This is a genomic window from Paenibacillus sp. GM2FR (assembly GCF_002803325.1).
In the GTDB taxonomy this organism is placed as follows: domain Bacteria; phylum Bacillota; class Bacilli; order Paenibacillales; family Paenibacillaceae; genus Paenibacillus_AQ; species Paenibacillus_AQ lautus.
Map to the genome: position 1 here is coordinate 4,204,773 of NZ_MKZM01000008.1, position 57,671 is coordinate 4,262,443.

General features: G+C 49.9%; 51 protein-coding genes, 2 tRNA genes and 1 pseudogene (2 of these 54 cut by a window edge). 16 read left to right on the plus strand and 38 right to left on the minus strand.

The genetic code is table 11. The annotated features are described in order from the left end of the window. Both PAEVO_RS19045 and PAEVO_RS19050 read left to right on the plus strand, forming a co-directional pair. On the plus strand, positions 1 to 34 hold the end of the coding sequence (locus PAEVO_RS19045) for a phage holin family protein (protein ID WP_100538961.1). The gene continues 326 nt to the left of window position 1, outside the view; only the last 34 of its 360 coding nucleotides appear in the window; its start codon lies off the left edge, out of view; it ends in the stop codon at positions 32 to 34. 307 nt (positions 35 to 341) lie between these two features. Beyond that, positions 342 to 728 carry a cupredoxin domain-containing protein gene (locus tag PAEVO_RS19050; RefSeq protein ID WP_100538962.1) on the plus strand — a complete coding sequence of 129 codons (387 nt, stop codon included), beginning with the start codon at positions 342 to 344 and terminating at the stop codon, positions 726 to 728. 91 nt (positions 729 to 819) lie between these two features. On the opposite strand, the gene PAEVO_RS19055 is transcribed toward PAEVO_RS19050, so the two are convergent. The 13 genes from PAEVO_RS19055 to leuB all read right to left on the minus strand — a co-directional run bounded on the left by PAEVO_RS19055 (position 820) and on the right by leuB (position 16,487). Next, a complete protein-coding gene (locus tag PAEVO_RS19055) occupies positions 820 to 2,784 on the minus strand; it encodes a cell division protein ZapA (RefSeq protein WP_100538963.1) in 1,965 nt (654 codons plus the stop codon). 259 nt (positions 2,785 to 3,043) lie between these two features. Next, the gene (gene pheT, locus PAEVO_RS19060; protein WP_100538964.1) at positions 3,044 to 5,494 is read right to left on the minus strand and encodes a phenylalanine--tRNA ligase subunit beta; all 2,451 of its coding nucleotides are present in this window, start codon (positions 5,492 to 5,494) and stop codon (positions 3,044 to 3,046) included. Between the two features lie 29 nt (positions 5,495 to 5,523). Continuing rightward, positions 5,524 to 6,558, minus strand: a complete 1,035-nt coding sequence (gene pheS, locus PAEVO_RS19065) for a phenylalanine--tRNA ligase subunit alpha (protein ID WP_100538965.1) — start codon at positions 6,556 to 6,558, stop codon at positions 5,524 to 5,526. 451 nt (positions 6,559 to 7,009) lie between these two features. Continuing rightward, positions 7,010 to 8,878, minus strand: coding sequence for a ribosomal protection-like ABC-F family protein (gene abc-f, locus PAEVO_RS19070; RefSeq protein ID WP_100538966.1), 1,869 nt, complete (start codon positions 8,876 to 8,878; stop codon positions 7,010 to 7,012). Positions 8,879 to 8,969: 91 nt separating this feature from the next. Next, positions 8,970 to 9,110, minus strand: coding sequence for a hypothetical protein (locus PAEVO_RS33885; RefSeq protein ID WP_165789685.1), 141 nt, complete (start codon positions 9,108 to 9,110; stop codon positions 8,970 to 8,972). 333 nt (positions 9,111 to 9,443) lie between these two features. Then, a tRNA-Gly gene (locus PAEVO_RS19075) sits at positions 9,444 to 9,514 on the minus strand. 77 nt (positions 9,515 to 9,591) lie between these two features. Further along, positions 9,592 to 9,665: transfer RNA gene (locus PAEVO_RS19080), tRNA-Pro, on the minus strand. Between the two features lie 182 nt (positions 9,666 to 9,847). Next, positions 9,848 to 10,810, minus strand: a complete 963-nt coding sequence (locus PAEVO_RS19085; protein WP_100538967.1) for an aldolase catalytic domain-containing protein — start codon at positions 10,808 to 10,810, stop codon at positions 9,848 to 9,850. Between the two features lie 142 nt (positions 10,811 to 10,952). Beyond that, positions 10,953 to 12,470 carry a leucyl aminopeptidase gene (locus tag PAEVO_RS19090; RefSeq protein ID WP_100538968.1) on the minus strand — a complete coding sequence of 506 codons (1,518 nt, stop codon included), beginning with the start codon at positions 12,468 to 12,470 and terminating at the stop codon, positions 10,953 to 10,955. Between the two features lie 84 nt (positions 12,471 to 12,554). Further along, positions 12,555 to 13,679, minus strand: a complete 1,125-nt coding sequence (locus tag PAEVO_RS19095) for an ATP-binding protein (RefSeq protein WP_100538969.1) — start codon at positions 13,677 to 13,679, stop codon at positions 12,555 to 12,557. 325 nt (positions 13,680 to 14,004) lie between these two features. After that, on the minus strand, positions 14,005 to 14,412 hold the full coding sequence (locus tag PAEVO_RS19100; RefSeq protein ID WP_015737147.1) for a hypothetical protein: 408 nt from the start codon (positions 14,410 to 14,412) through the stop codon (positions 14,005 to 14,007). 284 nt (positions 14,413 to 14,696) lie between these two features. Continuing rightward, on the minus strand, positions 14,697 to 15,236 hold the full coding sequence (locus PAEVO_RS19105; RefSeq protein WP_009593058.1) for a peroxiredoxin: 540 nt from the start codon (positions 15,234 to 15,236) through the stop codon (positions 14,697 to 14,699). A gap of 174 nt (positions 15,237 to 15,410) precedes the next feature. Next, positions 15,411 to 16,487 (minus strand): 3-isopropylmalate dehydrogenase, encoded by a 1,077-nt coding sequence (leuB, locus tag PAEVO_RS19110; RefSeq protein ID WP_100538970.1) that lies wholly within the window; start codon positions 16,485 to 16,487, stop codon positions 15,411 to 15,413. 171 nt (positions 16,488 to 16,658) lie between these two features. Between leuB and PAEVO_RS33525 the strand changes: the two genes are divergently transcribed. Further along, entirely contained in the window at positions 16,659 to 16,958 is a 300-nt protein-coding gene (locus PAEVO_RS33525) for a hypothetical protein (RefSeq protein ID WP_133120334.1), read from the plus strand. 519 nt (positions 16,959 to 17,477) lie between these two features. Continuing rightward, positions 17,478 to 18,458: an aldo/keto reductase gene (locus tag PAEVO_RS19125; protein WP_100538972.1), complete on the plus strand. Its 981-nt coding sequence runs from the start codon at positions 17,478 to 17,480 to the stop codon at positions 18,456 to 18,458. A gap of 254 nt (positions 18,459 to 18,712) precedes the next feature. On the opposite strand, the gene PAEVO_RS19130 is transcribed toward PAEVO_RS19125, so the two are convergent. The 4 genes from PAEVO_RS19130 to ilvB all read right to left on the minus strand — a co-directional run bounded on the left by PAEVO_RS19130 (position 18,713) and on the right by ilvB (position 23,809). After that, positions 18,713 to 20,251, minus strand: coding sequence for a 2-isopropylmalate synthase (locus PAEVO_RS19130; RefSeq protein ID WP_100538973.1), 1,539 nt, complete (start codon positions 20,249 to 20,251; stop codon positions 18,713 to 18,715). A gap of 168 nt (positions 20,252 to 20,419) precedes the next feature. Then, positions 20,420 to 21,412 (minus strand): ketol-acid reductoisomerase, encoded by a 993-nt coding sequence (gene ilvC / locus PAEVO_RS19135; protein ID WP_036639716.1) that lies wholly within the window; start codon positions 21,410 to 21,412, stop codon positions 20,420 to 20,422. Positions 21,413 to 21,579: 167 nt separating this feature from the next. Next, a complete protein-coding gene (gene ilvN / locus PAEVO_RS19140) occupies positions 21,580 to 22,065 on the minus strand; it encodes an acetolactate synthase small subunit (protein WP_071222673.1) in 486 nt (161 codons plus the stop codon). 1 nt (position 22,066) lies between these two features. After that, positions 22,067 to 23,809, minus strand: a complete 1,743-nt coding sequence (ilvB, locus tag PAEVO_RS19145) for a biosynthetic-type acetolactate synthase large subunit (protein WP_100538974.1) — start codon at positions 23,807 to 23,809, stop codon at positions 22,067 to 22,069. A gap of 598 nt (positions 23,810 to 24,407) precedes the next feature. Between ilvB and PAEVO_RS19150 the strand changes: the two genes are divergently transcribed. After that, the gene (locus PAEVO_RS19150; RefSeq protein ID WP_100538975.1) at positions 24,408 to 24,857 is read left to right on the plus strand and encodes a GNAT family N-acetyltransferase; all 450 of its coding nucleotides are present in this window, start codon (positions 24,408 to 24,410) and stop codon (positions 24,855 to 24,857) included. Here PAEVO_RS19150 and PAEVO_RS19155 read toward each other — a convergent pair whose 3' ends face one another. From PAEVO_RS19155 to PAEVO_RS19175, 5 genes are all read right to left on the minus strand, one after another. Beyond that, a complete protein-coding gene (locus tag PAEVO_RS19155) occupies positions 24,858 to 25,199 on the minus strand; it encodes a hypothetical protein (protein WP_100538976.1) in 342 nt (113 codons plus the stop codon). Positions 25,200 to 25,403: 204 nt separating this feature from the next. Beyond that, positions 25,404 to 25,763: a 50S ribosomal protein L20 gene (gene rplT, locus PAEVO_RS19160; RefSeq protein WP_071222669.1), complete on the minus strand. Its 360-nt coding sequence runs from the start codon at positions 25,761 to 25,763 to the stop codon at positions 25,404 to 25,406. 30 nt (positions 25,764 to 25,793) lie between these two features. Beyond that, positions 25,794 to 25,994, minus strand: a complete 201-nt coding sequence (gene rpmI, locus PAEVO_RS19165; protein ID WP_007127239.1) for a 50S ribosomal protein L35 — start codon at positions 25,992 to 25,994, stop codon at positions 25,794 to 25,796. 26 nt (positions 25,995 to 26,020) lie between these two features. Beyond that, positions 26,021 to 26,515 carry a translation initiation factor IF-3 gene (gene infC / locus PAEVO_RS19170; protein ID WP_071222668.1) on the minus strand — a complete coding sequence of 165 codons (495 nt, stop codon included), beginning with the start codon at positions 26,513 to 26,515 and terminating at the stop codon, positions 26,021 to 26,023. Between the two features lie 280 nt (positions 26,516 to 26,795). Further along, positions 26,796 to 28,034: a glycosyltransferase family 2 protein gene (locus PAEVO_RS19175; protein ID WP_009589322.1), complete on the minus strand. Its 1,239-nt coding sequence runs from the start codon at positions 28,032 to 28,034 to the stop codon at positions 26,796 to 26,798. Positions 28,035 to 28,700: 666 nt separating this feature from the next. Between PAEVO_RS19175 and PAEVO_RS19180 the strand changes: the two genes are divergently transcribed. Further along, complete coding sequence (locus tag PAEVO_RS19180) at positions 28,701 to 29,828, plus strand: MGDG synthase family glycosyltransferase (protein WP_100538977.1); 1,128 nt, start codon at positions 28,701 to 28,703, stop codon at positions 29,826 to 29,828. Between the two features lie 117 nt (positions 29,829 to 29,945). Here PAEVO_RS19180 and trmB read toward each other — a convergent pair whose 3' ends face one another. Then, complete coding sequence (gene trmB / locus PAEVO_RS19185) at positions 29,946 to 30,659, minus strand: tRNA (guanosine(46)-N7)-methyltransferase TrmB (RefSeq protein WP_100538978.1); 714 nt, start codon at positions 30,657 to 30,659, stop codon at positions 29,946 to 29,948. A gap of 191 nt (positions 30,660 to 30,850) precedes the next feature. After that, positions 30,851 to 31,033: a hypothetical protein gene (locus PAEVO_RS19190; RefSeq protein WP_100538979.1), complete on the minus strand. Its 183-nt coding sequence runs from the start codon at positions 31,031 to 31,033 to the stop codon at positions 30,851 to 30,853. Positions 31,034 to 31,344: 311 nt separating this feature from the next. Here PAEVO_RS19190 and mnmL point away from each other — a divergent pair, with 311 nt between their 5' ends. The 4 genes from mnmL (at position 31,345) to PAEVO_RS19210 (ending at position 34,968) form a co-directional block, all read left to right on the plus strand. After that, entirely contained in the window at positions 31,345 to 32,298 is a 954-nt protein-coding gene (gene mnmL, locus PAEVO_RS19195; RefSeq protein ID WP_100538980.1) for a tRNA modification radical SAM protein MnmL/YtqA, read from the plus strand. Continuing rightward, on the plus strand, positions 32,298 to 32,888 hold the full coding sequence (gene mnmM, locus PAEVO_RS19200; RefSeq protein ID WP_100538981.1) for a tRNA 5-(aminomethyl)-2-thiouridylate-methyltransferase MnmM: 591 nt from the start codon (positions 32,298 to 32,300) through the stop codon (positions 32,886 to 32,888). Before mnmL ends, mnmM begins: the two co-directional genes overlap by 1 nt. Before the next feature lie 77 nt (positions 32,889 to 32,965). Further along, positions 32,966 to 33,934, plus strand: coding sequence for a type I phosphomannose isomerase catalytic subunit (locus PAEVO_RS19205; RefSeq protein ID WP_100539515.1), 969 nt, complete (start codon positions 32,966 to 32,968; stop codon positions 33,932 to 33,934). Between the two features lie 56 nt (positions 33,935 to 33,990). Next, entirely contained in the window at positions 33,991 to 34,968 is a 978-nt protein-coding gene (locus tag PAEVO_RS19210) for an alpha/beta hydrolase (protein WP_100538982.1), read from the plus strand. A 145-nt stretch (positions 34,969 to 35,113) separates the two neighbouring features. Here PAEVO_RS19210 and PAEVO_RS33530 read toward each other — a convergent pair whose 3' ends face one another. From PAEVO_RS33530 to recQ, 3 genes are all read right to left on the minus strand, one after another. Next, positions 35,114 to 35,296 (minus strand): hypothetical protein, encoded by a 183-nt coding sequence (locus PAEVO_RS33530; RefSeq protein WP_133120335.1) that lies wholly within the window; start codon positions 35,294 to 35,296, stop codon positions 35,114 to 35,116. A 219-nt stretch (positions 35,297 to 35,515) separates the two neighbouring features. After that, complete coding sequence (locus PAEVO_RS19215; protein ID WP_100538983.1) at positions 35,516 to 37,288, minus strand: B12-binding domain-containing radical SAM protein; 1,773 nt, start codon at positions 37,286 to 37,288, stop codon at positions 35,516 to 35,518. 51 nt (positions 37,289 to 37,339) lie between these two features. Beyond that, a complete protein-coding gene (gene recQ, locus PAEVO_RS19220; protein WP_100538984.1) occupies positions 37,340 to 39,220 on the minus strand; it encodes a DNA helicase RecQ in 1,881 nt (626 codons plus the stop codon). 187 nt (positions 39,221 to 39,407) lie between these two features. On the opposite strand from recQ, the gene PAEVO_RS19225 reads away from it, so the two are divergent. The 3 genes from PAEVO_RS19225 (at position 39,408) to speD (ending at position 41,933) form a co-directional block, all read left to right on the plus strand. Next, the gene (locus tag PAEVO_RS19225) at positions 39,408 to 40,190 is read left to right on the plus strand and encodes an AraC family transcriptional regulator (RefSeq protein WP_100539516.1); all 783 of its coding nucleotides are present in this window, start codon (positions 39,408 to 39,410) and stop codon (positions 40,188 to 40,190) included. Positions 40,191 to 40,279: 89 nt separating this feature from the next. Further along, entirely contained in the window at positions 40,280 to 40,741 is a 462-nt protein-coding gene (locus PAEVO_RS19230) for an SRPBCC family protein (protein ID WP_100538985.1), read from the plus strand. A 376-nt stretch (positions 40,742 to 41,117) separates the two neighbouring features. Next, positions 41,118 to 41,933, plus strand: a complete 816-nt coding sequence (speD, locus tag PAEVO_RS19240) for an adenosylmethionine decarboxylase (RefSeq protein WP_100538986.1) — start codon at positions 41,118 to 41,120, stop codon at positions 41,931 to 41,933. 76 nt (positions 41,934 to 42,009) lie between these two features. On the opposite strand, the gene PAEVO_RS19245 is transcribed toward speD, so the two are convergent. After that, the gene (locus PAEVO_RS19245) at positions 42,010 to 43,836 is read right to left on the minus strand and encodes a helix-turn-helix transcriptional regulator (RefSeq protein WP_100538987.1); all 1,827 of its coding nucleotides are present in this window, start codon (positions 43,834 to 43,836) and stop codon (positions 42,010 to 42,012) included. A gap of 65 nt (positions 43,837 to 43,901) precedes the next feature. Next, complete coding sequence (locus PAEVO_RS19250) at positions 43,902 to 44,483, minus strand: sensor domain-containing protein (RefSeq protein WP_100538988.1); 582 nt, start codon at positions 44,481 to 44,483, stop codon at positions 43,902 to 43,904. Positions 44,484 to 44,809: 326 nt separating this feature from the next. On the opposite strand from PAEVO_RS19250, the pseudogene PAEVO_RS34895 reads away from it, so the two are divergent. Continuing rightward, positions 44,810 to 44,887 (plus strand): annotated as a pseudogene (locus PAEVO_RS34895) (rhamnogalacturonan lyase family protein); the annotation flags it as partial. 150 nt (positions 44,888 to 45,037) lie between these two features. Here PAEVO_RS34895 and PAEVO_RS19255 read toward each other — a convergent pair. Together PAEVO_RS19255 and PAEVO_RS19260 are read right to left on the minus strand one after the other, a co-directional pair. After that, on the minus strand, positions 45,038 to 45,844 hold the full coding sequence (locus PAEVO_RS19255; protein ID WP_100538989.1) for an MBL fold metallo-hydrolase: 807 nt from the start codon (positions 45,842 to 45,844) through the stop codon (positions 45,038 to 45,040). Positions 45,845 to 45,867: 23 nt separating this feature from the next. Continuing rightward, positions 45,868 to 46,473: a winged helix-turn-helix domain-containing protein gene (locus PAEVO_RS19260; RefSeq protein WP_100538990.1), complete on the minus strand. Its 606-nt coding sequence runs from the start codon at positions 46,471 to 46,473 to the stop codon at positions 45,868 to 45,870. A 304-nt stretch (positions 46,474 to 46,777) separates the two neighbouring features. Here PAEVO_RS19260 and PAEVO_RS19265 point away from each other — a divergent pair, with 304 nt between their 5' ends. Then, positions 46,778 to 47,293: a hypothetical protein gene (locus PAEVO_RS19265; RefSeq protein WP_100538991.1), complete on the plus strand. Its 516-nt coding sequence runs from the start codon at positions 46,778 to 46,780 to the stop codon at positions 47,291 to 47,293. Between the two features lie 82 nt (positions 47,294 to 47,375). On the opposite strand, the gene PAEVO_RS19270 is transcribed toward PAEVO_RS19265, so the two are convergent. Both PAEVO_RS19270 and PAEVO_RS19275 read right to left on the minus strand, forming a co-directional pair. Beyond that, positions 47,376 to 48,230, minus strand: coding sequence for a VOC family protein (locus tag PAEVO_RS19270; protein WP_100538992.1), 855 nt, complete (start codon positions 48,228 to 48,230; stop codon positions 47,376 to 47,378). Positions 48,231 to 48,452: 222 nt separating this feature from the next. Next, the gene (locus PAEVO_RS19275; RefSeq protein WP_100538993.1) at positions 48,453 to 48,896 is read right to left on the minus strand and encodes an Rrf2 family transcriptional regulator; all 444 of its coding nucleotides are present in this window, start codon (positions 48,894 to 48,896) and stop codon (positions 48,453 to 48,455) included. Between the two features lie 428 nt (positions 48,897 to 49,324). Between PAEVO_RS19275 and PAEVO_RS19280 the strand changes: the two genes are divergently transcribed. Continuing rightward, positions 49,325 to 50,209, plus strand: coding sequence for an LCP family protein (locus PAEVO_RS19280; RefSeq protein ID WP_347708120.1), 885 nt, complete (start codon positions 49,325 to 49,327; stop codon positions 50,207 to 50,209). A gap of 135 nt (positions 50,210 to 50,344) precedes the next feature. Here PAEVO_RS19280 and PAEVO_RS33890 read toward each other — a convergent pair whose 3' ends face one another. The 5 genes from PAEVO_RS33890 to PAEVO_RS19300 all read right to left on the minus strand — a co-directional run. Then, entirely contained in the window at positions 50,345 to 50,509 is a 165-nt protein-coding gene (locus tag PAEVO_RS33890) for a hypothetical protein (protein ID WP_164817510.1), read from the minus strand. A 115-nt stretch (positions 50,510 to 50,624) separates the two neighbouring features. Next, positions 50,625 to 51,545 carry an AEC family transporter gene (locus PAEVO_RS19285; protein ID WP_100538995.1) on the minus strand — a complete coding sequence of 307 codons (921 nt, stop codon included), beginning with the start codon at positions 51,543 to 51,545 and terminating at the stop codon, positions 50,625 to 50,627. Positions 51,546 to 52,821: 1,276 nt separating this feature from the next. Further along, positions 52,822 to 55,950: a hybrid sensor histidine kinase/response regulator gene (locus tag PAEVO_RS19290; protein WP_243390823.1), complete on the minus strand. Its 3,129-nt coding sequence runs from the start codon at positions 55,948 to 55,950 to the stop codon at positions 52,822 to 52,824. A 153-nt stretch (positions 55,951 to 56,103) separates the two neighbouring features. Continuing rightward, a complete protein-coding gene (locus tag PAEVO_RS19295; RefSeq protein WP_100538997.1) occupies positions 56,104 to 56,595 on the minus strand; it encodes a hypothetical protein in 492 nt (163 codons plus the stop codon). Positions 56,596 to 56,767: 172 nt separating this feature from the next. Continuing rightward, a protein-coding gene (locus PAEVO_RS19300; protein WP_100538998.1) for a response regulator crosses the window boundary here: on the minus strand, positions 56,768 to 57,671 show its 3' portion. It continues 254 nt past the right edge of the window; only the last 904 of its 1,158 coding nucleotides appear in the window; its start codon lies beyond the right edge, outside the window; it ends in the stop codon at positions 56,768 to 56,770.

The window sequence follows — 57,671 nt, forward strand, 5'->3', positions numbered from 1 at the left end:
CCCTTTTGAAGCAGGCAAAAACCGCAAAGAATAAGATAGAAGAACGCCCGCTTCGTTAGAGGAATCCTCTGGACCATCTTCTTGAACGAACCGATCGGCAGCTGTATTCCCCACATTAACCCCTTGTTGCTACTCTGCGCAGGGGGTTTTCATTTTGGGTAAAACCTCAATTCCTTTATTTCCATCTTCCCCTATATTATAAAGTAAATCCATATCATCGTTAGAAACCGTTCACGTTCACCAATTTTTCATAACACGTATGTGCATCCAATCTTTTTCTGCGCTATCATAAAGATTGGAAATTATATTTCACAATTATTTCATAGTCAGGAGAGATTATAGTGAAAAAAGGCATAGCTTTACTTGTTTCATGTATGCTCCTATTTGTATTGGCTGCCTGCGGCGGAGACCAGAAAGAGTCCCAGGGAGATTCAGGGATCTCGGATACTGGCGTAGCACCGGAAGCTGAACTCGTGATTAAGGGTACCAATTTTCAATTCGACCAAGAGGAATATCGTCTCAAGAAAGGGGTGCCCGTCAAGATTACGTACGAGAACGAAGACGGCAACCACGGCGTTATGATTCCTGCGCTTGGCCTGCAGCTGGACCGTAAAAACAACTCCACGGTTGTTACGCCGGATGAAGCGGGAGAATTCGAAGTTTCGTGTTCCATTATGTGTGGAGCGGGTCACAGCAAAATGATATCCAAACTTATCGTCGAAGAATAAGTAGGTCTTCCTCACGAAAAAAACCTCCGGATCGCCAGAGTATCCTCTGTCTAATCCGGAGGTTTTTTCAGGTTCACATCTTCGCCATGGCCTAACGCTGATCCTGCTCAATCAACTCGATCCACTCATTATATTCAACTTGGAGCTTCGCATACTCTTCCTTCAGCTTACGGTGTTCTTCTTCAAGCTGCGCAGATTGCTCCGCCTTCAATTCCTGCTCCGCCTGGAGCAGACGATATTGGTGCATAACCAGCTCATACTGTTCACCTAAATCGGAATACTGCTGTGCTGCTTCACTTTTTTCGCCTTCCAGGCGCTCACAGGCTTGGCGTGCGGACGCAATTTCCTGCTGCCAGGACTGGAGCTCTTCTTCGAGAGCAAGCTTGGTTCGCTTCCACTCATCACGCTCTGCGGCCAGCTTCTCGCTGCCCTCGGCAAGCTGTTCCCGTTCCGCCATCCATTGCTGGTATTGCTCCTGCCACTGAACGGCACGTTCCTCTGAATCCCTCAGCTGCTCGGCGAGTTCACGTGCGCGCTCTTCACTGGCAGCCGCCTTCTTGCGAAGCTCATCCAGCTGATTCGACACCGTATCGTACTCTTCTTCCAGCATGGCGTACAGTTTGCTGGTCTCTTCCTCTCGGATTCCCGCTTCCTTCGTGAGTTTCTCCAGCTCTTCATGACGAAGCTGCAGTTCCTTCAATTCCTCTTGGGCACTTCTGCGCTCGGACATGCTCCGGTCAGCTTCGTCTTTCATGACCTGGATCTCATCCTGAAGTCCCTTCATTCCTTCTTCCAGGCTTTCGTTCGCTTCCATAAGCTCGACAATTCTCATCTCCAGCTCGCCGGTTTCCTCTTTGCGCTGATCCGCCAGCGTGCGCCAAGATTGGAGCTCGCTGCTTAAACGCTGCAGCTCTTCCTGCTGTTTGCGGGAGGTCTGATTCGCATCCACCACAAGTTTCTGCAGACGACGGCGCTCTTCCTCCGACTTGGCGGATTCCTGCTTCAGGCCTTCGAGCTCCTTCGTCAGCCCTTCCACCTTCGTACGGAAGGAGCCCAACTCCTGCGAAGAGGCTTCGGCTTGCTGTCTGGACGATTGGAGCGTTTCCTTCAGCTTGTCCGATTCCGCTTTTACAGCACCCAGTTCCTTCTCCGCAGTCGACAAGCGTGATTGGAGCTGCCCGCCGCGAGTTCGCTGCTCGTTAAGCTGCTTCTCCAGCTCCTGGACGGTCGTCGTATGCTTTTGTTCCATATCCTGCACGGTTTTCGTATTCTTCTGTTCCAGATCCTGCACCGTCTTCGTATACTTCTGCTCCAGATCCTGCACGGTCTTCGAGTGCTGCTGCTCCTTTAGGAGGGCCTCTTGTTTATAGGTGCTCTCCTGTTTCTTCAATTGCTCAGCCAGCTTCTCTTCGGCCTGCTTCGCAGCGTTCCGTAGACTCTGTTCCAGCTTCTCGATGGCCTGCTTATGAGTGAGCGTCATCTGCGAAATTTGTCCTTCATAGCGGCGTTTCATATCTTCAATCGACTGCTTATGGCCGCTCTCCAGCTTCTCGCGCTGCTCCTTAAGACGTGCTTCAAGCTGCTGCTTCTCCTTCAGCAGTTCCGCCACGCGGTCGGATTCCTTCTGGAGCAATTCCTTCGTACGCTCTGACTCCGCGGTTAGATTCTCCTTGGACTTCCTGTATTCCTCAGCCAGCGTTGTCTGCTCCGCCAGCTTGTGCTCCAGCTGCTCTAACTGCTGACGATGTCTCTCCTGCTGCTCGATTTGAAGTCCTTGCACCTTGGCAAGCTCCGTGCGCAGTTCATTCCGCTCGGCCGTCATCTGCTTGGCCTCATTCTGAAACTCCAGCTTCTGCAAAGCTTCTTCCGCCATATGTACTGCAGCTAGGACGGCAATGCGCGGGGTATCCAATCGAGAGTGCGCCTTGGATATGGTACGCATGCGGTCATCTACATAATTCGCTACCTGTCTGGTATAATCACTGCTATTGCCAACGAGTTTATAGGAAGTTCCGTAGATGTCTACGGTAACGCTTTTACGGTCCGATGTAGTCAAAATTGTGCCCTCCTTCTATTATGTGTAGATTCTATGATGTCTGAAATGGTCTATTCTCTACATTCATTATATATGAGATAACATCTGTAGACGAACCTCAAGAAAACAGACCGAAGTTTGGTATATGATAACACAGTTTTGTGCTTATAATTATGTACCCTGCGGGCGTCCTGATGCAAATCCCAGTTCAATTTAGAGCAAAAAAGCCCGCATCGAATCTCTGATGTAATGGATTCGATGCGGGCGTTCACAATTCCTGCTATTTTCTTAATTCTGCGCCAAAAGTTTGCTGAAGGGCAGCAACGGCTTTTTCCGTGACGCCGGCAACCTCTTCATCGGTCAACGTCCGTTCCTGATGACGGTACGTCATGGAGATGGCAATACTCTTCTTGCCCTCTCCAAGCTTGCTGCCCGTAAAGACGTCAAATACCTGAATCTGCTGCAGAAGCTCACCTGCATTGTCCTTGATCACTTGAATCAGGGAGCCGGCTTCAACCTCCTCATTCACCACGATGGCAAGATCGCGTTCCATGCCCGGGAATCTAGGCAAATCGCGGTAAACAACGCGGGCGTTGGTCAGATCATACAGCGGCTCAAGCAGAATCTCGGCAGCATAGGTATCTTCCAAATCCAGCTCCTGCTGCGTCTTCGGATGAATTTGTCCAAGTACACCTAACAGCCGCTTGTTCTCGCCTTGACCCGCATATACGGATGCGGAACGTCCCGGATGGAAGCCAACCGGTCCGTTGGCCTCGTAGGTGATGTCTTCTGCGCGAATTCCAAGGTAATCTAGCACTGTTTCGAGTGCCCCCTTCAAATCGAAGAAATCCACTTTGGCCGGCTGGACATTCCATTGCTTGCTGCCTTTGCGTCCCGACAACAGCAAACCGAGAACCGGACGCTCCAGCGGCTGCTTCGTCAACGTCTTCTCATGCGTATGGAACAGGTTCCCTATTTCAAACAGAGCCAGGTCCGGCTGCTTACGGTTATGGTTGTATACTGCGATATCCAGCAGCTGCGGAAGCAGGCTGGTGCGAAGGACGCTGCGGTCCTCGCTCATCGGCATGGCCAGCTTAACCGCCGTGCCATCTGACGACAGCGCAGTGAACATTTCCGCTTGCTGCGGATGGATGAAGGAATAACCCAGAACCTCCTGGAATCCGCTATGCGTCAGCAAACGACGAAGCGAGCGGCGGATGGCCTGAGCGATGGTCAATGAACCCGGTGTCGTCGGACCTTCAATCGCCGTTGTCGGAATATTGTCGTATCCATACAGACGGGCAACCTCTTCAATGAGGTCCACGTCAAGCACGATATCGCCGCGGCGGGTCGGCACTTGAACATCCACCATTCCTTGGCCCGCATCTCCGCAAGGGAAATGCAATCGGGCGAAGATCGTTTTTACTTCAAGCAGAGACAGCTCCGTACCCAGATAACGATTGAGCTTCTCCAGCGACAAAGTGATCACGGTAGGCTCGGTTTGGGCACTGCCTGCTTCGACGATTCCCTGATGGACAGCGCCGCCGGCATATTTCGCCATCAGTGCCGCTGCACGGTTCAATGCAGGAATAACTGCGGCGGGGTCCACTTCCTTCTCGAAGCGGGAGCTTGCCTCCGAACGAAGTCCCAGCTGACGGGATGTTTTGCGGACGGTACCGCCATCGAACTTCGCCGATTCCAGGAAAATATTCAGCGTGCTGTCCGTTACTTCGGAGTCCAGGCCGCCCATAACGCCAGCCAATGCCACCGGCTTGCCCCCTGCTGTAATCACCAGCATATGCGGCTCCAGGCGGCGCTCCGTGCCGTCCAGCGTCACCATCGTTTCGCCAGCTTCAGCCATACGCACGTGTACCGCGCCATCCTTCAGCTGATCGGCATCAAAAGCGTGCAGCGGCTGGCCATATTCCAGCATCACATAGTTCGTAATATCCACGATGTTACTGATCGGGCGAACGCCTGCTGCGATCAACCGGTTCTGCATCCACAGCGGAGAAGGACCGATCTTTACTCCCGTAATGTAACGTGCCGCGTAATGGCTGCACTGCTCATCAGCACCAATCGTAACCGAGATATGATCAGCTGCTGCATCTTGAACCTCCAGAATCTCCTTCTCCGGGTTCGGAAGACTCAGCTCACGTCCCAGAATGGCGCTCACTTCGTAAGCTGCTCCCAGCATGCTGAGGCAGTCGGAGCGGTTCGGCGTCAGATCCAGCTCCAAAATTTCATCGTTCAGACCCAGCACATCCAGAATGGGTTTGCCGATTTCCGTATCAGCCGGAAGGACGAGAATCCCTTCCTGCAGCTCTTTAGGCAGCAGTTTGTCATTCATGCCCAGTTCCTTCGCCGAGCAGATCATGCCTTGGGAAAGCACGCCGCGCAGCTTGGCCTTCTTGATATCCATACCGCCAGGCAGCTTCGCGCCAACAAGCGCCACCGGCACCTTCTGGCCAGCATCCACATTTTTTGCTCCGCACACGATCTGGAGATCTTCCTCCTGACCCGCATCCACGATACATACATTTAGCTTGTCTGCGTCAGGATGCTTCTCCTTACTTTTGACGAAGCCTACGACCACTTTGTTAATGCCTTGATTCCGTTTCTCGATCACATCGATTTCAATACCAGCCGAAGTAATACGGCTTGCCAAATCCTCTGAGGTTACACCTTCGAGCGAAATATAATCGGACAACCAATCGGTTGAAACTCTCATTGTCTATTCACTTCCCTTTATCGTTAAAATTAGATCCGCGTGAACTGATTCAAGAATGCTGTATCGTTGTTGAAGAAGTGACGGATGTCATCCACGCCGTATTTCAGCATGGCAATCCGCTCAACCCCCATACCGAAAGCAAAACCGCTGTACTTCTCAGGGGCATAACCACCCATTTCAAGCACCTTCGGATGAACCATGCCGCAGCCTAAAATCTCAAGCCAGCCTGTTTGCTTGCATACGCGGCAGCCACTGCCGCCGCATCTTACACAGGATACGTCCACTTCCGCGCTCGGCTCCGTGAACGGGAAGAAGCTTGGACGCAGACGGATCTGCGTGTTATCGCCGAACATCTCCTGCACGAATTGCAGCAGCGTCCCTTTCAGATCACTCATGCGAATGTTCTCGCCGATCACGAGGCCCTCGATTTGGTGGAACTGGAACGAATGCGTCGCATCATCGTCGTCCCGGCGGAATACGCGGCCCGGGCAGATGATTTTGACAGGCGCTTTTCCTTGCATCGACAGCATCGTCCGGGCTTGCACCGGGGATGTCTGAGTACGCATCAGCAGATCTTCCGTCAAATAGAAGGAATCCTGCATGTCACGTGCCGGGTGATTCTTCGGCAGATTCAGCGCTTCGAAGTTGAAGTAGTCCGTTTCCACCTCGGGTCCTTCCGCTACCTGGTAACCCATCCCGATGAAAATATCCTCGATATCCTGGATCACCTTGCTCAAAGGATGAACCCCGCCTTGGCTGAGCTTGCGGCCCGGAAGGGTTACGTCCACCTTCTCTGCACGCAGACGCTCTTGCGTTTCCTGCTGCAGGAATGCTTCCTGCTTGCCGGTGATGACTTCCTCGATCGCGCCCCGAACGTCATTGGCCACCTGGCCGATAACGGGACGCTCTTCTGCGCTCAGCGCTCCCATTCCGCGCAGGATTTCCGTCAAGGCACCTTTTTTGCCAAGGTATTTCACCCGCAAATCATTCAGCTGCTGCGGATCGGTAACATCCTGCAATTGCGCCAATGCTTCCTGCTTTAATGCTTCTAATTTTTCCTTCATGGCTATTCGCACACCCCTTTGTAAACTCCATCATTGTACTGAAAACAAAAAAGGCCTCTCCTCCCGAAAAGGGACGAAGAGACCGTGGTACCACCCTTGTTAACATGTTTCATACCCTAACCAAGGCGGTAAAAGCCTTAGGCCCTGAGTATGCCTCATCATGCTCACTTGACCGACGTAACGAATCGGACCCGTTATCCCCTACTGAGCGGCAGCATGCCGTGTTCAGGGAACTGCTCCGGAGCGAACTTCACTAGCCTGTTTCTATTAGGGACACTCTCAATCTACGGTATCCCTTCCCTGTAAAGAGGCACTAGCTACTTTTCTCCATCCACGCATTTGTTACATATGCAAATATATAGGGTTTATTATATGCAACCTTTCGAGATATGGCAAGTTTCATTTCCCCATTTTAACCCCATCTGGCTGATTTTAATCGCGATCCTTGATCTTATTCCGACTGAAGCCTGACCAGCTCAGCCCGAAGCTCCCTGATCTCGGCAAGCCAGCTCGCCTCGTCCCCGGCTTCAAGATCTTCGGCTGATAAGCCCAGTAATTCCTGAATCCGGTATTCGAGCTCCATCCGCCGATTGTCCTTCTCCGTATTCCCCCTGATCACACCGGTCCGCGAGGCCTGTTCTTCCTCCTCGTCCACACTTCCCTCAAACCAAATCGGAGCTTCTCCAGGCTTCAGCGTGAGCAGCCGGTTCGCGATTTTGCGCACCAGATACCGGTCGTGGGATACGAGCGCAATTGCACCCGGAAAGCTCACGAGTACTTGTTCAATCACCTCTCGGGTATCCACATCCAGGTAGTTCGAGGGTTCATCCAATACGAGCAGATGCGCCCCGCTGAAATACAGCTTGAGAAAAGCCGTTCTGCACTTCTCCCCCATGCTCAGCTGCCCCATCTTCTTAAACACATCGTCCCGCCTGAAGAGGAATGAGCCCAGCAAAGTACGGGCACGGCTCTCCGTCATTCCCGGAATGACGAGCAGACTGTCCAGCAGCGTGGTTTCATGTTCAAGCCCCTCAAGCTCCTGTGAGAAATAACCGATCTTGACGGAAGGATTTCGGGTAATCCGGCCCTCCTGCGGTTCGATTTCGCCCAGCAGCAGCTTGAGCAGTGTCGTTTTCCCGCTCCCGTTAGGGCCTCTTACGGCCAACCGGTCGCCACGGTTCAGATAGAAGGTGAGTTTATTAAAAAGCGGTTGATCTCCGAATCCAAAACAGATGTCCTTCACTTGGACAAGGGTCCGGCCGCCGAAAGCTTCCCCTTCCAGCTCCATGTTCAGCTTAGGACCGCTTCGCGGTTTATCCACCCGCTCTGCTTCCAGCCGTTCCAGCGCTTTTTCCTTGGCATGATATCTTGAGATGTTCTTCTTGGCCTTGGCCTTGTAAAAGCTGGCGGTGATCTTGACATCATTGACGTCCCCGGCCGCGTTATGCGCTTTATGGAACCACTCCTCGTATCTTCGGATCGATTCCTCCAGCGCTTTGCGGGCCAGCTCCTGCTTCCGGTAAAGCGTCTCCTGTTCACGCAGCTCCCGCTCCTGTTCGCGGCGGTAATCCGTATATCCTCCCCTGTAACGCCGTAGCTCCTCTGAGGTCAGCTCACATACGGAGGTTGCTACCCGGTCGATGAATTCCCTGTCATGGGATACAAACAACACAGTGCCTTTATAGGACGACACCAGCCACTGCTCCAGCCAGACCAAGCTGTCGCTGTCCAGATGGTTTGTAGGCTCGTCGAGCAGTAAAAATTTCGGTGCCGATACAAGGAGCCCTGACAGCATGACCTTCGTCTTCTGACCTCCGCTCAGCTCACGGTAGGACACAGGCCACACCTCCGGCCCGATGCCCAGCATCGTCATCGCCTTCTCCACCTCGGTCTCCCACTGGAAACCGTTCTGGGACTCGTAGCGCTCCAGCAGATTGCCATATTGCTCAAGCAATGGTTCCATTTCTGCAGCGCTGCCGCCGTTCATCCGCCGCTCGACTGCGGCAAGCTGAAGCTTCAGCTGCCATAATGTTGGGTGACTGCGGCTGCGCACCGTATCGATAGCACTCCTATCGACTTCGTCCGGCTCATCCTGCTGCCTGAGCCAGCCCCAGCGCTCTCGTGGGAGAATCGTCTCCACAACGCCCGAGGTCGGTTCGAGCTCGCCGGCCAGGATCGAGAGGAGCGTGGTTTTGCCGGTGCCGTTACGCCCATACAGCGCAATCCGTTCTCCCTCCGCCACCTCCAGCTGAATGCCCTCAAACAGCGGCCTTCCTTGGAGCTCCATACTTATATCTTTCGCTTTTAGAATCATGGTCATATCGCCTCATCCTCTCTCTTTGAAAAAACTAAAAAACCGCAAGCGCTGGCCTGCGGCGGATGTTATAAAGAGAGGTATGGGTCTGGTCTGATTAACGGGACAAATTCGCACGACCGACACGACTTCGGCTGTTCATTCCAGTCCAGCCTTGACTGTTATTGAGATGAAGCTCAATAACCTCGGCCGTTAGCGGAAGCTGCAAATCCGTTCCGTATATGTGATTGTTTTGCATAAGAGCACCGTTTTGACATAACAAAAAGAGGTACCCCAGTCACATTGTTCAGACACACCAAATCTCTCCCTCTACCGCCGTAGAGAAACGCCTGCAAAACCACATGCAGTTGTTTAGAGAAAAGGGTGTCTTACTTCATTGGACTGGGTTACCTCGCATTCTTGGAATGAAATTATGGTCATTATAACAGATATTCTTCGCTTGTAAAAGGGGTATTACGGAGTCACTATATATTTGAATGCCTGCTATCCCATGTTTATTCCGGTCCCATTCACATTTCAAAAAAAGCAAACAAAAAACCCTTGTCACCAAGGGTTTCCGGTTCTAACTATAAGCGGGTGATGGGAATCGAACCCACGCTACCAGCTTGGAAGGCTGGAGTTCTACCATTGAACTACACCCGCACATATACCTACAAAAGTGACGCTATGCTTCGGAGCATATTTCGATTACTTTTGCGAGGCCCTAATTCATAAGCGAATCGGGACGACACGATTTGAACATGCGACCCCCTGGTCCCAAACCAGGTGCTCTACCAAGCTGAGCTACGTCCCGATAGTGAAGATGCTGTCTTTTGAAGACAAAAATAAATATACCATGTCGAACATATAATTTCAACATGTATTTTATGGAAAATGGGTTGTCCGTATTAGAAAGCAAACAGCATCCTTCCGAGGAGGGAAAGATGCTGTATTTCCTTAACTTATATAGGTAGCAAGGCTGCAAGAGCACCTTGCCTATTTCTTGTCGAAAGTCACTTCCGGCGTCGTCAATTTATCATAAAAATCCACAATTTTGTCTTTATCGTCCGATGCACGGAGTGCCATGGCGGAGCGTGGATGTTCGTCCAGGGTGCCAGTAATCATGTAAGGCATGATATAACCCCACTCTTCTTTTTCGCGAAGAGGGATCATGTAGCGCTCGATAATGTCCAGAACCGGACGCAGCTCATACTTCGTCCCTTTCAGATGGGTTACCAGCAGCTCGGTCGGGCAGTTGCCGGCCGCACGTCCCATACCGTACACGGATGCATCCAGAAGCTCAACGCCAAGATCTGCAGCAACCAGCGTGTTGGAGAACGCCAGCTGCATGTTGTTATGGGTATGAACGCCCAGACGTTTGTTCGGCAGATGCATCTTGAACTTATTCACAAGGTATTCCATGTCCTTATGATCAAGGCTTCCGTAAGAATCGACGATGTACACCACATCCACGACGCTCTCCCTGATCAGCTCAAAAGCTTCCAACAGCTCATTCTCCATCACGTTGGAGAGAGCCATGATGTTCAGCGTAGTCTCATATCCACGATCGTGGAAGGTCTGTACCAGCGCCAGCGCCTTATCCACGTCTTTGATGTAACAAGCGACACGGATAAGATCCAGCAAGCTTTCCTCGCGCGGCAAAATATCGTCTTCATCCACACGGCCGATATCTACAAGTGCGGACAGTTTGGTTTTACCTTTATGAGGAATCACTTCTCTGAGGAACTCATCATCCAGAAAACGCCAAGGGCCCGCTTGATCAGCGCCTTTCAGCAGTTTAGGCGAATTTTTATAACCGATTTCCATATAGTCCACGCCAGCCTCATTCAGGCCCGCATATAAATTTTGTACGAATTCCACACTAAAATCCCAATTATTGACCAGTCCGCCATCGCGAATGGTACAGTCTACAATCTTTGTCTGACTACTCTTAATCATTCTAAGCTAAACTCCTCTCGGCAATTTTTCTCTTCATCATACTTGAATGCCGGTTGAAAAGTAAAGCAAAAACGTCCGAAGGACGGACGTTTTTCAAAGGGATATCGGACTGCCACTGCCTCTTCATTTCATAACAAGCTCTTCAATCCATGGCGACCTGGGCCTGCTTGAGTATCCAGTCGGTGATGGTGCGGACGAGCACGCCGGTTGCCCCTTTAGGATCCACGCCCCGCTCCTTGGATAAATATGCCGTACCTGCTATGTCAAAATGCACCCAAGGCAGCCCATCAGCAAATGTCCCCACAAAAAGACCGCCTGTTATCGTCCCGCCTTCTCGGCCCGTTTGATTTCGTAAATCCGCCACCTCACTCTTCAATTTATCCCAGAACTCCGGATAGGATGGCAGCGGCCATATTTTTTCGCCGGCCCTCCGGGAGGAGGCAATAAGCTCCTGTAAAAAGGTCTCATCATTGGTTACGGCCCCAGTGGCGATATCCCCCAGAGCCGAAACAACAGCCCCCGTCAATGTGGCCACATCAATCAATCGCGAAGCCCCGAGCTGCTTGGCATAGGTCATTCCGTCCGCAAGCACGATACGGCCCTCGGCATCCGTATTCAATACTTCGATGGTGCGACCGCTCAGTGTCGTGACGATATCGCCGGGTTTAAAGGCGCTACCACTCATCACATTCTCCGCTGACGGAATCACCATCACTACATTTACTCTGGGGCGAATCCGTCCCAGCGCTTCCATGACGCCCAGTACGGTAGCCGCCCCGCCCATGTCGCTGATCATATCCTCCATCCCGGATGCCCTCTTCAGCGAGACGCCACCGGTATCAAACGTAACCCCCTTACCAACAAGGCCGACAACATCCTCCCACGTCTCCCGTCCCTGATAACGGATCGCAATCATGCGCGGTGGATGTATGCTGCCCTTACCGACGGCCAGGAGGCCGCCCATGCCCTTCTCGACAATTCCTTCCTCGTCCAGCACCTGGGCTTCAAAACCGTACCGTTTCGCAACCTGAAGCGACTTCTGGGCCAAGTCTTCCGGCAACAGCATATTGCCGGGGAGGTTCGTTAAATCCCGTGCCAGACAGGTCGCTTCCCCAATCGCTGCGCCTAATGACATCCCCTTTGTCCACCCGGCTTCAAATTCCGCGTCCATATCGCCTTCTATATAATAGAGGATTTCTTCTATATTCGTTTGCTCGGAAGCATCACGCTTATAATGAGGTTTGCGATAGCTTCCGAGGATAAAACCTTCAGTTAAAGCCTGAGCAGCATCTTGCGGAGTCTGTTCCGCGGTGAAGTTGACCATCGTATTCGGAATTTGAATGGCAGCACTGCGTACACCCGGTTTCCTGGCGGCTTTTACCGCTTGTGCTGCAAGCAGCCGCAGCTGCTCGGATGTCAGAATTCCTTCTGGACGGCCCAGCCAAATTAATAGGCGCGCTCCGCCTTCGATGCTCTCCGGCCATACGAATGACCGATGGGCAGTGCCGTCAAATAACCGATTCTCGGCCAACTGTTTGAGCAGCGGATCCCACGACTCGGAAACACCGCCTTCCGCCGCTTGTTTTTTCGTTACGGGAACAATGATGGCATCGGTATGCACATGCCCGGATGATAAACGGTCCTTTAATGTCCACTTCATGCGTTCTTCTCCTCCTAAAAAAGAAAAAGCCATTCCATCGGAACAGCTGCTCTCGTATTCATTTCAGGCACGTATCGTACAATCTTAGACTTCCGAAACGTCCAACTTGGGAAATGTAATCACAAACTCCGTCCCGGCACCTATCTGGCTATCCACGGCAATCGAGCCGCCATGGTTCCGGATAATACTGTAACTCACGGATAATCCAAGCCCCGTTCCACTCTCCTTGGTCGTGAAGAACGGATTGAACAGATGGTTCAGTGTATTCTGATCCATGCCGCCGCCGTTATCCGAAATACAGATGTTGATATGTTTCCCCGTATCGCGGGCGGAAATATCAATCACTCCGGTGATGTTCTCATCATGATGTTCATTAATCGCATCCAGGGCATTTTTAATAATATTCAGAATCACCTGTTTGATCTGCTTCACATCCACGGATATAAACGCAGGCGGGGTCTTATCGGTATGCAGATTAATCTGGCATCCCTTCATTAAGGCTTCACTTTCAGTTAGCAGAACGACTTCCTTCAATAATGAGGATACGGACACAATCTTGGTTTCTGGAGCCGAGGGCTTGGAGGAATTTAGAAATTCATATATAATATCATTCGCACGATCGATCTCCGTAAGTATAATTCTGGCATACTCGTCCTTACCTAAACTTACGAGATGCGGACGAAGCAGTTGGATGAAGCCACGGATGGAGGTGAGCGGGTTGCGTATCTCATGGGCAATGGAGGCCGAGATCTTTCCCAGCATGGCCAGCTTATCGTTCTGATAAGCGGTTTGCTCAATTCGTTTGAAGTCGGATACATCCTTCACGCTGATCAGAAAATCGCCTTCCATCTGGTCCCCATAAGTCATCGTGATCAGCCACGATCTGCCATATTCATCAACCAATTCATGAAATCTCTTGCGATGGAATACCGTTTCCCGAAAAATGCGAAGTATTTTCCTCTTTTTAAATTTGGATAGCTGGGGATGACGCAACAGTTGGGTCAGCGTACAGCCAGTCAGCGACTTACGGGATACACCTAGTAATTTTGCCATCTGTACATTAACAAATGCCAACACACCGTCACTATCAAAGAGGATGATCCCGCTGTCGAGATTCTCCAGTATGTTCTCATACTTGTTCCTAATAAGCTGGCTGGAATGAAAAGAACGAATTGCCTGCAGCTCAGATTCACGGATTTGACTCAACAAGATGGCTCCCCCTTTTCTTGAAAAGTTGAACTCACCAAACCGACAAAAAAACTTGCAAAACTCAGCTTGTCCGCCTTTGAATCAGAAGCAGCCCGAATCTGCTTCCTTCCATGATAGTCATCGAGACAAAGAAACGTCAATCAGAAATCCTGTCGAAAAATGGAAAATTGCATAAAAATACCATTCTCCACTCTTATGTATTTTTGTTTATGTATTGTATATAACACCTATTTTCAAACAACTAATATAAACAATTACCCCCTTTTGTTTGATTTGAAACATTAAAAAAGCCCCGGGCATTCACGAGGCTTTATTAATTCCTGCATTAAGGTTGCTTCTGGAGCCGGAGCCTGCGCTGACTCATCACGGCAAGCCGTCTTTTCAGTTCGCCCTGCCACTTCTCATCCTCCATCCATTTGGCAACCACCAGGAGATCTAACGACATATCAATCTGACTCTGCACCACCGTTAGCGGATCCTCCGACTCCCGGTTGACAACATTCTCAAAAATCGCATCCTCATCTTCCATCACATAATCCTGAAAATCCACCTGGGATGCTCCGTCACCATGGGCATATTCAGCTAATATTTCATACTCATTCTCTACCCGATGATGTACCTCGACGCGATGGCAGACCGGACAAGACAGCAGGGGAACATTATGTACTTGAGTGCGATAATGCTTCAGTGTACCCTTTGTACCCATCATACTAGCCCCACAGCAAAAACTCATATCGTTCACCCTCCTTTTGTGGATTCTCTACCGTTTCAAAATATTGTATTCGCTTTCAGTCCCGCTAATTCCTTCATGAAAAAAACCTCGATTAAAATTTTAGGCGCGATTCCCTAAACATAAGTCTGTAAGCCTATATATTTAATTATATATCAACGCAGAATGCGGTTCTCTAAACAAGAGTCTTCCCCTATTTCATCCAATAAAATCAGAGGTGAAAAAACCCCCATTACCTGCACATAATGTCAGATAATGAGGGTTGCCTTCACTTTAACGAAATGGAATTACAGGTTGCTGTCGCCTGGTTTCCAGTTCATAGCGCACAATCCGCCGGATTGAAGTGCTTGAAGAACGCGAAGCGTTTCTTCTACACTGCGGCCTACGTCGTTATGGTTAACCACTTGATATTTCAATTCGCCTTCTGGATCGATGATGTACAAGCCGCGCAGAGCAACGCCTTCTTCTTCGATCAGAACACCGTAGTCTCTTGCTACATTTTTGGTGATGTCGGAAGCCAGCGGGAAGTTCAATGCTCCCAGACCATTCGCTTCTTTAGCTGTGTTGATCCAAGCTTTGTGGCTGTGGATAGAGTCAACACTTACACCCAGAATTTCAGTATCCAATGCTTTGAATTGATCGTAAGCATCGCTGAGAGCCGTGATTTCAGTTGGACATACAAATGTGAAATCAAGCGGATAGAAGAAGAATACGAGCCATTTGCCGCGGTAGTCGGACAGGCTTACTTTACCAAAATCTTTACCGTCACCTGATACAGTTTCCATTGTGAAATCAGGAGCCGCTTTACCAACCAAACGTTCTGCCATGATTGAATTCCTCCTTAACATATGTAAGAAAATACGTGTATTTTCTACATGCTATGTTCCTATGAACATTTAATAGAAATGTTATCATTGAGGCTAATCAAAGTCAAGATTGTAGACGTTACTTTATTATAATTATTATAAATAAGGATTTTTTTTGAACGAACGCTTCCTTTATTAACGGATAGCCGCGGCGATCAAATCGCCCATTTCCGTCGTGCTGAGCGCTTTGCTCTTATCCACGGCAATGTCTGCTGTCCGGTGTCCGGCATCAAGCACCTCGGCAACTGCGAGTTCAATAGCGTCTGCCGCATCCTCGTAGCCAAACGTGAGGCGGTACATCAGCGCTACGGAAAGAATCGTTGCGATTGGATTCGCCAAGCCTTGGCCGGCAATGTCCGGTGCCGAACCGTGTACCGGCTCGTACAGACCGAAAGCCCCTTCGCCCATGGATGCGGATGCCAGCATCCCGATGGAACCTGTCAGCATGGCTGCTTCATCGCTTAGAATGTCGCCGAACATGTTCTCGGTTACGATCACGTCAAAGCTGGACGGACGGCGCAGAAGCTGCATCGCGCAATTGTCTACCAGCACATGCTCCAGTTCCACGTCCGGATATTCAGGAGCGATGCGGTTTACCGTTTCGCGCCACAAGCGGGACGTTTCCAGCACGTTCGCTTTATCGACGGAAGCCAGCTTCTTCCGACGCTTCTGTGCAATCTCGAAGGCTTGATGGACGATGCGCTCTACCTCCGCCGTGTTGTATACGCAGGTATCTACCGCTTCTTCTCCACCAGCGCCTTCACGTCTGAACTTCTCACCGAAGTATATGCCTCCTGTCAGCTCACGAACGACCATCAGGTCGGTGCCTTCCAGAACTTCAGGCTTCAATGTGGACGCATCCTTCAAGCAATCGAAAATGACAGCCGGACGCAGGTTGGAGAACAGGCCAAGCTCTTTACGGATGCCAAGCAATCCCGTTTCCGGGCGAAGCTCCTTCGAATTGTTGTCCCATTTCGGTCCGCCCACCGCACCAAGCAATACGGCATCGGCACTTTTACATACATTCAACGTTTCTTCTGGCAGCGGCGTCCCTTTCTCGTCAATGGCAATGCCGCCAAACAGGGCATGTTCCGTCGTAAATGAATATCCGAACACCTCTTCGGTACGTTTTATGATCTTCTCCGCTTCCGCCACTACTTCAGGACCGATACCGTCTCCGGCAATTACCGCGATTTTTTTCGTTTCTGCCATTCTTCGTCACTCCTTATTTATCTATACACTGGTCGTATTTAATCATCTAGTTACTGTTGTAACATACTTCCCCCTCGATTGACCAAGATATAGAAACTATGAACTTAATTCGTTTTGCCTATAAGTAGGGGGAATGTGATCAGGGAGATGACAGCGTGAAGAGTTGTGCAGATGCTCGAAGAGTTAATATCGCGAGAGCGACTTAATATCGAGAGCGGCTTTAATGAGAGCAGCTTTATGCAAGAGCTTCGAAGAGTTAATGTGGGTGGCTCCGATTACGTATCGTTCCTCCAATCGCTGTTGTCGCCGAATTTCTTGGATTGCAATGTTGCGGTTGAAATTCGGCTCCAAAGGCGACCGCTTCGCTTTTCCGGAATCGATTCGTCCTCTCCGTGCTTCGAAGCCGAACGGATTAGCAGGCTCAACGGAGAAGAGCAAATCTCCCCGACCACAAGGGTGGTGGGAGTTTGAAGAGCCGCCCTATGCATAAGCATGGGGCGGCTCTTCAAGGTAACATCTTGTTGGGAGCTTGGTTACTCCTAGACTTTCTTTTTGCTGGTTGTTTCTTGCTTCTTACTTCTTACTTCTTACTTCTTACTTCTTGAGCTTTGATGCTTGCTCCTGCTACTTTTGATCATCCATCCATCTCCCGCTTCTGCCTTTAACTGGCCAACCAGAAAAGAGAGAATGTATATTACAGGTCTGCTTGTTGGAACAACTCGTTACGATCAGGTACGTGAATGGGATGCTTCTTCTGGAAATCGTTGAACAGTCTTTCCCGGAGCGTAATAACTGTCCCTGCCCTTCATGCTTTCGTCCGACAAGATGCTCTGGAAGAATTTGCTGTTGTAGAGCGAGGTTTCATAGCCCTGATAAACCTCATCACTGCTCCAGAACTCTTCACGCCGTTAGTTACATTTTTCTGCCAATACGCTACAATAGGGGTGAATTTGTCTTATACCCTAAACGACCAAGGAGTGATCATCGATTATGAAGTACGCAGCTCTAGGTAAATCCGGTATGAAAGTAAGTCGTCTGTGTCTGGGGACAATGAATTTCGGTCCTGCTACGGATGAAAAGGAAGCCTTCCGCATCATGGATGCAGCGCTTGACGCTGGCGTCAATTTCTTCGATACGGCGAACATCTACGGCTGGGGCGAGAACTCCGGCCTGACCGAAACCATCATCGGACGCTGGTTTAACCAAGGCGGGGGGCGCCGCGAGAAAGTCGTTTTGGCTACCAAATTCTACGGCTCCATGAGCGATCCTCTGGATGGTCCCAACAATGAAGCCGGGCTGTCGAGCTATAAACTTCGCCGTCATCTCGAAGCTTCGCTGAAGCGTCTGCAGACCGACCATATCGAGCTGTACCAAATGCATCACGTCGATCCTTCCGTCACTTGGGACGAGCTGTGGGGCGCTTTTGAGGTTGCGGTTCATCAAGGAAAAATCGGATATGTCGGATCCAGCAACTTTGCCGGCTGGCAGATTGCGGTTGCGCAGGCCGCGGCCCAGAGCCGTCACTTCCTCGGTCTCGTTTCCGAGCAGCATAAATACAGCCTGACCTGCCGATTGCCGGAACTCGAAGTGCTCCCCGCTTCGCAGCAGCTCGGACTCGGCGTTATTCCATGGAGCCCGCTGGACGGGGGACTGCTGGGACGCAATGCGCTTAAAAAAATCGAGGGCTCGCGCAGCGGAGGAAACGCGGAGCGCGTGGAGAAGCACCGCTCGCAGTTGGAACAGTTCGCCTCACTCTGCCAAGAGCTCGGCGAACCGCAGGACAACGTCGCCCTTGCTTGGGTGCTTAAGAACCCGGCGGTTACGGGACCGATTATCGGGCCACGCACGCTGGAGCAATTCGAAAGCTCCCTGCGCTCGCTTGAGATCGAACTCGATGAATCCGTAATGAAGCGTCTGGATGAAATTTTCCCGGGTCCGGGCGGCGCCGCTCCGCAGGCCTATGCCTGGTAAAAATAAGGATACCGCTTCAACGACCGAATGAAACGCTGTCTTATCTCGTTGATCAGCTGCATCAAACAGGTATCGGCACACTGCTATGAGAGCTAAAGGCTCGGTGCTAGTATCTGATACAAGCATTCACGGCTGGCCAACAGCATCATAAAATAAATAAAAGAGGAGCCGCTTCAACAGTGGCCCCTCTTTTTCATGGTATGCTCCTTCAGCGCTCACGCTGCAAGCAGAGCTTCCATCACACCAAGTATGGATTACAGTGTAGCGCGCTCGCGCCGGCTAAACGTTTTGCGTTTCTCGATCAGCACATTAACCGCATCCACGTAAGCTCTTGCGCTCGCTTCCAGGATGTCGGTGCTCAAGCCGCGGCCTTGCGCCGCCACGTCGTTCTGCGACAGCACCACATGCACTTCGCCTTGAGCATCCTTGCCGTGCGTAACCGATTTGATCGAATAATCCGCAAGCGTAACTTCTTCGCCGGTCACCTTGTCGATCGCGTTATAGATCGCGTCCACGGAACCGTTGCCCTCAGCCTCTTCCTCAATCGTCTGATCCACGGTCGCAATGCGAACCCGCGCCGTCGGCGTTGATTCATTGCCGTAAGCAACAAAGATCGTTTCCAGCTTGAACACTTCCGGCGTATCGATCAGTTTCTCTTCCAACAAAGCCAGCAGATCCTCATCGGATACTTCCTTCTTCTTGTCAGCCAGCACCTTGAATTTGGCGAATGCATCATTCACCTGTTCTTCGCTCAGCTCGTAACCCAGATCCAGCAGCTTCTCACGGAAAGCATGACGGCCGGAGTGCTTGCCTAACACCAGCTTGCTTTCTTTGAGCCCAATGGACTCCGGCGTCATAATTTCGTAGGTCGTCTTCTCTTTCAGCATGCCGTCCTGATGAATGCCGGATTCATGAGCGAATGCGTTCGCGCCGACAATCGCTTTGTTGCCAGGCACAACCATACCGGTCAGCTTGCTCACAAGGCGGCTCGTGCGGGCGATTTCGGTCAAGACCAGCCCCGTCTTCGCTCCGAAGAATTCGGAGCGCGTCTCGAGCGCCATTGCAATTTCCTCGATGGCGGTATTGCCTGCACGTTCACCGATTCCGTTGATCGTGCCTTCGATCTGATCGGCCCCGTTCAGAATGGCAGCAAGGGTATTCGCCGTCGCCATGCCCAGATCGTTATGGCAGTGCGCACTCAGCTGCACCTTCTCGATATCCGGAACATTTTCCTTCAAGTATTTGAAGATGGCCCCGTATTCCGAAGGGTTCAAGTAACCCACGGTATCCGGAATGTTCACGACATTGGCGCCTTCGCGCACAGCCATGCCGACGACCTCGGCCATGAAGTCAAGCTCTGTCCGGCCGGCATCCTCCAAGGAAAACTCCACTTTGGAAAAGTATTTCTTTGCATAACGGATCGAGGCCTGCGCCGTTTCCAGCACCTGCTCCTTCTCCATCCGCAGCTTGAACTTGCGGTGAATCGGGGAAGTCGCCAGGAACACGTGTATGCATGGATCCTGTGCTCCCTGAAGCGCTTCGCGAACCGCATCAATGTCACTCTCTCTGGAACGAGACAATCCAATGACCGTGACGTCTTTAACCGCTCGTGCCACTGCGTTCACAGCAGCAAGGTCACCGGGTGACGCCGCTGGAAACCCTGCTTCCATGCGGTCGATTTTCAACTTTTCGAGTTGAAGGGCGATCTCCACCTTTTCCCGAGTGTTCAAATTCACGCCAGGAGACTGCTCTCCATCTCTCAGCGTTGTATCAAAGACATAAATCTTTCGCATGTCGGCACCTCCTTGAAGTTTATCGCTTGACGTAAACATCCGGCGGCAGGTTGATTTCATCCCCTGCCGCCGGCTGCTTAATCTAACGGGTCCCATGCAGCAGCACCATCTTATCTCATGCTTGACTGCTCTATACCCGGAAGAATTCCTTATGAATTCTATATATTCTTATTTCTTGATCCAATGCATCATTTCGCGAAGCTCCGCACCAACCACTTCAATCGGATGCTCGGACTCGTTACGGCGGGTAGCTGTCAGGAAAGCACGTCCCGATTGATTCTCAAGGATAAAGTCGCGAGCGAATTTACCTTGTTGAATATCGGAGAGGACTTCTTTCATTGCCTTCTTCGTATCTTCGGTTACCACGCGCGGGCCTGTTACATAGTCGCCGTACTCCGCCGTGTTGCTGATGGAGTCGCGCATGCTTGCAAGACCACCTTCATAGATCATGTCCACGATCAATTTCAGCTCATGCAGGCACTCGAAGTATGCCATTTCCGGCGCGTATCCAGCTTCAGTCAATGTTTCAAAACCGGCTTTGACCAATGCGGATACACCGCCGCACAATACCGCTTGCTCACCGAACAAGTCGGTTTCGGTTTCTTCGCGGAAGGAAGTTTCGATAACGCCTGCACGAGTACAACCGATACCTTTAGCATAAGCAAGACCGATCGCCTTAGCTTGTCCAGTTGCATCTTTCTCGATTGCAATCAATCCAGGTACGCCAAAGCCTTCAACATACGTACGGCGAACCATGTGACCTGGGGATTTAGGCGCAACCAGAAGGACGTCGTTGTCTTTAGGAGCTACGATTTGACCAAAATGAACGTTGAAACCGTGGGAGAACATCAGTGCCGCGCCTTTTTTCAGGTTTGGCTCGATATCGTTCTTGTACACCGATGCTTGTGTTTCGTCCGGCATCAGGATTTGTACCACATCTGCACGGCTAACGGCTTCAGCTACAGGAAGCACTTCGAAACCATCATTTTTCGCTTTGTCGAACGACTTGCCTTCACGAAGGCCAATGACAACCTGAAGTCCGCTGTCACGCAGGTTTTGCGCTTGAGCATGACCTTGGCTTCCATAACCGATAACCGCGATTGTTTTGTCTTTCAACACGCTGAGTTCTGCATCTTGTTCATAATAAGTAGTAATTGCCATTTGTATAAGTCCTCCTTTGATTTTAAAGACCCTTCATGATGAGCGGGTATCTCAATAGACCGAATCCATTCTCGATCTGCTGAGACACCCGCTCATGACATGCAGGTGTCTAACGCTGATATTAGCTATAATTTGTGATCCCGGTTCAAGACAATCGTATAAAATAATTACGCATTACCGCGAATCATCGCGGTAACCCCGGTACGGGAAAGCTCCTGGATGCCATACGGCTTAAGCAGCTCGATCATGGCATCGATTTTGACGGTATCGCCAACAACCTGAACCATCAGGTTGGCTGTGCCGATATCCACGACGGATGCACGGAAAGTCTCGACAACGCCCATAATTTCCGGTCTGGCCGAAGGCTCGGCTTTTACTTTGATCAGGGCGAGCTCTCTGGCTACCATCGGTTTCGAGCTCAGGTTGATGACTTTAATGACATCGATCAGCTTGTAAAGCTGCTTCTCCACCTGTTCCAGCGTCGTTTCATCACCCGTGGTTACGATAACCATCCGGGACAGGCCGGATTCCTCCGACTGCCCCACGGTAATGCTCTCGATGTTAAAGCCCCTGCGTCCGAATAACCCGGATACGCGCTGCAGGACACCCGGCTGGTCGTTCACTAGTACGGCAATGGTATGTTTTGTACTCATCTTACGCATCCCCCATCAGCATTTGATCGATTGTCGACCCTTGCGTCACCATCGGATACACGTTCTCGCCTTTCTCTACAACGAATTCAACGAGGACGGGTCCCGGTGTTTCCATCGCTTCGGCCCAAGCACGCTGTGCTTCTTCTTTCGTGGTGGCACGAAGTCCTTTGACACCGTAGGCTTCAGCCAGCTTGACGAAATCAGGGCTGCCTGCCAGATCGATGTGGCTGTAACGGTTATCGTAAATCAGCTCCTGCCATTGACGAACCATGCCAAGCACCTGGTTGTTGATGACAACGATTTTTACCGGAATGTTGTTGATGGCACAGATGGCAAGTTCTTGCGAACACATCTGCATGCCGCCGTCCCCGTTGATCGAAATGACCAGGCGATCCGGATGGGCCATCTGGGCACCAATCGCGGACGGGAATCCGAAGCCCATCGTTCCAAGACCGCCGGAGGTGATCCAGGAACGCGGCTGGTTGAACTTGTAATACTGAGCGGACCACATTTGGTGCTGGCCAACGTCAGTCGTTACAATCGCTTCACCCTTCGTTGTGTCGTTCAGCATTTCGATAACCCATTGCGGCTTCAGCACCGTATCCGAATCAACGTAACGGAATGGGTATTCGGCTTTCCATTTTCTGATCTGGTCTCTCCAGGCATCTGCTTTCGCAGCGTATGGAACGAGCGGATTCAGCATCTCAAGCACGGTCTTCACATCGCCGACAATCGGGATATCGGTTGGCACGTTCTTGCCGATCTCTGCCGGGTCGATGTCGATATGAACGATCTTCGCATGTGGCGCGAATCCGTCCAGCTTGCCTGTAACCCTGTCATCGAATCTCGCCCCGATGTTGATCAGCAGGTCCGACTGCTGAATACCATGGTTCGAGGTGTAGGTTCCGTGCATGCCCGGCATTCCTGTCCACAAGTCATGACCGCTCGGGAAGGCACCCAGACCCAGAAGCGTTGTCGTGATCGGAATCCCGGATTTATTCACGAATTCGTACAGACCTTCATGAGCTCCGGAGTAAATCACGCCGCCGCCGGCAAGAATCATAGGACGCTCGGCTTCCTCAATCGCACGGGCCAATTTATCCAACTGAAGTTTGTTTGGTACCGTCCGAGGATTATATCCTCTCAGTTGAATTCGTTCTTCCGGCTGGAACAGCGTGGTTGCCGCGGATACATCCTTCGGAATATCGATCAGTACCGGACCTTTGCGGCCGGTAGAAGCAATATGGAAGGCTTCGTGAATCACCCTTGGCAGATCCTTTACATCTCTTACCAGATAACTGTGTTTCGTAATCGGCATCGTGATGCCCGTAATGTCCGCTTCCTGGAAAGCGTCCGTACCGATCAGGGTTGTTGCAACGTTACCGGTTATCACAACGAGCGGAACGGAATCCATATAAGCTGTTGCGATACCGGTCACAAGGTTTGTTGCCCCCGGTCCTGAAGTCGCTATGCACACACCGACTTTGCCGCTTGCGCGAGCGTAACCGTCAGCTGCATGAATGGCACCTTGTTCGTGACGGGTCAAGACGTGATTGAAATCCTCAAAGCCATACATGGCATCGTAGATGTACAGGACCGCTCCGCCCGGATACCCAAAGACGCATTCGACACCTTCGAGCAGAAGACTCCGAAGCAAGATTTCCGATCCGGTAATCACTTCAGGCTTCAACCATTTCTCTCGTAATTGTTCTGTAGACCGCACTTCTGGAGTTTGCGCGCTCATCAGTCATCCTCCTCTCAAATATTGGCACTCTTCCTTCAAGCAACAAAAAAACCTTCCGTCGCCACACCCGGAGTATCTCCGTGTGAGGGACGAAAGGTTTAGCTTCCGTGGTACCACCCATGTTTGCCCTACACTTCGCAGTGTAAAGCCTCAGCAGGTATGAAGAACACAATGAACACAGCTCTTCAATATCTGCAGTCCGTAACGTGGACTAAGACGATTCCCCCTAATAAACGCTGTTACGACTTAATGCGATAAAGTCATAGCGTAGCATCTTTCAGGGAAACAGCTCCGAGGTGAGCTCGTATAAAAGGGGTTTTGGTGGTGGTTTCAGCTGATCCATCCACTCTCTGAGCAAAAGAGCCCTTTAAACTTCGTCCTCATCATTGCCGATTGGATATATTCGTTAAAATGTTTAGAAACATTATATGATTCATTCATTCCAGAAGTCAACACATTTATTTTACTTCCGATGAAAGGTTTTCATTCACAATTGGAGCAATCCCTTCTCCTCCTTGATGCAAAACACGCTCTTAAACCCTGCTACATATGATAAATGGAGCTATCCTTAATAGCGGTGAAGGGAGGAAACAACACGATGATCCGCTATCGAACACCGGAGCTGGATGATCCGATGATTCTACAACTCATTGAGTCCCAACTCGTCCCGCTTTCCCATATGACCAAAAAAGAGCTGGACATCATCCGCAAGGATATTCCCTCTCGATTACGACGCGGCGTGACCCTTGTTGCTTCGCCTCAGGATAACGATAAAATCATTGCCTTTATCCATTTTATGATGCACGGCGAACTGCTGTATATCGATATGCTGGCCGTCGCATCCACCGCACAGCGAAGACGGTGGGGTGTCCGATTGATGGAACATGCCGAACGTTTCGCTGTATCCCGCGGATGCAAACGCGCCAAGGTTATGGTGGATATTGGCAACCATACCGGACTTAACTTTTACCGAAAGCTTGGCTATACGGTGACAAGAATGATCGAACCCAGCCGATGTTATGAGTTGGAGAAGATCTGGTTCCTCTAATTACCAGAAGAAGCCTGGTCCGAAACCAGGTCCAAAGCCCGGCCCGAAGCCGCCATACCCCGGTCCGAAGCCGCCGTATCCTCCCGGATACCCACCGAATCCGCCACCATAGCCTCCACCGAACGCATAAGGTGCCGTCCCAATGGCAAGAAGGTCAAACAATGCGAGCGGAATAATCGCCTTGGTCTTCACCTTTTTCCCCTTGGTTGCCGGTTCTACAAAAAGGCGGTTGCCGGAAACGCGTACCAGCTTGCCTGCCACCATGGTCCCGTCCTTCTTATACGCTACGATCTGTTTGCCCACATATGATTTCACTTTTGCCCTGCTGACAGGCTTGTGCATAAGATCCCTCCTCAGGTAATATACATTTCAATCTATTCCGGAAGGAGTTCACTTGCTTGTTTCATGGCCCTTACGATGGCTAAAGATAGGTAAAAAACTCCTCATGCCCATCATTCAGCGCTTACGATGCCAATGTATGACGGACAGGAGCGCAAAATAAAAAAACCGCCGTAATATTACGGCGGTTTCTTCATACACGTATAATTAAGCGTTCACTTTTTCTTTAGCTACAGTAGCCAAAGAATTAAACGCGTTCAGATCATTCACAGCCAGATCAGCCAGCATTTTACGGTTAATGTCCACGCCAGCAAGCTTCAGACCATGCATCAATTTGCTGTAAGACAGACCGTTTTGACGAGCAGCCGCGTTGATACGAACGATCCACAATTTACGGAAATTACGTTTCGTAGTACGACGATCCCGGTATGCATAAACGAGGGATTTCATGACCTGCTCGTTCGCTGTTTTAAAAATGCGGTGTTTGGAACCGAAATAACCTTTCGCAAGCTTCAATACTTTTTTATGTCGACGACGAACGACAAATCCGCCTTTAACTCGTGCCATATCAAAAGACCTCCCAATAATTGTTGTTTACTATTTCAAGTTAGCCAGACCTTGCTTCAAACGTTTAACATCTCCAGGCGCCATAACTGGGCTATTGGACAATACGCGCTTCGCACGCTTGGATTTGTGGGAAAGCAAGTGGTTTTTGTAAGCTTTATAACGTTTAACTTTACCAGTACCAGTAATCTTGAAGCGGCCTTTCAGGCTGCTATGTGTTTTCATTTTAGGCATTGTAGTACTTCCTCCTCTAATTTCTCTTAGGCTTTTGGAGCCAAAATCATAATCATGCTTCGGCCTTCCAATTTCGGTTGACGTTCAATGACACAGAGATCGGCCACTTCCACCTTCACGCGCTCCAAAATCTTTTGACCAATGTTAGCATGGGTGATTTCACGACCACGGAAACGCACAGAGCATTTCACTTTGTCGCCGTCTTTCAAAAACTTAACGACATTGCGAAGCTTGGTTTGATAATCATGCTCCTCAATGTTGGCTCGGAACCATACTTCTTTGATATCCACAATTTTCTGGTTCTTACGTGCTTCCTTCTCTTTCTTCTGCTGCTCATAGCGGAATTTACCGTAGTCCATGATGCGGCATACCGGCGGTTTCGCCTGAGGGGCCACGTTCACCAGATCCAGATTGAGATCAATTGCCATTTGCAGTGCTTCACGAATCGGCTTGATCCCGATTTGCTCACCTTCGGCACCAACCAAACGTACTTCCTTGGCCCGAATCTCGTCATTGATCATATGTTCCTTACTGATAGTCCTCCACCTCCAAATTACTTGTTGTTCCTGTTTGCAAAAAAAATAAAGGGATGACGGGTTAATCACCGACATCCCTATTTGATACTCATCTCACAAATGAAGTTAAATCCATTCATTGATTTCGTGATCAAACCAGCCAACACATGTCGGTCAGGTGAGAAGCGGCGCTTCTGCTTGCAATCAGATATTCTGTTTAACAGACTAGGATAGTATAACAGGTCATCCTATCTTCTGTCAACACAGATGGAATAAAAAAATTGGATCAGCCTTGTTTGCTTTGAACTTCTTCAAGACGCACAACCCGGGTATGCTCCGTATGGCTCCACTGCTTGTTGTTCTGCGTGAAGAACGCATACACCGTGATGGGATACCACGACAGCAGGTAAATCGGGAACAGCACCAGATACATGTACACCTTCTTGTACTTCACCTTCTCCAGAATCATCGCGATCATGAACGTGAACACATTCGCCGCGATCGCTGTAAAGCTCAGCCATAGCGGTAAATAACCGTACAGGTTCGCGATATTCGGACCATTGAAGAATGAGCTGTCCACCCAGATGATGGCCGTCAACAAGAAAGTCAGCAGCACGATGTAAACGTTGACTCCGTACAAGGCCAAATCCAGCTTCACAAGGCTGCGTTCTTTAATGGCACGCCACAGCAGCGGGAAGAAATAACGGCGGGCAACCGTAAAGTGACCCTGCATCCAGCGCAGGCGTTGTCTGGCCGAAGCCTTAAACGTAAGCGGCTTTTCGTCAAATACCTTCGCGTCATAGTTGAACTTCGGATACACCCCGCGCATAACGCTGCGCATCGTGAACTCCAAGTCCTCAACCAGACTGGTTGCGCCCCAGCCGATCTCCTTCAAGAGATTGGTCTCAAAGCACATTCCCGTACCGCCAAGGAAGTTCGCCATGTTCAGATTGCTGCGGGAAAGCTGCCACAAGCGGTTGATATACCAGTAAGACACCCCATAAGAAGCAGTGATCCAGGAATCCTCAGGGTTCTTGGTATCGATATATCCCTGGATAACTCTCGCTCCAGAGCAAAGATCATTGTTCATTTCGTTCAAGAAATTCGGATCCGCCAGATTATCGGCGTCAAACATGACGACCGCGTCGTACTGCCGCGGCATCGCCCAGAGCTCTTTCAGCATCCATTCGATGGCATAACCTTTGCCTCGGAGATTCTGATTCGTACGCACGCATGCGTTCATCCCGTGGGCACGGACGATCTCTGCTGTACGGTCTGTACAGTTGTCACAGATGACAAATACGTCGTACAGATGTTTTGGATAATTAAGCTGTTTCAGGTTCTCCATTAATGCCCCGACAACCTGTTCTTCGTTATGCGCAGCAACTAACACTGCAAATGATTTATTGGGTTCGAACTGTTGTTTCTTTTTTCTTTTGACCAGACCAAACAAAGAGAATACGAACTGGTACACACCCACCGCGGCCAAGAATAGTTGGAGCGCGATAAAGATGGCGTCTGTCATGATTCTCCGTTACCCCCTTTTTATAACCCGAGAATGTTTGTTATTTTTTTCTCTCTAAGTTTTTCGCTTTTTTTGTTGTTGCTATGACCCTGTGACTTGTGTCTGTCCTTCTAGTAGCCTCGGTGCCGCGGGGCAACTTTGCACGTCATACACGATTTTCCACACTTTTGAATCTTTTGTCAAAACCGTGGAATGCTCTAATTTACGGAAAAACTTCGTAAAAGAGCTCAGCTTGCAATCCCGTTTGCCAGCAAGCTTCGTTTCAAACGGCTTTAGTTCTTATTTTCATCCGTTTTCTTGCTTTTTATTTCTCTTGGCTGCCCATTTTTTCTTTTTCGACTTGTCCGTTAATAAATAAACGCAACAGACACCCAAAAAGTTTTCGTTTTTTCAATGCTCTTTCTCTAATAAACTTTTTGATGTCCGTTTGAATCATTGTAGCGGCATCTCATACTCAAGTCAAAAGACCACGGACCCTGATTTTCTACAAAATGCGCGCCGCTGACTAACTCCTTAAGTAGCAAGGTGCCAGCGAGCAGCTTGCCGAATAAAGTTTCCGCTTCCGGGACCAAAGTCCCTGAAACACAAGCGGAGAATGGTTGATTTCTTTTCCCAAAGTCGATATGTTAAAGTTAAAGAATAACGCTGCAGAACGGGTGAAAAGTAGTGGCTAAAAAAAGAGTCTTGCTGTTATCTGAAGGGTTCGGTGCAGGCCATACACAGGCCGCTCATGCACTCTCCAGCAGCCTGCGCCAGTTATCGCCTAGCGTACAGACCAAAGTTCTCGAGCTCGGGAGCTTCTTGAACCCTAAAATCGCTCCACTGATCATTTCGGCCTACAGAAAGACGATTACAACTCGCCCACGATTGGTCGGGTACATGTATCGCCATCAAAAGTCCTTTAACCGCTTTACGGCTTTAGCTCTTCACCGAATGTTCTACACAAGCACCAAAAACGTGGTTAGACAGCTCAAACCCGACATCATTGTGTGTACCCACTTTATACCAAGTGCGGTCATCTCGCGTTTGAAACGGCTGGGCATTGATGTGCCTCTGTGTACCGTTATAACCGATTATGATGCTCACGATACATGGATTAGTCCTGAGGTCGACCGATATTTCGTGTCCACGCCGGAAGTGAAGCGAAAACTGCTCAATCGCGGGGTGTCGCAAGCCAAAATTCAGGTCACCGGCATTCCGATCCATCCCGACTTCTGGACGCATCCGAGCAAGAAGGAAATCAGGGAACGATTTCATCTGTCCGATATGCCTACCGTGCTTGTGATGGGCGGAGGCTGGGGCATCATGAATGACGAAGTTGTGCATGAATTTTTGACCCGATGGCGGGAAGAAGTACAGATTATATTTTGCCTCGGCAATAACGACAAGGGACGCGAGGAGATGGAGAACAATCCTCGGTTCCAGCATCCGAACATCCGGATTTTGGGTTTTACGCGCGAGATCGACAAGCTGATGGAGGTGTCGGATCTGCTCGTTACGAAGCCTGGCGGCATGACATGCACCGAAGGCCTTGCCAAAGGAATCCCGATGCTGTTCCATCAACCTCTTCCGGGGCAGGAAGAAGAGAATTGCCAATACTTTACGGCGCAGGGATTGGGTGAGCCTATCCACTCGCTGGAGGTTATTGGCAGCTGGATGAACAAACTGCTTCATCAATACGACGTAATCCAACAGCAACGGGCGCAAAATTTGCGAGACATCGAACGATTCCATCCGATGCAAAGCGCACGCAGCATCATCGATATGCTGGAAAACGAAAAGGTGTACTCCTGAAGAGGAGCACACCTTTTTTTGCGTCGTTTTTCGCGAACATGTCATCGCAGTTGATAGATTTCCTACTATTATAATAGATGCAAACGCTATCATTGGGAAAACGCTAGTGTACGGACGTTATTTACCGTATTTTTCAAGGCGGTTCTTATGGTAGGAAGCAAGTGCTTCCTTGCCGACAATAGCCTCGCAGCGATGAATCTGCATACCTTGACCGACGAATTTGGTCTCGTATTCTGTCATTACGTGTTCTTCGTTCAATCCGTCACGATGCAGATCCAGCGAAATGTTCGTCATTTGCAAGCCATAATCGGCAAATGCATTCAGGGAGAACTCAAAGAGTGTAACCGAATCGGTCTTGAAATGAATTTCCCCGCGCTCGTTCAGGATCTGGGAATACTTGTCCAAAAAACGCGGATGCGTCAAACGACGGCGGGCATGCTTCGATTTTGGCCACGGATCACTAAAGTTCAAATATAAACGTTCGATCTCGCCGGGTTCAAAAACCTGCTCGACGTTCTCGATATTAAACAGCGCCAGCTTCAAATTCGGCGGGGTATCGATACCGTCCTGAGCCCAGACATTGCGTCCCTTTTCGCTTGCACGGCGAATCAGCTCGTCGTACATGTCCACCCCGATAAAATTCACTTGCTGATGCTTGTAACTCATCTGGCTGATAAATTGGCCCTTGCCCATGCCGAATTCAACATGAATCGGAAGGTCATTGCCAAATAATGAAGCCCATTTTCCTCTATATTGACCGGGGTCCAAAACGACCAGGTCTTCCTGCTGCTCCAGATTTTCCCGTATACCTTTTCTTCCGCGTAAACGCATGTCATACCTCCGAAACTTTCCAAGTAAATTTAGAATGATATCCCGATACTGCATTTATTGTGACGAAGTTAATCCCAAAAGTAAAGAGCCCCATAGAAAAAGGAACCTATGCTCTGCTTAACGCAAAGGATTTAGGTTCCTCTTTCTTATATTTGGAATTGGGGTTCCGCGATGGTTAAACTGTGAATAATCTACCTTTCTTCCGACGCAAAATCAAACGTCTTCTCAAAGGCGGCCCGAATCTTGCGACGTGCCGAAGCCTTCACATCCTGGTTGGAGTTAAACTCCACGCCGGTAAGGGCTAAAGCTTCGTTCGGGGTAAGCTCCACAGCGATTTTGTCTCTACTCTCATTCTTTACTGTCGATGAATTCATTCGTAATCACCTCACGGTATTATTGTATCCATGACGTCACACAAATATGAATCCTATCCGATATATACCCATGCCAAAATTGCTTGAATCATATATTTATTTTTCTATTTTAAATATACCAATTATATGCAATTCATTCAAGTAACAACATTTTAATTAGGCTTGAAGACCTGCATATAACGCAAAGTTTTATTTTTTGTTACAATGGACATATCTGCTTAAGTAAAGGTTAAGTCAAACATGTATACTTGGAGGCACGGCTATAGGCTGTCTGTCTCTATTCATCTTATGCGGCTATAAAAGGAGCACACATGAGTACACCACTTAAACCCGCCCCAACGTTATGGGGCGACAAACGATTTCATACATGGAATTACGAAATGCGCAGCCAATTCGAGGAAAAAGTATTCAAGGTTATGCTGGATGCGGGCTTTACGTGCCCGAACCGCGACGGCACGATTGCCAAGGGGGGGTGCACCTTCTGCAGCGCCCGCGGCTCCGGTGATTTTGCCGGACGGCGTCGGGATGATCTTGTTACCCAGTTCAACACCATTCGTGACCGGCAGCACCAGAAGTGGCCGAGCGCCAAGTACATCGGTTATTTCCAAGCCTATACCAATACCTATGCTCCGGTCGAAGAGCTTCGGGAATACTATGAAGTCATTCTCCAGCAGCCGGGTGTTGTCGGCTTATCGATCGCGACACGCCCCGATTGCCTGCCTGACGACGTCGTGGAATACTTGGCGGAGCTGAATGAGCGAACCTATCTCTGGGTGGAAATGGGCCTGCAAACGATCCATGATTCCACCTCCGAGCTGATCAACCGTGCCCATGATACCGAATGTTATCTGGAAGCGGTCGAAAAGCTGCGCAAGCATAACATCCGTGTCTGCACACACATCATTTATGGCCTTCCGCAAGAGGACCATGACATGATGCTCGCCACCGGCCGAGCGGTCTCCAAGATGGATGTGCAGGGAATCAAGATCCACCTGCTGCACCTCATGCGCAAGACGCCGATGGTGAAACAATATGAGGCCGGGCTGCTGCGGTTCCTGGAGCAGGACGAATACATCAGCCTTATCGCAGACAGCCTGGAGCTCTTGCCCCCGGATATGATTGTTCATCGTCTGACCGGAGACGCTCCACGGGATCTCTTGATCGGCCCGACGTGGAGTCTCAAGAAATGGGAAGTGCTTAACGGCATTGACGCCGAGCTTAAACGCCGGGATACATGGCAGGGTAAATTGTGGGGGGGATCCTGATGGGCTTCCTCTCGGTTTTGAGTTTTGCCCACAAACTCGTGTCCGAAAGGCTGCGGCCTGGAGACATTGCGCTGGATGCGACGGCCGGAACCGGGGCCGATACGCTGTATCTAGCCAAATGCACAGGCTCAAAGGGCAAAGTGTACGCTTTTGATATTCAGGAACAGGCGCTGCAGCTGACTCGTGATAGGCTGGACAAGGAACCCCCAGACACCCTTGCAGAGGTTACTTTTCACCATCAGAGCCATGCGCTTATGGGAGAATGCGTACCTGAGCGCGAGCATGGCCGCATGGGTGCGATCATGTTCAATCTCGGTTACCTTCCGTCAGATTCATCGGATAAACGGATCATGACGGAAACCGCCAGCACACTGACGGCTCTGGAGGCTGCCATCGAGCTGCTCCGCCCCGGCGGCATTATCACCATCGTGCTGTATCCAGGCCACAAGGGCGGCGATGCCGAAGCGGACGCCGTGTTGGCCTGGGCGGCGGAATTGCCCCAGCACAAAGTGCAAACGATATTATATCGTGGTCTTCAGCGTTCCGAAGCGCCATATCTCATTGCACTGGAACGGAAGAAGCCGATATGATATAAGTTCTAGGAGAGGTGCCGCACTTTACAACATCCATAGCATATTCCAAACATGATGAAAGGTAGATGATTACCATGACAAAACCATATCCATTGTTGTTCCAACCCGAATTTAAAGAACGTGTGTGGGGTGGCCGTGCCCTGGAGCAATTCGGCTTGGATATTCCTGAAGGACATATCGGAGAAGGCTGGATGATCGCCGACCATCCGAACGGTACAACCAGCATTGTGAACGGTGAACTTGCCGGCCGCGGTCTTGATCAGGTTCGGGAGCAATTCGGACGGGAGTGGTTTGGCAGCAAAGGATTCTCCGAGGTTAACGGACGTTTTCCGCTGCTGATCAAGCTGCTTGACTGCAATGACAACCTCTCCGTTCAGGTCCATCCGACCGATGACTATGAGGGGCTTCCGAAAGGCGAGCTGGGCAAGACTGAAATGTGGTATGTGCTGGATGCGAAGCCGGACGCCAAAATCATATACGGTCTGAAAGAAGGCGTCAGCCGCGAGACTTTGAAAGAGGCCATGGAAAACGGCACGGTTATGGACCAGCTGCAAGAAGTGTCCGTAAAAGCCGGAGATACATTCTACATACCTGCCGGTACGGTACATGCGCTGTGTGCGGGCGTTGTCGTGGCGGAAATTCAGCAAAATTCGGATACCACCTACCGGATTTTTGATTATAATCGACCAGGGCTGGACGGTAAGCCGCGCGAGCTTCATATTGAGGACTCCTTAAACGTGACGGCCTATGAAGGATCGGGCGCAACTACCATGAGCACGGAGGGAACCGCTCCTGGAGAATGGCTTGAGCTTGCCAAATCTCCTTATTTTGTAGTTGAAAAAGGCGTTGTTAACGGTGCCTGGTCCTTGTCCACTTCAGTTGAAAGCTTCACGATCGTGGTGGTATGCGATGGTCAAGGAACCCTCAGCTGGGATAACGGCTCCATCGATTATACCTCCGGACAATGCTTCCTGCTGCCAGCTAACCTGGGTGCATATACATTGGATGGGCAATCTACGGTTCTTCGTTCCTATCTTCCTTAAACAGGGTATAAATAATTGAAATAACCATTCGTTTTTGTGGAGGTGTTAGGCCTGTAATGCAAACCGACACGTTTACGATGCTGAATACGCAGGGCATGCATGTTTTTGTATATCAATGGCTGCCCGAGCCGGACCACCCTATTCGTGCCATCGTGCAAATTGCGCATGGCATGTGCGAAACCGGCATACGATACGAGGAGCTTGCCGAGTTGCTTACAGCACACGGCTACGCCGTGTACTGCAACGACCATCGGGGTCATGGACAAACGTCCGGCCTTACGCTTCTCGGCGATGCCGGGGAGAATGGATTCGAAGGGATGATTGAAGACCTGCTGCTTCTTGCTTCCGAGCTTAAAAAGCGCCATGGGGATGTTCCACATTACTTGATGGGTCACAGCATGGGATCTTTTTTGACCCAAAAGATCATGTGTTCGAACGGCCGATTATTCGACGGATTCATGCTGTCCGGGACCAACGGTCCCCAGAGACTGCTAGCGTTCGGTTTGAATCTGGCAGCGGCCCAAATGCGCCTCCAAGGAAACACGCACCGGAGTCTGATGCTGAACGCCATCGTGTTCGGCCCTTACAACAAAGGTTTCGGTCCTATTCGCACTCCATTTGATTGGTTATCCCGGGATGAAGCGGAAGTGGATAAGTATATCAACGACCCCTACTGCGGTCAGGTATGCAGCGCTCGTTTCTTCCATGATTTCTTCAAGCTGCTGTCCCAGATTCATAAACCTCAACTGATGGAATGCCTTCTAAAGGATAAGCCGGTCTATATTTTCTCGGGCGAGGATGATCCGGTCGGACACCGCGGTAAAGGCGTACGACGGTTGATCGAATTGTACCGGAAACATGGCATTCAGGATCTTGAATACCGTTTGTATCCCGGCGGCCGCCACGAAATGCTGCATGAAATCAACCGGGATGAAGTAGCGGCACATGTTCTCGACTGGCTCGAACGGCACACAGCGGGATCGCATGAGACAGCAGACACCGCAAGAATCGAAACGGATGATGTAAAAGAATGATGCAGGACGAATTAAAAAGGGGGTGTCCCAAAAGGTCAATTGACCTTTTTGGGACACCCCCTCTGTCTGTTGTATGACGCTTTTTTTTAATCAGACAAGCTATCCGTCAAGTAAGTAAACCTACTTAACGCGACAGCCCAGCTTCTTACTCTTCTTCGTTCGGCGTGCGGTCGATGATCAACTGCGTGACCTCGGTGTACTCGCCATGCGCTACTTCATCCTCCGTAGCCTCTTCGCGCAGATCGTCATTGGTTTCCATGCCCGGCGCAATGCTGGGCTCGTCCTGCGGATGCTGTTCCCGCCCCTTCTGTTTCCCGTTCATAAACATCCCCTCCTCATCGGTTGATGCGATTAGAATACCGATCCCAAGGGTGTTTTATTCCGGAACGCCCAGGATACCGTCCGTTACGATAACGAGGGGGGCATGATCACATTTTCAATCCTATCAGTCCTTACCTATCCCTAAACCTTGAAGAAAGATATTTTGCCAAAACGGACAAGCCGCTCGTTTCAAGTTCCGATAAAGGGTTGTCCTTCGCTTCCTCTACTATGCCTGCTTCGCTAACTCCACAGGCATGGTGTAGTACTGTGGCTGCCCTGTTTCGTTCTGCTGGTACAATACCAGCAGCATCGTTGCATGGTCGGCGTTGTCCGGGAATCCGGTGCCGCCCTGGATGGCATCGCTGAGGTTAAATGGCAGCACCTCGATCATCGCATGTTTCTGCAGATCGCGCTCCGTAATCCCCAGATCGGCAAAACCGGCGGATAGGGCCGCAGGTTCCTCAACGATTTTGCGAACATTGGCGGTCCACTGCGCTTTGTCCTGGGTATGATCCCACCATATTTTCCGCGGTTTATACTTATGGCCCAGGAAATAATCAAACTTCATCAGACCGGAGACAACGTCCATATGCGGGGTCTTCCGATCTTCAAGGAAAGCTGTTAAACGGGTGAACAGGTCCTCGAGCTGATGGCCGATTTTCTGCCAGCCCTGTCCTTCCCAGTAGTCGCCAAACTCTTGGAAGAAATCAAACGGCGACGTAAATTCATGCTTCATCAAATAATTCAGGGTATGGTCCATCCGGTGCGCATTCCAATACTTCTCCAGCACATCCTCCAGTCTCTTTAATCGGACGATATCCGAGAACGGAAGCACGTCGCTGCCCAGAATCTCATACGGAGCATGATCCATATAAGTGTAGTTATACTTGTCCGCATCGATCCGCAGCCCGGTTCCCCGCAGCATCTTCAAGAAGCCTAGCTGCAGTTCCTCCGGCCCAAGCGCAAATACGTCGTTAAACGTTTTGCGGAACGTATCGTAATCCTCTTCCGGAAGACCTGCGATCAAATCCAAATGCTGGTCGATTTTGCGGCTGTCCTTGATCATGGTCACCGTGCGCGACAGCTTGGTGAAATTCTGGCGACGCTTCACCAGCTCGTTTGTCGGATCGTTGGTTGACTGCACCCCGATTTCAAACCGGAAAATGCCGGGAGGCGCATTATTCGCCAAATAATCGAGCACCTCGGGACGCATGATATCCGCCGTGATCTCAAACTGGAACACGCAGCCGCCATGGTTTTCAATCAAAAACTCGAACATTTCAAGCGCGTAATCCCGCTTAATGTTAAAGGTGCGGTCTACGAACTTGATCAATTTCGCTCCGTTCTCGATCAGGTAGAGAATATCCGCCTTGGTCCGTTCAATATCGTAATAGCGAACCCCCACCTCAATGCTCGACAGGCAGAACTGGCAGCTAAAGGGACAGCCCCGGCTGGTCTCGAAATAGACCACCCGCTTCCCGAGATGCGGGATATCCTCCGGAAAACGATGCGGGGAAGGCAGCTCCGCCAGAATGCTCTTCGGTCTCCCGGGATTCACAATGACTTCGTCCTGCTTGCGGTAAGCTACGCCATAGACGAAATGATACTTCCGGTCACCTTCTATCGTTTGCAGCAAATGGTGGAAGGTCTCCTCGCCTTCACCCATGACGATAAAGTCGACATTGTGCAGCCGGTTCATCCAATACTCCGTATCGTAGGATACTTCAGGTCCACCCAGTATGATCGTGACCTCCGGCATAATCTTTTTCACGATGTCGATCACTTTAATCGTTTCTTCAATATTCCATATATAACAGGAGAATCCGATCACATCCGGCTTGCGCTGGAACAGGTCGGAGACGATATTCATCACGGGGTCCTTAATCGTGTACTCCGTCAGTTCGATATCGAAATCCTTCTCGCTGTATGCTTTCAGGCAGCGAATGGCCAAGGAGGTATGAATGTACTTGGCATTCAAGGTTGATAGTATGACTTTCATGGTAGGGTCCACTTTCCTTCTAAATTAGTTTCTGCCGGTTATGCCAGCCTATTATTCATAGTCGTACAAGTCGTCACCGACACTCGATGTGCCCTGACCATTCAGGAAGAATTCCAGGAACGGACGGCCGTATTTACGGAATTTCACTTCGCCGACCCCTTTGACATTCAGCATCTCATCCTCGCTTTGCGGGCAAACCACACTCATCTCCCGCAATGTTGCGTCGTTAAAAATGATGTAGGATGGCACATGCTCTTTGCTTGCCAGCTCACGCCGAATCAAGCGCAGCTGCTCGAACACCGTCTCGTTGACGGCTGACGGCGAATAATCGCGGCGGCTGCCGCTGCGCTGGCTGCCTGCGGCTTTGGAAGGACGCGGAACGCGCTGCATCACTTCGCGCTGCCCTTTTAACACATCGGCCGCCTCGCTTTGCAGTTTCACGACAGGGTATTGGCCTTCCGTCAGCGCCAGGAACCCTTCCGAGATGAGCACATTGATCGTCTCGGATATCTCCTTCTCGGTCCGATTCGACATCACGCCGTAGGTTGGAAGGCGGTCAAAGCCGTATTCCAGCACTTTTTTCGCCCGTGAGCCCTTCAGCACGGAGGCGACCATAGACACGCCAAAGCGTTCGCGCATCCGGTGGATGCAGGAGAAGATTTTCTGAGCATCCACCGTGATATCGACAAGCTCCCGGTCATCCGTGCAGGAGCTGCACGTACCGCAGGGCTTATCTTCGTGCTCTTCCCCGAAATAATCCAGCATCGCGCTGCGCAGGCACCGGGTGGTGTAGCAGTAATCGATCATCTGCTGCAGCTTCCGGTAGTCGTTCTGCTTGCGCTCACCCTCCTGGGGATTCTGTTCGATCAGAAATTTCTGCGTCATAATATCCTGGGCGCTGAACAGCAGTATGCACTGGCTGGGCTCCCCGTCCCGTCCGGCGCGACCCGCTTCCTGCACGTAGGACTCCATATTTTTCGGCATATTGTAATGGATGACATACCGGACGTTGGATTTATCGATCCCCATACCGAATGCGTTCGTTGCCACAATAACGCGAATATCGTCATAGAGGAAAGCCTCCTGGCTCTCCGCTCGCTCCGCGTCACTCATGCCGGCATGGTATCGCCCCGCAAGAAGCCCCTTGGCTTGAAGGCGCTGGCATAAATCATCCACCTCTTTACGAGTGGCGGCATAGATGATTCCCGGCTGGTGGGTATGCGAGGCCGCATAGTCCAGCACAAACTCCCGCTTGTTCTCACCGCGAAGCACCGACATCTCCAGATTATCGCGTCCAAGACCCGTCACGAACACCTGCGGCTGTTCCAGTCGAAGCAGACGCTGCATGTCCTCCATCACTTCAGGCGTGGCCGTGGCCGTAAAGGCTGCCACAATCGGACGGTTCGGGAGCCCTTTAACAAAAGGAGCGACCGAGAGATAGCTGGTCCGGAAATCATGCCCCCACTGGGATACGCAGTGCGCTTCATCGACAGCCACAATCGAAATGTCGAGACCGGCCATCTCCTCCCGGAACCAATCCAGTTCAAGCCGTTCCGGGGCGACATATAACAGCTTCAGTTCTCCGCGCTTGGCCGCACGTATGCGCTCGTTCACTTCCTTGCCGCTGAGCGTGCTGTTGATATAGGCTGCCGCCACGCCCGCTGTTGTGAGTGCATCCACCTGATCCTTCATTAAGGAGATCAAAGGCGATACGACTAACGTCAGACCCGGACACAGGAGCGCCGGAATCTGATAACAGATCGATTTGCCTCCGCCCGTCGGCATAATCCCGAGCGTATCCTGACCCGTCAGTAGACTGGCGACGATTTTTTTCTGGCCCTCCCGAAAATCAGGATAGCCGTAATATTTCTGCAGATAATCCCGCGCAGTATCCATATTCATCGATTCTCTATCATTTGTTTCCACATTCATGGATAAAAACTCCTTAATTCACCTTGGTTTTCCGTTTCGAAAAGCCTTCATCCTTTAAGTTTAACGGCCTTTCCATGAATGGGCAACCGAATCGGGGAAGGAAATTGCATTCGACAAGGAGAACTTCATAAATGTGGAAAAAGGCTTGCTATCATGTAAAGCCCAAAAAATGAAGTTGGTGATCCTAATGAATGACGCACATACCGAAGCCGTAAATCAAACCATTCAATATATGAAGGAGCATCTGGACGAGCCCATGACGACCGAGCAGCTCGCCGATCTAGTGGGATATAGCCCCTTCCATTTCTCCAGAGTATTCAAACGAGTAACCGGCATATCGCTCAGGCAATACCTGTCCGCGCTCCGGGTTGAATCCGGCAAAATTGAGCTCCTTCAAAGTCCTTCCCTGCTTGTAAAAATCGGAATGAGCATCGGTTTGGCAAGTCCAGGCACCTTCAATACCCGCTTTAAGCAGTTTGTCGGTCTGTCTCCGAAAAGGTTCCGCTCCACCACCGAGTCCCTGCATCGTTACGTGAATCAATATGAGCATAAGCCATTAGCCTGGGCAGAGGAAGAAAGACATGCTCTGCCCAGAATACATTGCCGGATCGAAGCTCCCGAGGCATTTCGCGGCATGATTTACGTCGGTCTGTTCCCAAGACCCGTGCCTGATCAGAGGCCTGTTTCCGGTACGGCTGTCAATAAGAACCGAACCTGTATCCTAACCGGCATTCCAAACGGCACGTATTATATGCTGGCAGCGGGCATCCCCTGGAGCCTCAATCCACGGGATTATTTTCTGCTGGGCAAATCCTTGCGCGGCAAGCTGGAGGATCCTGTCCATATCGACGAAGGAACCGATCTCGCCGTGAAGATTACCTTGCGCGAGCCTCTGCCCTACGACCCGCCGATTGTTGTCAATCTGCCTTTGCTCTTGTTTGAGAAGGATCGGAATAACAGCGCAAGGTAGAAGAATTTTTGAAGCCCATGTCCATTTATAATGGAACTGCAAGAAGCATTATCCGAAAACAATGAGCGCTAAATGATGGAGGAATACATATGACCATTGTTCAAGAAACCGTGATTCAGGCCGATGTGCATCTACTCTGGCGAGCATGGACGGAGTCTGCGAGGATAACCGAGTGGTTTGCGCCGGCTGCGGAAATTGAACCGAAGGCGGGCGGGAAATTCGAGCTTTATTTTAACCCCGCCAATCGTGAATCGATGTGCACCGCAGGTTGCATCCTTTTGCAGTATGACGAGCCGCATATCCTCGCTTTTGAGTGGAAAGGACCCGATCCCTTTGCGGAAACGATGAATCAGGGGAATTTGACCACGGTCAAGGTGTCTTTTAGACCTGAACAGGACGGCGGCACGAGAATCACCTTGGAGCACACGGGCTGGAAGGATACCGAGGCGTTGCTGCAAGCCCGGGAATGGCATGTGGATGCATGGAGAGGCATGCTGGCCAGCTTAAAATCCAACATGGAATCCGGTGAAGGCATTTTATGCTGCCAATAAAGCAAGGTCTTTGATACCCCGCAGCCCTGCCCTCCCGGTTTATACAGCGCGATCCGGGACCCTTTTAGCAATATGAACGAACTACTGGAATTCGCGGAGTAATCGTGACGTTTGGGAAGCATGATGGTTATCGGTAATACAGATCCTATAGGGAAATATGAAGGGACATGCTGCATGCGCAGGATGTCCTTTTCTTGTTTTATATTCCGAGTCTTGTCTCTATCATTCCAGAACCATCTGTTAATGTTGAACCCGATGCGGGTAAGAACATATTAATGTTAACGCAGAAGGCGACGCGCGGGCAGATTAGGAATCGCCGGTTTCGGAAATAATAGGTACTCGAACTGATATATTAATGACACAAGGGGACATTCATATGGATATGACACCAGAAGAACGCGTTACCCTGCACGGGTTTAACAACTTGACGAAATCGCTCAGCTTTAATATGTACGATGTCTGTTATACGAAGACCCGAGAAGAACGAGAAGCGTACTTAGAATATATTGATGAACAATATAATGCGGATCGACTCACAAAAATATTGAGCCATGTGGCCGAAATCATCGGAGCCCATGTCCTGAACATTGCCAAGCAGGATTATATCCCGCAGGGCGCCAGCGTGACGGTGCTGGTCTCCGAGGGCCCCGTCGTGGAGGTGCCGGAGGAATCCTATGACGAATCGCCGGGTCCATTGCCGGATAACGTGGTGCTGCAGCTGGACAAAAGCCATATTACCGTCCATACGTATCCGGAATTCCATCCGGACGAGGGGATCAGCACCTTCCGGGCTGATATCGACGTGTCGACCTGCGGGGAAATCTCCCCGCTCAAAGCCCTGAACTACCTGATCCACTCCTTTGATACGGATATTATGACGATCGACTATAAAATTCGGGGCTTCACGAGGGATATTCATGGGCACAAGCTGTTTATCGACCATGAGATCAGCTCCATTCAGAACTATATTCCAGACGAAGCCAAGGATTTGTTTGATATGATTGATGTCAACGTATACAAGGAAAACATCTTCCACACCAAATGTAAGCTGAAGCAGTTTGATCTGGACAATTATCTGTTCGGTTACACAAAGGATAAGCTATCCGATGCCGAGCAGCAGAAAATCACCGAGCGCATCAAACTGGAAATGGACGAAATTTATTACGGCAAAAACATGGACCGCAGTTACTGATGATGGACTCCTGATGGGTTTTCATCAACATGTGCTTCCATAGAGGGAACATAAATGAAATAAAACCAGGCTGGGCTCATAAGAGTCCGGCCTGGTTTGCAACTTCTACCGCTTCGTCCCGGTTGCGGACGCCCAGCTTGGCATACAAAGTCGAGGCATAATTCCGCACAGTCCCGTCTGAGAGATACAATTTCATCGCAATCGCCTTGTACCGCAATCCTTGGGAGAGATACTTCAGAACCTCAATCTCCCTTGGTGTCAGATCATATAACTTCAGAAGTGGAGAGGACGCTGGATCGGCTTCGATTACAGATGCTGAGCCACCCTCTTCCTTCATGAAATCGCCCGCTTCCCCATCGAAGAGCTTCGCCGAAATCGCCGGATCCATCAAGGTCCCCCCTCGATACACGATTCGTATGTTCTCGGCAAGTTCACGCGGCTCCATCGACTTCAGTAAATAACCGTCCGCTCCGCCTCGCATGGCTTCTACAGCTTTGCCCCTCTGCTCAAATGTGGTGAATATGATAATCTTCACTAACGGCCAACGTTGTTTGATCAACCTTGTGGCTGTAATGCCATCCATCACGGGCATCTCCAGATCCATCAGCACCAGCTGGGGGTTTAGCTTCTCACACATGTCCAAGGCATGTTCCCCATGTTCTGCACGTCCTACCACCTCAAGGTCCTTCTCCGATTCCAGAATAATGCCAAGACTCTCCCTGATAAAAGGTTCATTATCCACCAATATAAGCCGGATGACTTCATCTGCAGGCTCCGAAATTCTAGGCAAGCTGCAGGTCACGACGGTTCCTGCCTCAGGAGTCGAATAAACCGATAATTGGCCTTGATGGCGATAGGCCCTTTCCTTCATGGCGCTTAAACCGAAACCTTCCTGGATTTGCACGCTTCCACTGCCGTTATCCAGAATTTCAAGCCGGGTCTGCTGCAATTCGAATTGAAGCACGGCGTCAACCCTCGTCGCATTACCGTGACGCACACTATTCGTTAAGGACTCCTGAAGACAACGGTAGAAGGTCATTTTGGCCTGCCGGGATACCGGGTACTCTTCACCAAGCACTCTAAGTCCTACCTTTACCCCGGTATTGCGCTCGAAATCCTCTGTCACCTGTCTCAGTGACTGCACCAAGGGAAGCTGCTCTTGCGGTGAATCCAGCTCATGCAAATACCCTCTGACCTCATCCAGGCTTCTCCGCGTCAGTTCCAGCAGATTGGACAGCTTACGCTGAGCTGCTGCATCCGTTTCCGTAGAACGAAGCGTTTCCAAGCCCATGATGACCGCAGTATACGTATGGCCCATCGTATCATGCAGTTCCTTGGACACGCGTTCCCGTTCTTCCAACAGCGTGACCCGCTCGACCTGAGATAAATACTGCTCCAATATCGTATTATGTGTCCGAATCATTTCGTTCTGGCTGTAGTTGGCCATCAACAGATGAAAGGCAAATCCTAATGCAAACGCAAAAGCAACATGCTCGATCATCAGTATCAAATCCGTTGACGGGGCATACAGCTTGATCAGTATTGGAACCAAGATAGCCGCAAGGGGGCCTGTCCATCTGTACGTCGTTCCATAGCTGTTCGCAGCCATCAGAAAAGCCGGAATGATAAACGACAAGTAGGCCCCCGGGAATAAGGAAGTCAAATAAACGGCGATTCCGCCTGATAGTAAGACCTCGGTGATCAAATATGCTTTATGATTCAGAAGCAGGCACAACCAGGGTATCGAGAAGGCTGCCAATTCCCACATGACGACGATCCATAACGCTACGGTAAACTGGTTCCTGAACTCTATACATGTGATGATCAGGGAGATGCAGCCCATCATGCGAATTAAAAGCATCGCCCAGTCGTACCACTTCCATTGTTTCACTATATCAAACAAAAGCTTTCACTCCCTGCAGTTCCTTCACGGTTCCTCCCTAATATGACACGGCCCCAACAGTGTGTCTACCTCCAAACCGAAAACATCCACTGCGTGTACCGGCCTGTCCATCTCGCCGCTCCCTTAGCCGCCCATGACCCTGCATAAGCAAACAGAAGGCCGACTCCCATCATAAGCAGGGACTTGGGCAAGGTATCGATGCGAATATGTCCTACGTTGATATCCGCAAAGGAACTGATACATGGGGCCAATATCCATAGAATGGGAACGATAAAGAAGATAACGGCACTGAACAAACTAGCGATGCCAACGATAAACTTCAGCATGAGCACCGATACGGCTTTCCAATTTCGGATGTCGGACAGCTCCACTTTAGCCTGACTCCAGTAGGAGCCGGATGATGTTCTCTTCATAACAGGTTCGATCGTTATGTCCGTATAAAACTTCGCCTGAATCCGATCGTAATTCATGAAGGTCCGTGACGTTCGCATGACAAAGGTGAGGACCGGTATCCCGATCAGGGTGAAACTCATGCTGAAGCCAAATACAAGGCCTACAAGATAGTAGCAAAAGTAAAACACTCCAGTTCCAAAAGTCAGCATCAAAAAACAAAAGTTTAGCAGGTACTCCCTCAGCCATTTCTTCATAGATTAGACTCCTTTCATGTCTTATGAACTTGATATTTCTGTATCCTACTGCACTCGTTGTCATGTGCAACAGTGTCAAAATGTCATATGACACGCCTTCCCAAAGAAGTGACCGAATGTTACTGCCCGATATGACACACCATCAGCCATACTGTGGGAGATCAAGCCGTTCGCTAATTGCTCGGAGTTCCGGATGAAGCATGGGGTCAATAAGCCCTGTACCCATCGGTGCAAGGCTTATTGAACTTCTCTTTTTTATGTATGGCTACCGGAATAAACTCTGTTTTTTTGTATGTTGTCATTCTCTAATGTTCCATACAATGAAAGTTTTCGGTGATTGGAGAGAAGAACTGGTGGTCCGGACCACAGACAGCTCGGCCCTCCGGATCTACCTGAGCACCGAGCGCGGATGGATTTGTCGTACCACGCCGAGATGCTCATCAACATGTGGAAGTAGCTTATCCCCTGAGAGAATCGTTTTTGCGTAAAAAAAGCCGCCCTCCGGATCCAGATTACTTCGGATCTGCAGGCGGCTCTTTCTTATGACGGTGCTATTAAAATTGAACCGAAAATCCGTTGAACCGGTGAATGCCCGTTCCAAATCGGACAAGGTCTTTTTCCCGCAGCTCTCGAACCGCCTCTTGAACCACGGCCAGCAATGCCGGGTCCAGTCCAAGTGTATTGTGAGAACCATAAATTCGCTTTACGCCACCGAGATTCGCGATCCGTTCCAGTGAGTTTACGAGATCCTCCGGACTTGTCGTTGGATAAAAAGCATATACCGGCGTCTCATCATACAATAAATCCCCTGTGAACAAGTAACCTCGGTTTGTATCCAATACCGCGATATGCCCGGGAGAATGGCCCGGTGTGTGGTAAATGACCAGACTTCGTCCGCCAAGCTCGATGACGTCTCCATCCCGAAGCAGGCCGGTCGGCTGCCCCTGATAAGGGGTATAGGTTGCCGGATCAAAGGAAGCTGGTACCGGCCTCGTGATATCGCGTGATATGTCCTTGCGGATTTGTTCAATGGAAAGCTTCTGAATGCCGCTGACGAGCCAGTCTTCCTCAGCCTCATGCACATAAATCTCCCCGTACTGCCCATGACCGCCGATATGATCTGCGTGAACATGCGTGGTTAGCACGATCATAGGTAAATCCGTCAGCTGATCCGTCATCCGCCTCATGTTGTCGATGCCGAGGCCCGTATCGATCAATGCAGCACGCTCGTCCCCTATCAACAGAAACGAATGCACCTTCTCCCAATGTCCGTATTCACTGATTGCAAACGTGGCTTCATCCAGCTGCGATACGGTAAACCATGCATCATCGATAACGACGTTATATTGATTATTCTCCATATGTACTACTCCCCCATCAAGGATTATCGAACGGTGATATCCTCCTGATCATCTTGAAATGCGATCAACGACATATAGTAATTCTTTTCTTCTGCGGACAAAGGCGTACTGCCTGTTTCGGCCGTCTCCATCGTGAAGTGTTTATTCATGAGCTGCTTGAACTCGTCCACAAAAGCATGGAAGCTCTCCTTTGTTGCATGAAAGCGGTAGGTTCCCGCAATGTTTTTCCTGTGGTGTTCGCTCGCGCTGTTCAAGGTAAAAGAGGAGGCCGGTGCGTTCTCGATTTTCGTCCGGGTAACCTCGAGCGTCTCCATAAATACCTGTCTGGACGTTTCCACCAAATCCAGGCTTGGCAGCAAATGATCCTCCGGTATGAAGCGGCTTGCGACGGCACGATAGTATTTCTGCACGATACCGTTCTTCTCTTCCTTCCGCACCACATGAATGATGCCGTGCTTCTCCAGCTCCTTCAGATGAAAATAGATATTGTTCCGTGTAATGTCCAGTATCTCGGCTAGCTGCTGTCCAGTGTAGGCATCCTTCACGAGATTCATCAGTATCTTAGTACGCAGTGGATCGGCAATCGCTTTGAGCTGTTCATGGGTTTTAATTTTATAGATACCCGTCATTTTTATTTTAACACCTCCATATATTTTACCGGTAAATTTATTTTTACTGTTATTCGTGTTCATCCTATCATGACTTTTACCCGTGGGTCAATCTTGCTGCTCCTAGGATTTTTCGGTTCTACGCAAATTGGAAATCGAGCGTGGGTCAACATGATACGATTAAGGCAATACTGTTATAAAACGAAGGAAATCACGCGGAGAGATCGCGGCTCATAGGCCCAGTATGTTGCCCTTCAACACCTGAATTGTGATATATTATTCCCAATCGTATGTATGTCATTATGATGTTCAAAGGATGTGCCTCATGTTTGACCCGACAATATTCGAAAATTTAAAGGTTGGCATCGAAAATGCGGTCTACGACCTCGACAACCTCGATGAAATCATTCGTGTTACCGATCGAAAGGATCTTCTGGATATGGCGACGTTGTCCAGAAGTTTTAGCCTCCGGTTCGAGCTGGCTGCGCAATCCACGACTTCGGCCGAAATTTGCCTGGAGACCGGGCTCCGGGATTTGGCGGCCGAGATTTTGGAAATTCCGGAGGGTCAGCCGGCCTGCGAGCTGAAGCTCCGCTTTCATAAAAACATCGCTGATGCTTCCATAGCTTGTCCGGCTATCACCAAGATCATAAAGGAGATATGGAATCCGGAGCTTCCGCCGCTGCAAACGTTACGGTACACCTACAGCGATGATCCGGCACCGCTCCACAACACGATCGAGCTTCGCTTTCCCCGCAGGATCAACGAAGAACAGATGGGAGATATCCCGAATATATTGGAGTTCATGCTTCGGACGCTGGAGGAATTAGACCGGATATAATTTCCTTGATAAAGATAACGGATAGCTCATAAAAATAGCCTGCCCGCTAACATAGCGGACAGGCCTCTTCGACTTTTATTATTTAAGCAACAACCAATCGGATCCAGATATCCGAGGGATCTTGAACGGCCCAGACACCATCGCGCTGCTCCAGACGCAGCCCCGCCTCATGGATACGGCCGGTTACCGCCTCAAGCTCCTCATGGCTCGGAAGCTCAATCGTATAATCTTCCATACCCGCAGCGCTCCGTGGAGTGTTCGGTACACCGAGTCCTGCCCAAACATTGAGCCCGATATGGTGATGGTATCCTCCTGCGGATATAAACAACGCAGCGCCTCCATAATGGGCTGTCAGCTCAAAACCCAGAACATCGCAATAAAATACGCGGGCATCGTGCAGGTCGGACACATGGAAGTGTACATGCCCGATAACGGTCCCTTCAGGAAGTCCATACCATTCCTTGTCCTTGGAGAGAGCCAGCAGCCCCTCAACATCAACAGGATCCGTGGTCATCACATATTCTCCTTTGGCATCACGCTTCCAGGTATCCCTTGGTCGGTCGGCATAAATCTCGATGCCGTTTCCGTCCGGATCATTAATGTACAATGCTTCGCTGACCAGATGATCGCCTTGGCCGACAGGAATGTTATGCGCGATCAGGTTGGCAAGCGCAAGCCCGAGCGATTCCCGATTCGGAACCAGGATCGCAAAATGGTATAGACCTGCCGTCCGGGTCTGCGGTCTTACCAAATCATGAATCTCCTCTACAATCAGCAGCGGCTGCTTCCCGTCTGCCGTCAATTCGGCAATACGGCCATGCTGGCGAAGCATTTTCAAACCGACGACTTCCGTATAAAAGCGTACGGATTGTGCCAGATTACTGATCCGCAAAGAGACCGGTCCGAGCTTTGTGGATGGATGTATAATAGCTGTCATATTCTCACTCCTTGAATTGTTGTTTGTTTTGTTCATTACATATATTCAGGTCAACGAGAGGCTCAACTTGTAATCAAATCAGTTACATCTTACTTGTAATCATTATAGTTACAGGACGGCCTCGTTGTCAAATCCAGTAATTTACAGGTGAACCAAAGTGTCTCCAATGGTTGGCCAAAAGAAAACGCCCATCCTACATAGGATCGAGCGTGTGATTTTCGCTTATTCATTTGATGTTTCATTCGCAGAGGCATAAATTTTCCGGACGATTTCTTCCAGATCCACCTCATGCAGCGTGTTCTCCATGGCCTTCTGGGCGGCTGAAAAAACCGGAACGATCGCCGTTTGAATATGTTTGCCAACAGGACATTTCGCGTCTGAATTCGCATGAATGCCAAACAGGGAATCCTCCTGCACAACATGAACGGCATGATAAATATCCAGCAGCGTAATCTCGGACGGATGCTTTGCCAGCTTCGCTCCCGCTACGCCAGGTTTAACCTCGACCAGGCCCGCTTTGCTCAGCATGCCTACAATGCGCCGGATAACCACCGGATTCGTGTTCACACTCTCCGCAATATAATCTGAGGTACTGACGCCAGCCTTATTCATCTCCAGCACGGAGAGAATATGAATGGCCACTGCAAATCGGCTGCTTATGTTCATGTGACCCCTCCTGACGGACCAAATCTTCAGATGATTAGCATGTAACCATCATAGTTACATTAACCCCTAAAGTCAACGGTGAAGCCGCTGTCCTATAACCCAAAATCAGGTGTTACATATACAAATTTCAAAATATATGGGATATAATGTAATTTTATGTTGATTTTCCTGAGTTTTTCACTATAATTATCACAAATGTATTGGTAAATTAACCCTATTTAAACATAATCCAGCATCCCTGCATGATCCCAAAACATTCAAGGAGGAAATCCATGGATCCCAGCCAAAATCGAAACGAAACGTATCCTATCAGACGTCCTCGAAAATCTAAACACCATATCAAACTCAAAAAATGGATAGGAATATCCTTATCTATACTGATTCTCTTAGGCGGACTAGGTTATATTTTCAGAAAAGAATTGTCCTGGATGGTGTTTCATGCTTTTTTCGCGAAAGATATCAAACATACGCTGGACCGGTCCTACAAACCTGTTGACAATCCTGATTCGTCCGAGCCTGTTGCCGAGGCAACGAAACCATTCTCGGTCTTGCTTCTGGGCGTTGATCAACGCGAGGACGAGCCTGCCCGCTCCGACACGATCATCTACTCTGTCATCCGGCCAGACCTTAATAAAATATTGCTCGTCTCCATTCCCAGGGATACATACACCGAAGTCATCGGCAGGGGAGTCACCTCCAGAATCAACTCCGCTTACGCCCACGGCGGCGCCAAAATGGCCATTGATACGGTTGAGCATCTGTTTCAGCACCCTGTCGATTATTATGCGGCCATCAATTTCTACGGATTAACGGATATCGTCAATGCGTTGGACGGGATTAAACTCCCCATCGATAAAGTCATCGAGAACAAGAAGGCGAGTCACATCAAATTGCGGATCGAGCCCAACAAGCCGATTTACGATGGCACAGATGCATTAAATTATGTCAGATACCGGGAAGATTCGGATTTCAACCGCACCATGCGTCAGCGCATATTCCTCAACTCCTTAATGGATCGGGTATTCGAATTGAAAAATATAACGAAAATCCCGGAGTTGATTCATATCGGAGGCGGCAATCTTACGATGGACTTAAACTCCGATTTCATTCTCAATCTGGCCGAAAACCTATTTTTTAATGACTCCCCACCTACATTTGAGAATTACATGCTGAAGGGAAAAGATTTAGTGATCCGCGGCGATTACTTCTATGATCCGGACGATTCGGACATCCGGTATATTCAAGAACTGCTCGCCAACTGGTCTGATGAAGAGACCAAGCTGGAAGATTTGATGATCCCAGCTGCGAAGTAAAGCTCATCACTCCAGGCTAGGTGAATCGCCTGACTAGAAGGTGAAGTTGATATAAAAAAAGCCGATCCATGATAAAAAACCTCTCTTTCGCGTTCCACGAAAGGGAGGCTTTTTAACGAATACCATCTGCTCCATTTAGAACATCGGAAATACGTATTTGATAAGGAAATACAAGAATCCAAAGAAAATAATCAGATAAGCAACATACTTAATCAACGTAGATGCTACCCTGCTGGAGTCGTTACGCTCCTCGATATTACGGGTCTCGATCTCCACGTCTCGGTCACGCTGCCTGCTCATAGTCTCCACCTCCATCCGATTCTTTTAGTTGCAGATGATGGTATCTCTTGACGCTTACTACTCTTTACACACACGTCTTGAGATTGAACCAATCTTCAGGCAGGAGATGGCAGGCTTAGAGAAAACCGATCATGGCAGGCAGAACGATAAAGGAAGCCAGTGTAGTCCACAGAATGCACCTGGATACCAACTTGGGTGCGGCATCGTATTCTTCGGCAAGGATTACCGCGTTCACGGCTGCAGGCATCGCCGACAAAATCAGGATAACCGCAAATAATGTTCCCTCAATGGATAAAATCGCGAGCAATCCCCATGCCACCAATGGGCCCACCAGCATTCGCATCGCCATGCCCGACCAGAATCCACGCTTGGAGACGGCGGAAGCGCCGCTCTCACGAACCCCCACCATCTGGGCTCCTAGGATGACAAGAGCCAGCGGCGCATAAGCCGCGGACAGCATAGAAACGCCGGTATTCAACCCTTCTGGAAGCTGAAAGTCCGTCAGCCGGAAGAGTACGGCGAGTGCCGCCGCGTAGACCGAGGGGAGAGTAAACACTGATTTGATCGCCTTTACAGCCGAAAAATGAGATCTCGCTGCCAGATACACCCCTAATGTATTCATAATGATAATCTGTACGATGACATACACAGAAGCTTTATCCAGCCCTGCTTGCCCGAAGGCAAGCAGGACGAGGGGAAGCCCGTAATTCACGCTGTTGGTAAAAATAGTGGTCAAGGCGAGCCCCGATTTCTCTGTCTGGGACAAGCTCAGCATTTTACCGGCGAAGGCACTCAGCGCCCATAGGGCGATCACATTCAACAAGCAAAATGCAACCGTTACCGTGACTTCATTCGAGGTAATCGAAGCCTTTTCCAGCGTCTCGAAGATCAGAGCCGGGCTCAACACATATAAAGACAGGGCCGAAAGCCCCTTGGTTTCAATGCCCTTAAACCGCTTGAGCAGTGCTCCGCCGATGACGGGCAGCGATATGGGCAGGAAAACACTATAAATCGTAACTAAGAAAGAAGAGATCATGAGGTCCACCTTTATTCAAAGTAAAAAGTCTTGATCCGCCGCGGTTGTCATTTCAACTAACGTATCCCGTTGATTGAGCCAAAATGATCGATTATTTTCACTTTAGGAAACTTAATATCTTCTGACGGATTTATAATCACCAGAGCCTGATGATCCACCCGTTTTCCGTTGATCTTTACGTCGCTTCAAGAGATGGCTTCTTTGTCATAAGGTCGACGGCCATCGGAAGCATACCCCGGGCCACGCAACGTGCGCACAGAGAACTGTACGCACAGGGAGTAGTGCGCACAGGGAGCAGTGCCACGTTGTACAGTCAGCAGCGCGCACAGGGAGCAGTGCCCACGGGCACAGGCAGCAGCGCGCTCGGTGCACAGGCATTAGATCAACTCCGTGCGGACCGTGATTCCGCTATTTGTAAGCAAAGGTGCTAAACATAAGGTTAAGCGGACACGTGTTCCGCTATTGCCGGCATATTACACCATAAAATAGGGAAAAGCCGAGAATAACGGATTAGGTGTCAGCAAAGCCTTGAATTTGGCACAGTTGTTGGAAAATAGCGGACCTCCTGTCCGCATACATCCGTGCACATTGCCCATCATCCGTGCATATCACCCATCATCAGTACACATTGCCTATCATCCGTGCATATTGCACATCATCAGTGCACATTGCACATCATCAGTGCATTCTGCACAGTCATCAGGCGCATATTGCACATCATCAGCGCATATCGCACATCATCAGCGCATATCGCACAGTCATCATCGCATTCTGCACATCATCAGTGCACATTGCACATCATCAGCGCATATCGCACAGTCATCATCGCATATTGCACATCATCAGCGCATATCGCACATCATCAGCGCATATCGCACATCATCAGCGCATATCGCACAGTCATCATCGCATTCTGTACATCATCAGCGCATATTGCACATCATCAGCGCATATTGCACATCATCAGCGCATTCTGCACATCATCAGCGCATATTGCCCATCGATTGTCCGACGTTTATATGATTGAATCGGTGCTGTCATTTCCCCCTCTTTCGGGAAAATGGTGATATTCATGGGTAATAAGAGCGCGACGGTTGATCCGGATTCAAGACCGGGAATTCGGTTACGTAAGTTTTATTTTTTGCCATCAACTAACTACGTCTCCGTATCTTCCCTAGGAATAATGTACATGGATCATTATCTCTCCATCCTAACCCATACCTCAAGGATTCGTCCAAGATTCATAGACTATAGGTTTAATAGGCTTAGGCTTTCATTATGCCATCTTCCTGATGACAAACGACACCGTGGTTCCTCTGTCCCTTGTGCTGTCGATCATGAGCCCTTGCCCATAGACTTGCTTCAAACGCCGATCCGTGTTCATAAGGCCGACTCCCTTGCCGGTACGCTGTCCGCTTCCCAGCATCAAACGAAGCTTCTCGGGATCCATCCCGGCACCATCATCCGCAATAATGACCTTGGCGGATTCAGCTTCACTTACGATGCGGATGGTTACGGTGCCTCCCTGGGTCCGCGCCAATACCCCGTGAACGACCGCATTTTCCACAATCGTCTGCATGGTCAAAGGGGGAAGCTTCCACTGCTGAACAGCGACTTCCTCGGAAATATGCCAACGGACACGCAGCCGTTCCCCAAACCGCTCCCCCTCGATGTACAGGTATGAGCGAACCAAGCCAAGCTCCTGCTCCAACGGGATAAAACGCTCCAAATTGCTGATATCATAGCTGGCTCTCAGATAGTGGCTGAATTCTCCAATCAGCGCAATCATCCGGGAAGGATCAATCTCACTAAGAGAAGCGATCGAATTTAAGGTATTGTGCAGAAAATGCGGCTGGATTTGAGCCTGGAGCCAAGCCGCTTCCATATGCAGCCGTTCTTTAATGGACCGCTTCAGCTCCAGCAGTGCGCGTACCCTTGTTTTTAATTCAAGATGATCCACCGGTTTTATTAAATAATCGTTAGCTCCGGAGATGAAGCCCATATGGATATCCTCAGGCCGGTTTCTTGCAGTTAGCAGCAGAATCGGAAGCTCCGATATCATATACCTCTGCCGAATCGTCCTGGACAATTCATATCCTGACATCTGGGGCATCATCACATCGGATATGATGAGATCCCATTCTCCCTGCTCCAATAATTGAAGGGCTTCCTCAGCCCGGGTAACGGTCACGATCTGATACCCTTCGTCTTCAAGCAAATGATGGATAACTTTTAGGTTAACCGGATCGTCATCTACGATAAGCAGCCTGCCATCGGTTTGACGAGAAAGCTTCTTAGCCTCGGATTCGGCATCATCCTGTTTATCTGACATGTTAGATAGCCTCTCCTTCTCTTTCTCTGAATTTGAAGCCGAGGAGCCCGCAATAAACTCCTGTTTATCCGTATTCTCCTGCCTCATCATATCGTCCACTTTCAACGTGAACGTAAAGGAACTCCCCTGTCCCGGAGCCGATGACACCGAGAGTTCTCCTCCATGCAGCTCAACCAGCTGCTTGCAGATGCTCAGTCCAAGCCCCAACCCGCCTCCCGCCGCGGCAAAGCTGGAATCTCCCTGCTCATAGGGAAGGAATATCCGTCTTAACGTCTCTTCGTCCATCCCCATCCCCGTATCAAGAACGTGGACGCAGGCCCTTCCATCAACGACATCGGCAGTCACCGCGATCCGGCCTGACTCCGTATATTTGATTGCGTTGTGAATCAGATTGAATACAATCTGAACCAAGCGGCTTTCATCCGCCCATACCTTGGGAAAGTCATCCGCGATCTCGCATACGAGCTCGACTCGCTTGCCCTCCGCCATCGGACGGAGCATATCCAGCACGCCTTGTGCAGCCGAACCGAGATGGATGCTCTGCACATTCAACCGGATCCGCTTGTCCTTCAATAACGAAACATCCAGCAAGTCATCCAACAGCAGCGACATCCGCCTGCCAATGCCGGTAATCAGCTCCAAGTGATTGCGATCCTCTTGCTGAAGTAAACTCCCTTTGCGTTCCAGCAGCGTTTGCGCCATATTAATCATGCCATGCAGCGGATTTCGCAGCTCATGGGACGTATTGGCCAGAAATTCATCCTTCATCTTGTCTGCCCGCTGCAGCTCCTCTGCCTGTTCCCTCAGCACCACAGTGTTTCGGGCAAACCGGATAAACCAGAAGGAAGCAAATCCGAGAAACGCAGCGATTAGGTCAATCGGGTAATAAGGCAGCTCCTTAAAATACCGAAACCTTAAAATTCCGCTTAGGATAATGTTGCAGGAAACCGCAACCGCCGACAGCAAGATAAATATGGCCGCTTCCGTCCGCTCGCTGACCGCCTTCCTGGCAATCGAAGGCAGGAACAGCACCGAACTTATTAATACTAATGATAAATAAGTAGAGAGATGCACCATCAGATGAAACGGCAGCAGCAAATAGGCGACGGCATACGAAACCACAAAGATCGTATAGGCCCGGTAAAATCCTTCTTTGATTTTCGGTCGGAGCAAGTGCTTGGTGCACAGAATCAAACATAAGGATATAGCCACATAAGCAACAACCTTAAGCTTCACTGACCATTCGAAACGGATAGCCGGCTGCCAAACGAGCAGGAGCTTATCATCGTCAACCAGCGTAGCCAGCAGCGTAAACAGGATAAGAGCCGCAAAATAAAACAGGCCTTTGTTCCGATAGCCGATTAGATACAGAATGAAGACATACATGACATGAAGAAATAGCACAATGCACACCAGCAGCTGCATGTTTTCCGAGAACGCTTTCCCCTTCATCACCGCTTCAGCTGTCCCAAATTTGATCGGCAGCTTGATGCCGCCTGAATCGGCATATTGATAATTGCTCACTTCCAGGATGATATCCAGCTCTTCATTGGCAGCCGGAGGGATGAGTTCGACATGGGGTACGATTCTTGCCACATGGGTCTCCGGCTCATCGGAGGGATGACCGGATTCGTACAATAACTCGCCGTTTACATACAAACGATAGGCCGTACGGATATCGGTAATCCAAAGGCCGTAAGCTACGTTACGTTCCGGTATGAGCAGCTTGAGACGATAGGTTCCAAAGCCGATTTGGTTCCCGTTCTCGTTTACGCCTTCCCATGGACCGGGAACCTGTATCCAGCGCGGATCGGCGACAGGCTGCCGCTCCCCTTGAGATAATCTATCCGGGCCCATCCACTGATTCGGATAAAAGGCCCATTCCCCGTTCAGCGCGACCGTATTGCGTGAATCCGCCTGCCAATCCCGAAGATCCAGCACGCCTTGCTGAAACGGAACTTCCTCAGGGATCATGATGATTTTAAAATACGCCAACCGCACGGAAAGTAAGATGACAATAAACAGAAAAGTAATCCCCAGCAGCCTGCTGCCGGAGATCGGTTTCGATTTCAAGTTGGAATAGGTCGACAATAATAACAGTCCCTTTTAACATATTGTAAAAAAATCAACAACACTACATAACTGTCCATTATTTTACATCGTTACGGAGCTGTTGTCTGTTCCTTTTCCATAAAGTCCAATAAATAAACGGGCCGGGTCCGGCCCCTATACAAACGATAAGGTCTTGCCCGGACGCTGCAGCGGCTGGTGCGGACATAATTCCGCAGCGGATACATACTTCACCGTATAGTAAGAGTAGAATCTTTTTCTCCCGGATGCTTCATAGATCCACGAAAAAAAGTCGAAAATTGAATCATCCACCCATTTTCCGTTGTACTCGATTAACGACCGCAAATAGGGAATTTGGAGTTTCACTCCCCCGTCCCACATGAAGATAAATGTGTTAACCTCGGCATTTTTTTGCAACAAAAAATGAACGGTACGGTCATCCAGCAAGTACTTTTCCTGACCACACAGAAATACCGGACCCTCATCCGTAGCAACGATGCCAATCCGCTTGCCGTTGAAGTGAACATAGAAACCTCTGCAATGCTGGAGGTCCTTCTCCGCATCAAGCTCGATCTCCCGAAACGTTCCAAGCTCCAAACCCATGGCCTTATGCAGCGAAGATTCCTTAAATTTCCGAATGAATTTCATAACCGAATCATGTACCTCCCGATTGTTATGGTTCACTCCATAGTATAGGAGACCATCCTCTACAATTTCTGAACAACCACCGGAAGGACCACAGATTCGGGCAGAAATATACAAAAAATCACCGGTTGAACAACCGGTGATTTCATATCGTATGCGGGCTTGGCTATTAGATCTATTTCATATTAGTGACTTGGATTCCATTACTCCATTCATCGTACCATTTCACAATGTAAGGGCTGGGCTCCTCGCCCATCTCATCTTCTAACACCTGACACAGAAGACTGAATTGACGGTGCACCTGGGCTGGGTTATCCTGCAAAGCATATATTTTCATCAATGAAAAATAAGCCTTCTCCTCCAGGGAGTGCTGTCTCTGGATCGAGAAGTAGCATAATATGGCTTCATCGATGCGTTCCTGATCCACATACCATTCCGCCATGGACAAAGAAACGCTAAGCCACAGCTCCTTCAGCCTTTGACGCTCCCCTTCTGCCCACCAATAGTCATATTCCTGCAGATAGTCTCCCGTGTACAACTTCATCATTTCAATATGTCCTTCAATGGACTCGGCCGACACGGAGGGATTTGACATCAACCAGTTCTCCCACTCCTCAATATCCAGCTGCACGCCTTCGATATTCAGCACATAGCCTTCCGTCGTGTTGGTGATTTGGAATCGGGTATCAAAAGGCTCCAGTGTTTTTCGGATATGATAAATGGCCGTGTACAGCTGAGGATAGGCTTTATCCATATCAAACTCCGGCCATAACATGTCGATCAATGCCGATTTTCGTACAAGCTGTCCTCTATGCTGAAGCAAATAGATGAATATCTCCTGAGCCCGGGTCGTCCGCCAATGAAGCAGAGCGAATTGCCCCTGCTCATTCGGCTGCTCGATCATAACCTGGCGAAACATTGTCATCCGAATGTTACGATGGGGCTCCATGACCTCTTCCGGCCTGGAAGCTATGCGGCTTCGCAAACGCTCCATCGTTTTGGCGACTCGATCCATCTGGACAGGTTTAACAATATAGTCTACAGCATTCAATTCAAACGCGGTGACTGCATATTCGTGA

Excerpts from the sequence above, each read along its gene's own strand:
- PAEVO_RS19280 (WP_347708120.1), top strand. The coding sequence starts at position 49,325 with ATGGTGTTTCATGCTTTTTTCGCGAAAGATATCAAACATACGCTGGAC.
- rpmI (WP_007127239.1), bottom strand. The coding sequence starts at position 25,994 with ATGCCTAAAATGAAAACACATAGCAGCCTGAAAGGCCGCTTCAAGATT.
- PAEVO_RS19175 (WP_009589322.1), bottom strand. The coding sequence starts at position 28,034 with ATGACAGACGCCATCTTTATCGCGCTCCAACTATTCTTGGCCGCGGTG.
- PAEVO_RS19125 (WP_100538972.1), top strand. The coding sequence starts at position 17,478 with ATGAAGTACGCAGCTCTAGGTAAATCCGGTATGAAAGTAAGTCGTCTG.
- PAEVO_RS19285 (WP_100538995.1), bottom strand. The coding sequence starts at position 51,545 with ATGATCTCTTCTTTCTTAGTTACGATTTATAGTGTTTTCCTGCCCATA.
- mnmM (WP_100538981.1), top strand. The coding sequence starts at position 32,298 with ATGGGCTTCCTCTCGGTTTTGAGTTTTGCCCACAAACTCGTGTCCGAA.
- PAEVO_RS19265 (WP_100538991.1), top strand. The coding sequence starts at position 46,778 with ATGTTTGACCCGACAATATTCGAAAATTTAAAGGTTGGCATCGAAAAT.
- PAEVO_RS19085 (WP_100538967.1), bottom strand. The coding sequence starts at position 10,810 with ATGATTAAGAGTAGTCAGACAAAGATTGTAGACTGTACCATTCGCGAT.
- PAEVO_RS19210 (WP_100538982.1), top strand. The coding sequence starts at position 33,991 with ATGCAAACCGACACGTTTACGATGCTGAATACGCAGGGCATGCATGTT.
- PAEVO_RS19225 (WP_100539516.1), top strand. The coding sequence starts at position 39,408 with ATGAATGACGCACATACCGAAGCCGTAAATCAAACCATTCAATATATG.
- PAEVO_RS19255 (WP_100538989.1), bottom strand. The coding sequence starts at position 45,844 with ATGGAGAATAATCAATATAACGTCGTTATCGATGATGCATGGTTTACC.
- PAEVO_RS33530 (WP_133120335.1), bottom strand. The coding sequence starts at position 35,296 with ATGTTTATGAACGGGAAACAGAAGGGGCGGGAACAGCATCCGCAGGAC.
- ilvN (WP_071222673.1), bottom strand. The coding sequence starts at position 22,065 with ATGAGTACAAAACATACCATTGCCGTACTAGTGAACGACCAGCCGGGT.
- PAEVO_RS19275 (WP_100538993.1), bottom strand. The coding sequence starts at position 48,896 with ATGAACATAAGCAGCCGATTTGCAGTGGCCATTCATATTCTCTCCGTG.
- PAEVO_RS19260 (WP_100538990.1), bottom strand. The coding sequence starts at position 46,473 with ATGACGGGTATCTATAAAATTAAAACCCATGAACAGCTCAAAGCGATT.
- PAEVO_RS19100 (WP_015737147.1), bottom strand. The coding sequence starts at position 14,412 with ATGAGTTTTTGCTGTGGGGCTAGTATGATGGGTACAAAGGGTACACTG.
- PAEVO_RS19250 (WP_100538988.1), bottom strand. The coding sequence starts at position 44,483 with ATGAAGAAATGGCTGAGGGAGTACCTGCTAAACTTTTGTTTTTTGATG.
- PAEVO_RS33890 (WP_164817510.1), bottom strand. The coding sequence starts at position 50,509 with ATGAGCAGGCAGCGTGACCGAGACGTGGAGATCGAGACCCGTAATATC.
- PAEVO_RS19270 (WP_100538992.1), bottom strand. The coding sequence starts at position 48,230 with ATGACAGCTATTATACATCCATCCACAAAGCTCGGACCGGTCTCTTTG.
- PAEVO_RS33885 (WP_165789685.1), bottom strand. The coding sequence starts at position 9,110 with ATGCAAAACAATCACATATACGGAACGGATTTGCAGCTTCCGCTAACG.
- PAEVO_RS19105 (WP_009593058.1), bottom strand. The coding sequence starts at position 15,236 with ATGGCAGAACGTTTGGTTGGTAAAGCGGCTCCTGATTTCACAATGGAA.
- PAEVO_RS19155 (WP_100538976.1), bottom strand. The coding sequence starts at position 25,199 with ATGCACAAGCCTGTCAGCAGGGCAAAAGTGAAATCATATGTGGGCAAA.
- speD (WP_100538986.1), top strand. The coding sequence starts at position 41,118 with ATGGATATGACACCAGAAGAACGCGTTACCCTGCACGGGTTTAACAAC.
- pheT (WP_100538964.1), bottom strand. The coding sequence starts at position 5,494 with ATGAGAGTTTCAACCGATTGGTTGTCCGATTATATTTCGCTCGAAGGT.
- PAEVO_RS19150 (WP_100538975.1), top strand. The coding sequence starts at position 24,408 with ATGATCCGCTATCGAACACCGGAGCTGGATGATCCGATGATTCTACAA.
- pheS (WP_100538965.1), bottom strand. The coding sequence starts at position 6,558 with ATGAAGGAAAAATTAGAAGCATTAAAGCAGGAAGCATTGGCGCAATTG.
- ilvC (WP_036639716.1), bottom strand. The coding sequence starts at position 21,412 with ATGGCAATTACTACTTATTATGAACAAGATGCAGAACTCAGCGTGTTG.
- recQ (WP_100538984.1), bottom strand. The coding sequence starts at position 39,220 with ATGAATGTGGAAACAAATGATAGAGAATCGATGAATATGGATACTGCG.
- abc-f (WP_100538966.1), bottom strand. The coding sequence starts at position 8,878 with ATGACCATGATTCTAAAAGCGAAAGATATAAGTATGGAGCTCCAAGGA.
- PAEVO_RS19190 (WP_100538979.1), bottom strand. The coding sequence starts at position 31,033 with ATGAATTCATCGACAGTAAAGAATGAGAGTAGAGACAAAATCGCTGTG.
- PAEVO_RS19295 (WP_100538997.1), bottom strand. The coding sequence starts at position 56,595 with ATGAAATTCATTCGGAAATTTAAGGAATCTTCGCTGCATAAGGCCATG.
- PAEVO_RS33525 (WP_133120334.1), top strand. The coding sequence starts at position 16,659 with ATGCTCGAAGAGTTAATATCGCGAGAGCGACTTAATATCGAGAGCGGC.
- trmB (WP_100538978.1), bottom strand. The coding sequence starts at position 30,659 with ATGCGTTTACGCGGAAGAAAAGGTATACGGGAAAATCTGGAGCAGCAG.
- leuB (WP_100538970.1), bottom strand. The coding sequence starts at position 16,487 with ATGGCAGAAACGAAAAAAATCGCGGTAATTGCCGGAGACGGTATCGGT.
- ilvB (WP_100538974.1), bottom strand. The coding sequence starts at position 23,809 with ATGAGCGCGCAAACTCCAGAAGTGCGGTCTACAGAACAATTACGAGAG.
- PAEVO_RS19230 (WP_100538985.1), top strand. The coding sequence starts at position 40,280 with ATGACCATTGTTCAAGAAACCGTGATTCAGGCCGATGTGCATCTACTC.
- mnmL (WP_100538980.1), top strand. The coding sequence starts at position 31,345 with ATGAGTACACCACTTAAACCCGCCCCAACGTTATGGGGCGACAAACGA.
- PAEVO_RS19130 (WP_100538973.1), bottom strand. The coding sequence starts at position 20,251 with ATGCGAAAGATTTATGTCTTTGATACAACGCTGAGAGATGGAGAGCAG.
- rplT (WP_071222669.1), bottom strand. The coding sequence starts at position 25,763 with ATGGCACGAGTTAAAGGCGGATTTGTCGTTCGTCGTCGACATAAAAAA.
- infC (WP_071222668.1), bottom strand. The coding sequence starts at position 26,515 with ATGATCAATGACGAGATTCGGGCCAAGGAAGTACGTTTGGTTGGTGCC.
- PAEVO_RS19205 (WP_100539515.1), top strand. The coding sequence starts at position 32,966 with ATGACAAAACCATATCCATTGTTGTTCCAACCCGAATTTAAAGAACGT.
- PAEVO_RS19215 (WP_100538983.1), bottom strand. The coding sequence starts at position 37,288 with ATGAAAGTCATACTATCAACCTTGAATGCCAAGTACATTCATACCTCC.
- PAEVO_RS19090 (WP_100538968.1), bottom strand. The coding sequence starts at position 12,470 with ATGAAGTGGACATTAAAGGACCGTTTATCATCCGGGCATGTGCATACC.